The organism is Niallia sp. MER 6 (genome assembly GCF_023714395.1).
Taxonomy (GTDB): domain Bacteria; phylum Bacillota; class Bacilli; order Bacillales; family Cytobacillaceae; genus Niallia.
The window spans coordinates 1-57,671 of record NZ_JAMAUK010000025.1 but is presented as its reverse complement, the minus strand read 5'-3'; the positions used below and the strand labels follow the sequence as shown (position 1 = coordinate 57,671).

Below are 57,671 nucleotides of genomic sequence, written 5' to 3'. Positions count from 1 at the left end.
ATATCATAGTCTGCATTATAAAGGGTGATGACAGCATCTTCATCATTTCTTCTTGCCTTTGCCGCAACAGAAGTACCTGCTGCTACAGAGCCTATTATGATTATTTTCATGATATACCCTCCTGTTTTAAACTTTCTTTATGAAATGATAGTTAGCCATAAGTATAGGCCGATAAGTGTAACCAGCAAGGTTGGCACAGTTAAAATAATACCTGTTTTAAAATATGCTCCCCAAGAAATCTTCACATTTTTTTGGGATAGTACATGCAGCCATAATAAAGTAGCTAATGAACCGATTGGTGTTATTTTTGGTCCTAAATCAGAGCCAATAACATTTGCATATATAAGTCCTTCTTTAATTTCTCCCGCTGCATTTGTATCCGCAATTGCCAACGCATCAATAAGCACAGTAGGCATATTATTCATAATAGATGAGAGAATGGCTGCAATAAAGCCCATACTGATTGTTGCGACAAATAAACCTTGGTCTGCAGCTGCCTGAATAACACTTGAAAGCAAGTCTGTCAAACCCACATTTCTCAGCCCGTAAATGACTACATACATACCGATTGAGAAGAATACAATCGCCCACGGCGCTCCTTTGACCACTTGTTTAATCGAAACAGCCGGGCTTCGTCTCGCGAATAATAGGAAGATTGCTGCGATTGCAATTGCAATGAACGAAACCGGGATAGAAAGATATTCACTTCCAAAATAGCCTATCAGCAATACTGCCAGTATACCCCAAGACAGACGAAACATTTCTTTGTCTTTCAAAGCCTCTTTCGGAGCTTTAAGCTGGCTCCTATCATATGTTTTTGGAATGCATTTGCGAAAATATAAATATAGAACGATAATGCTTGCAAGTAAGGAGAAGATATTTGGAATAATCATCCTTGAGGCATACTCTGCAAACCCAATGTGAAAGAAGTCAGCCGAAACAATGTTCACTAAATTGCTTACGACTAACGGCAAGGAAGTAGTATCTGCAATAAATCCACTTGCCATAATAAAGGGAAAAACCATGTTCTCTTCCAGCTTTAACGCCCTCACCATCGCTAACACGATCGGCGTTAAAATAAGGGCGGCTCCATCATTGGCAAACAATGCGGCAACAATTGCACCAAGTATGGAAACATAAATAAACATCTTCAGGCCGTTTCCTCCCGCAAACCGGGCCATATGTAAGGCTGCCCATTCAAAAAAACCAATTTCATCTAGAATGAGCGAAATAATGATAATGGCAATAAATGCAAGAGTTGCATTCCACACAATCCCAGTCACATCGACAACATCATGGAAGTCGACTACGCCTGCAAGCAAGGCTAAGACAGCCCCTCCACATGCAGACCAGCCAATTGACAGATTTTTAGGCTGCCATATAACAAATGTAAGTGTTACTAAAAAGATAATAATAGCTAAAAATATTTGCAGCAAAATGTTAACCTCCACTATATACAAGTAATTCTAAGTCCACTTTCTTCCAGCCAGTCCAATTTAGCCTGCTGACTTGGAACATGCTCTAATAAGTCGCTTATTAACGGATAGCAGTTACTAGCCCTATTAATAGAATAAACGACCCATTGTCCCTGTCTTTGCTCTTTTACTAGCCCAATATCCTTAAGCTTTCTTAAATGCTGACTAATTGCTGATTGGGACATATTAAAAATATCAACAAATTCACAAACACAGCAATCCTGACTTGACAGCATGCTTATCATGGACAATCTTGTTTTATCCCCTAACAGTTTTAAGACAAGTGCCGTTTCCTCTATAGCTGCCTTATTAAAAGAAGTACCCTTATTTGTCATTTTCAAGCCATCTCCATTCTATCTGCACAATAAGATATAAGCATATGCTTATATCCTAAATTACATTATCATATGTGTCAATGACATTTAGTTTTACCTATTGTCAGGCTTCATAATTAAAACATTACATTAATTTATAGAACTATTAATGCCGAAATAAAAAACTGCCAGCAACTATTATCTTTTGACTGGCAGTTTATGAATGTTTTTTCAGAAAACCTTCTGATGCCCTGCGGGATACTCATCCCTTCCCTAAACTAAGACTAGGCGGCACAAACCCTTCTCCAAATACTTCAGTTGCATCACTCATAATAATAAAAGCACTATGGTCAATGCTTTGAACCAATGTTCTTAATTGATTTACCTTTGCTGTATCAAGAACAATCATCAAAATGATTCTTTCTGTATTCGTATATCCTCCTGCACCTGTCAGTTTTGTCATGCCTCTGTCAAGTTTATGTAAGACAGCATCGCTTATATTTTGTTCATAATCTTTAGCTGTTATGATATAAGCAATCTTCGGTCGCTTGTGTTTCCCTTGAACAACATCCATTGTTTTGCGTGTTACAAACGCCCCTACAAGAGCGTATAATGCATTCTCTGCTGAAAACACTAAACCGCCTGCAACCATGACAAGAGCATCTAAACATACAATAGTTGTACTATGCTTAACTGATTTATACTTATACAATAACTGGGCAATCAACGTAAACCCGCCTGTATTACCGCCTGCCCGAAACACTATTCCAAGCCCTATTCCTACTCCCAATCCTCCGAATATTGCAGCCAAGAGCGGATCGTTAGTTAACACCGGCATGCCGCTTGTAAGCAATACGAATAACGGTATTAACAGTGATCCAATAACGGATTTCAAGAAAGAATTCTTTCCTAAAAAATAAGAGCACACAAGCAACAAGAGCATGGTCGCTACCCATAACAGCATCGTTGACGGCATATGCAAGATAGAGCTTAGTACTAGAGCTGCACCTGTTAGCCCTCCTGATGCAATATGATTTGGCCCTTGCAATAACGTAAATGATAAAGAAATGATAAAAGTCCCTATTATTAATAAAAGGTAATATTTTATTTGCTTCATATTATTTCCTCCCTTTCATACAAAAGCATTATAAACACAATTTCACTTTAGCGCAATAAAGTGAATTAACGCTTTCATGTATTTACACAGCTTTGCTTTCCTGCTTTTATTTATCAAAGCAAAAAAGGAGATGTGCAGTTCACGCACACCTCGTGTATTAAAGGAGTTTAGGTTTGTCATACATAGAGATATGTGATGAATTATCCTGATACTATCCTATTCATCTTGTCCATTCTTGTACAGGCACTTGCCCTTTCGCTAAAAAAATTTATTAAAATAACTTTTACTGGATAACATAAGGTATAAAAGTTAGGGAGGTAGCGACATGACTTCGAGGGACGTTCCTATCACTTCATCAGAATTGGCAAATTTGTGGATGACTTATCAAGAAAAGACAATGATCCTCAGAATGCTCGAGCATTTTTTAGAACATGCAGATAGTGAAGCAAAACAGCTATTACAAAACCATTATGAGAGTGCTGGTAAAGCTATTGATATCATTACAGAAATTTTCAAGCAGGAAGGTGCAGCTATCCCTGTCGGATTTACAGCAAATGATATAAATAAAGGAGTTCCTAAGCTGTTTGATTTCCTCTATGATATTATGTATTTACATATGATGACGAAAGTGGAAATGAGTTTATTCTCCCTGTTCTGCGGCATCTCCTATCGCAGCGACATTAATGACCTTTTCATCAGTTGGACAGCTGAGTCACAAGCCCTCAATAATGAGGTGACCCAATTCCTCCTTGAAAAAGGCGTGCTTGTTCGTCCAGCTTTTGTTTCGATGCCAAAAGAGGTGCATTTTGTACAGGAAAATCATTATCGAAAGTTCGGATTGTTTGGAGAAAAGAGATCGTTAAATACAATTGAGGTTTCCCTTATTCATCATGCTATTGAAACCAATTTGGTTGGAATGCAACTAATGATTGGCTTCGCACAAGTTGCGGAGAATAAAGATGTGCAACAATACCTTGTTAAGGGCATGAAACTATCGAAAAAAATCGAAGTCGATTTAGGCGAATTTTTGCGGCACAGCTATATTGAACCACCTGCAACACATGCTGGTAAAGCAACTTCTTCCCAAATCGCACCCTTTTCTGACAAATTAATGATGTATAATACCAGTTTATTGACTTCCTTTGGGCTTGGCACAAACGCAATCGGCGGTGCCTTCAGTTTGCGGAATGATCTGCCAGCGAAAATGTCATTACTGGCAAAAGAAATTTTTACATTTGCTCAAGAAGGTGGAAAAATTTTGATAAAAAACGGCTGGATGGAGGAGGCTCCTCAAATGGAGGACCGAAATCAGCTGACTCAATAAAGTTGAATATGCCCCTAATAACGCTTGATGTTATTAGGGGCATTTCTTTTAAAATTTTATTAGTTGTTTCCCGGCAGATATTGTGCTGACAGCGCTTTTAAAGACTAACTGCTGCTTACCATCTACTTCTAATAATAATGTGTATGTATCATTCCCTTTAATCTTACATCTGATTGGAACACCTTTTTTTCCCATAAATACGGTTACGATCATCTCTGTTTCGATGATGTTACGGATGATGCTGTTTTGTATATCAATAACTGCCATGTTAGCCCTCCTTCTTTGTCTTATATTTATACTTTACTACAATTAGTCACAACTTTTGAGATTTTTTTAGCTGGATTAAAGAAATCCAGCATCTATCCGTCTTAAGAATACATGCTGGAGCAGATTTTTAGGAAGGATTTCTTTTTTGCAGAATCATTCGCAGTCCGCTTCTTGGCCTAAGTGTAATGGATGGAAATGTTTTAATTGGATGATGATTTGGCGCTAATTTAAATTTGAACCGTTGAGCTACAGAAACAAGGATAAGCGCTGCCTCCATTATCGCAAAGTGATTGCCAATGCATACTCTTGGTCCTCCGCCAAACGGAAAGAATGCATATTGGGGAATTGTCTTAATAAAATTATTTTCAAATCTTTCTGGTATGAACGACTCCGGATCTTGGAAGTATTCTGCCTTTCTATGCATCGCATACTGACTGACAAGAATCATATCCCCTTTTTTAAAGCGATATTCACCAATCTCAACATCCTTATCCACTTTCCGGCTTGTTACAAATGATGGTGGATACAAACGCAAGGACTCCCAAATGAGGTTTTGTGTGTAGGTTAATTTCATAAAATCAGAAGGAGCTGGTGGTTTTTTTCCTAGTACACTTTCTATTTCACTAAATAACTTCTCTTCAGCCTCCGGATGCTGAGATAATAAATACAATGTCCAGGACAGTGCGTTGGCAGTCGTTTCGTGTCCTGCAATAAAAATAGTCATTACCTCATCTCGCACCTGCTTGTCTGTCATCCCGATGCCATCGACATCATCTCTGGCATCCATTAAAATACCAAGCATATCCTCATGCTTAACTGGGTCCTTTCTGCGTTTCTGGATTATCTCCAAAACGACAGAATCGAGTTCCCTTATCGCCTTCTTCGTATCACGATTAAGCTTTGTCGGAACCCATAACGGCATTTTTTTAAGGCTTCTCATTCGTTTAACTGCTAATATTAAAGCAGTTTCAAGCGGTTTTCCGATGACCTTGTAGCCTTCTTTAAAGTCCATGTTGAACATTGTTTTACAAATAATTCCGAGTGTTATGTTCATCATATCATTCGTGATAATTCGTTCTTCCTCGTCTTTCCATGTCGATAAATAATCATTCGTTATATCTATCATATCTTGTCCATAATCCATGATATGAGATTTTTTGAATGCTGGTTGGATCAGCCTCCTTTGCCGCATATGGAAGTCTTTATCACTCGTGAGCAGTCCTTCACCGAAGATTGGTTTTAATGCTTTAAAATCATCAGATTTAACAAAGTTTTTCTGCTTTGTCACCAGGATTTGCTTAATCATATCCGGATTTGATACTAAGAAGACATTCTTCAAAGGACCTAAACGAAACTTTGCAACATCACCATATTCAGCCGCCATTCTTTCAAGGAATGCAGGCGGATCTGCTCGGAATTCAGCCAAATTGCCTGTCAACAGCTTCCCTTTTGGCCCTTTTGGTGTTTTAAATATGGCAATCTCGTTACTCAACTATTTTTCCCCCTTTAAATTTCCATACTTCTTTTATAGTATGGTGCAATGTTAAAGCAGGATTGTACTTAAGTGGAGGACAGTAAAAAGAGGACATAATAATTACAATACCGGCACAGACTCATTCAATCATTTGTCTGTTCGATTGTTTGTAAGCGTTCCTTTTCTGGAGTTCGTTCATTCCAGGCATATTGTATAATGTATGTTTTATTCTCTTCTACCAATTGAAATTCATTAAAGGATACATTCAGCTTTTTATTTTCTATTTTAACATAGTATCTTCTATCTTCTTCAAACTTTTCTTTGATTGTATACGCCCCAAAAGAGCTTGGATGTTTTCAACTTGCGAGCAAATAAAGCCTATATAAATAAATGATAACAACAAGTATAACACCCATTTTTGAGCAGCAAACCTTCTATCTGTTTCTTTCTCTATATGATTTTGACTCATTTTGTTTCTCCTTTAAAAAAGTAAGTTCATTATTTAATTCTATAGTATGTAAGAAATTTCCTTCACTTGCTCTTGATTGGTCAGAAGCCCATAAATGGACACGTACATATAACTTACTCTTTCCCAGATACCGAATTTTCTTCCTCGGCTTTCTGTTTATCCCATATTCTAAAAAATGGGAAGTAAATGATAAAGGAAAGCAGAATAATGACTAATTGAAGGATTGCTCCTGAGATACTGCCAGTAATTAAGTAGCCTTGAATAATTGGCGGCATCGTCCATGGCGGCACAATACCGATTGGCTTGGCAACAAGTCCTATATCCATAGAAACATAGGCGACTATAACAGACAGAATTGGTGTCAACACGAATGGTGCCATCATTAAAGGGTTTAGTACAATTGGCATACCGAAAATAATTGGTTCATTAATATTAAAGATACCTGGGCCTATACTTAACCGTCCAAGCTGTTTCATTTGCTGGCTTTTTGAAAAAAACAACATGGCCAGCACTAATCCTAAGGTTGTTCCAGAGCCGCCGATAAAAATGATGTCATTAAATTGATCTGTCACAATATGCTCTACAGGTTCACCTGCTCCAAAGGAGATGGCATTTTCGTTTGTTAACGTCAGCCAAACTGGTGTCATTACAGCACCAACTATGCTTGCGCCATGCAATCCTGTCGTCCACAGCAAAGTAATAAGGAAGAAAATAAAGATTGTTCCTAACAAACTTGTTCCTATTTGTGTTAATGGCTCTTGCAGTAATACTGTCACGATATTATGCAAGCTGCCAAAATCCCCTACATTTTCAACGATTAGTCGTAAAATCCACACTACAGAAATCGCAAAAAATCCAGGAATTAAAGCGGTAAACGACTTCGCAACAGCAGGTGGAACTCCGTCTGGCAATGTGATCACGATGTTTTTCTGCAGGATTTTCCGATAAATCTCTGTACATAATACTGCTATAATCATTCCAACAAACAATCCTTTACTTGTGAAAAGGGCGGTTTGATAGGCTGTTTCAACCACATCAACCCCTTCTGGTGTTTTCCCAATTACATAGGAAACAAAAGGTGTTCCCACAAAGTAGGCAGCTAGCGAAATGGCTCCAGAAGCGAGCGGGTCGACCTTGTACGATTCGGCCAGCCGATAGGCAATACCAAAGGTTGCAACTAATGCCATAATTTCAAATGATCCTCGATACGGGTAAAGAATGCTTGCTTTAAGCTTCGGATGCTCCGCCATATAATCTAAATACCCTTGAAAAGGAAGATTGGCTAAAATCAAAAATACAGAACCGATAATAATAAGGGGCATAGAAAGGATAATACCATCTCTTAATGCTTGTAAATGTCTTTGCTCAGCTACTTTCGCAGCGACAGGCATTACTTTTTCTTCTAAAAGCGTATTAAGCTTACTCACATAAATACCTCCTCACATATAATGAAAACGGTTACATTATTATATGTGAAGATTCTAGATTATGTGATATTTTTAAAATTATTTTTTATATTTACCTGCTTTATCCGATAAAATTTATCAACTTAGTAATGTCTCTATCAAAGCAACTAGCAACTAGCAACTAGCAACTAGCAACTAGCAACTAATCATTATACCCGTTTATTAAATAAAACAGCTGCTTTTTAAAGCAGCTGCCTTTCAAACACTAGATTGCCGGCAATAAAATAATAAATTCTGTCCCTTTGTTTCTTTCACTGTTCACCTTAATTTTACCATGAAAGGAATGAATGATTTGAAAGCTTACCATCATTCCCAATCCAGTTCCTTTTTCCTTTAAGGAGTAAAACGGCGATCCTAGACTATCTATTTGTTTTTTCGTCATGCCTATACCTTCATCTTTGACACTGATCTTAATCTGACCGTCAGCTGTTTTTGAACAAGTGATCCAGACCGTTCCACCGTGCGGCATAGCTTCAACGGCATTTTTTAAAATATTGATTAATGATTGATTCAATTTTTGGGAGTTGGCAAATATCCAGCATTCATCCGTCATATCTGTTTTTATACGGACATTATTGTTTAAAGCATAGTTTTCAAGAATATTAATTACCCGTTCTAACTGGTGTGCGGCATTAATTTTTCCATTATTATTTATGGCAGGCTTACCTAATGATAGGAAATCATTGATGATGTCGTTTGCTCTGTCTAATTCTTCTATTGAAATCTTAATATACTGCTTTTTAGTTTCTGGGAATTCGGGATCATCTAGAAGCTGAAGAAAACCTCGGGTAACTTGCATAGGATTTCTAATTTCATGTGCAAATACACTTGTAAGTTCACTTATTACTCGTAATTTTTCCGCATTTTGCAACTCAAGGCGCAGCCGTTGTATCTCTCTGATTGTTTCATTTAACATCGTAAAAAACCATGTTACACATACAACAAAGAATAAATGAATAATCTGTACTTTCAATGTATCCAAAGAAAATCCACGGATTACCCCTAAAAAAGTGAGTCCAACTAGACAATAATATAAGGAAAGACCAACTGCGATCATAACTCTCTTATCTTTTGATGAACGAATAAATAATCTTTGGAAAAAGAAAATAACCGGCATCGTTAATAGCAGAACTAATACTGTATTGTAAAAACCTACACTGATCCCAAAATTAAGACGGTAGACAATAACTAGACCAGATAGTAAAATGCCTGGCCAAAATCCTCCATACAACGCCCCAAATAGTAAAGGAATAATTCTGATATCCAGTCTGTTTTCACCAAAATTCAGCGGAAAGGACATGCATAACAAAATCGAAATTCCCCATAATACGGTCATTAGAATCGTCTTATTTCTTTCACTCTTTACTCTTTCAGTGATAATTGTGAAATAAATAAATATGGGCAACACCATTAGCGTCATTTGTAGTAAAAAATCTTTTAATATACTCATTTTGGCTACCTTTCCAAGTTAGGAGCAGTTTTGTAAAAATGCTAAATTTGACATAATTATACTCTATACTTATCATATTTTGTCGGTTTTTGCCGAAAAAAATAATGTTCAACATGATTTTCATATCTCATAAAGAGTATTATCTCCTTTCTATTGTTTCGGCAGAAATCAACCTCACTTTTATCTACATTCCGACAAATAATAAAAAAAAATGTGGTTAATCTAATAAAGTAAATAGTTTAACTAAATCAGGAGGAATATTATGGGTATTTTAAGCGGCAATCCGAAAGATGAACCACTGCATTATGGTGAAGTTTACGATATTTGGTCATCAGTATTTGGAGCTAATGGTATGATTGGTAGTTATCAGATCATGAAAAACCATACAGGTGACGATGAATTGAAAGAACTGCTGGATGAAGCAGTCAATTTATGCAAAAAGCAAAAAGAACAATTAGAAAAAATCTTGAAAGAAAATGGAATTGGCTTACCTCCAAGCATGCCAGAACCGCCAGAAGCTTGCTTAGAGGATATCCCCGTAGGTGCCAGACTTCCTGACCCAGCTGTTGCTAGTGCACTGTCTCTTGATTTAGCTGCAGGGCTCGTTTTAATGAGCCAGATTATGGCCAAAGCCATTAGAGAAGATGTTGGGATGATGTATGAGCAATTTCATACTCAAAAGACTGCCCTTGCTGCCAAAGTACTTCGTTTAAACAAAGACAAAGGCTGGCTTGTACCTCCGCCGCTGCATGTAATTAAACAAGGTGATTGTTAAAAAACAAACCTGTCCACTTGCTTTAGTTGGACAGGTTTGTTTTTTATCGTCTCGTCTGCTCATATAAATACTGTAAACCGTATAATAAGTACGCTTTTTGAGACTCCCACGGCTAAAACCGCAAGCCCTATACCTTACGGTATAACGGGTGGGATTCTTGAATGACTAAACGTTCGCAGTCCATTTCTGTTTTGAACAGCCTTCAAGGTTAGGGTATCTCATTACCCCTCCTAAGACAGTGCATATAGCATCTTAGGCTGATTGACTGTTACCATCAATCACAGGTGCATATCGAATATTCATTGCACCGACTATATCCCGATGTTTTTTGAATCCGCATTTGCAGTGATACTTCCTATCTTTCGCTTTGTTTATTTCAGAACAGTTTGGGCAAATTTGTGAAGTATAGGACGCGTTCACAAACTCTACTTTAATGCCAGCCAACTTGGCTTTGTATTCGATGAATTGAGATAAGCGATAGAACGACCAACTGTGTAGATTCTTTTCGTTTTTACGGCTTGTTCTTGCCGTCTGTCTAATATTTGCTAATTGCTCCAAGCGAATGACAGAAATCTTATTACTTATGGCGAAATTAACTATTTCACGACTAGTTTTGTGATCCTGATTTTTCATCCATCGTTGTTCTTTATCCTTTGAATTTCGAATGGCATTGATTTTTTTCTTTTTTCCTAATGCTTTGCGTTCAGAACGATATTTACGTTTTTTATACTTATTTCGTCTTCCGTTTCCGAAGAAACGTACTTTTTCATCATCTGTTACGCCTACAGCAGGTACTTTCAGACCCAAATCAACACCCATCACTTTTAGGCCTGTTCCTTCGACAGTAGAAATGTTGACAGAAATTTGAGCCATCCATTTATTAGCTTTCTGTGTGATTCGGAGCGTACCTAATTTGTGTTTCAACAAATCAAAGTTTCGATTATCTTTATCAACTAATAAAGCACGAATAGGTGTCTTAGTTGCCTTACCATTAATCATAAGCGGCATTGAAATATGCGTGAAATCAAACGAATAGTTTTGATTATTCCAAATGCAAACTGGTTTCTTTAAAACAGGAATGATGGTGAATTTACTTTTCGTCACTTTTTTAAAAACACTTTTTGCGTCTTTAATGGCTTGATTCTTCACAGCACTTGGAAGAGAGACTGAAAGATCCTTGCTTGTTTTCTTTGTGCTTTTCTTTTCCACCATCATTTCAGAAACAAGCGTATTGATTGTGGATATATATGTCAAGCTCATTTCACGCAAAATCAAAATTTGTTCTTTTGTTGGAAGCAATTTAACTTTAACGGTTATGGTTTGTGGCACAATAATCACCCCCTTGTTTTTTGTTGTTCCACATAACGCTTGATTGTTTCGCTCGATACGTTTCCTGCGGTAGAAACAAAATAGGACCGTGTCCATAAACTAGGCAAGTGTTGAAGATGTGGAAACTCTTTTCGCAATATTTAGAGGTCACCCCTTATACTGTTAATCTAATTATTATTAATTTATAGATTTAAAACTAAAAAGTACCCTTCTACTGGATAGTAGAAAGGTATTGTCAGTATATACTATTTTTTATTATCATGGAGCCAGTGAAACAACCCAAAAATGACTGTTGGCTACATCAATCACCGCTTCTGAAAACTGGATATCTTCTTCTTGCTCTGGAAAAAAGTAAGTGTATACCATAAAGCCCTGCACAGCCATTTCTCGTAAATTCACACTTCGACCGATCGTAACAAAGCGGCTTTCGGTTTCCTCGGCATGCTTCTTAGCAAACTCCGTTACGAGTTCATCTTTTTCTTTAAGATATGCAAATACCTCCATTGGTTTTGAGCCTTTTGGAATTCTAACCTTTTCTTTTGCAAGAAAGTATGTTTTATTTTTAAAATCGATTTTGGCAAAATTAGTTCTTCTTAGTGTTTCGTTGATTTCTTCTATCGTTTCTTCATTAAGTTTTAAAATCACAGACTTACCTCTTTCTAATAAAATTTATAGTCTTTTTGTAACAAAGGCGCCAAGAATAACAACAAAATAGATTCCTCCTAAACAGACGATCAGCAGCCCTGTTTCAATTAAATGAATACCCATAAAGTAGACAACTATTAATGAGGCACCGCTTCCTAATAAGATAACATAAAGTGTTATCATAAAATAACGCATTAAAAGCATAATACTGCGTTCATCAACCTCTGGAACATTACCATTTCTCTTTTTAGATAACTTAGCAGCAATGAAATAAAACAACAGACCTATAGCTGTACCAACTACGACAGCACCAGCTAAGTCATAGTCAAATCCGCCTGTTTCACCTCTAATTAAATATACTCCTAACAATCCGCCTGTTAGAAAACAACAAACCATAAAGACTAAAGCAATTATCAGCAGCTTGTTTTTTTTCATAACTACTCTCCTTTCGTCTTCTCCAAATAAAATAACACTTCAATTGGAACATCAAAATACTCCATTAACTTTAAAGCTAACTCAAGGCTGGGATTGTACTTATTCTTTTCAATTGCATTGACAGTTTGTCGAGTAATTTGCAAATCCTCCGCTAATTTAACTTGAGTTATCCCTTTTTTCAAACGAATTTCGCGAATATGGTTTACCACTTTCATATACATGCCTCCACACCGGAAGTAAAGATATCTTTACACTTATTATATGCAAACCAACTAGGATATGTAAAGACATCTTTACACTTTAGTGGAGAAAAGTAAAAAAACGCCAGATGAAAATCTGACGTTTTTCCTAAAAAACTTTATTTTAGTTACCCTTATTTATCGGAATAGTGACTCTTGCGATTGTCTGATTATTATCAGAGGTAATAGCTATTTCTCCACCGTACCTGCTTACAGTTTCCTTTACAATAAACAGACCTTGTCCTCGCAGTTTTCCGTGCTGTTCTTTTTTTGTTGAGTAGCCGCTTTTGAAAATAAGGTCTTTATCCTTATCCCGAATAGGATTTCCAGTGTTAGCTACTTCAAAAATATAGTGTTTAGCATCGACTTTACACACAATCTTCATTTTTCTTTTCTGCTCTGGCAATTCTGTTGTAGCATCAATCGCATTGTCTATTAAATTGGATAAAATCTTAATTAAATCCGTTGTCGTTAAAGTAGAATATGAATCCTGGACTACCTCAAACTCAATTTGAATTTGATGATTTTGGGCAGCAAGCTTTTTCGTTTGCAACAGAACCGAAAGTCCTGGGTTATTAACATCTAATGCAATAGATTTAATCATATGAATTTCTTTGGCAAGAATGGATAAGTATTCAAGGGCCTTATCTGTTTGCCCAAGTCTCAGTAAACCATGAACCACCTGAATATGATTGGAATAATCATGGCGTAAGGATTGAACAGATGACACTAATGATTGCAGTTCAGTTTGATAGGTATCCTCTGTATCGCCTACTTCCTTTTTTAATTCTCTTGAATACCAATTTTGCAGAACAAAAAAAGCGGCAACCATCAGTATAACAAATAGACCATTAAACACGAAGCTTGAAATACTGCTTCTTAATGCTTTGTCACTAATATTATTAACAATGTCTGCACTTATATCAATACCAAGATAGCCAATAATTTCATCCGTCTTATCCTTAATCGGCACGCCAACCGTTAAATAATCCCCATAGATCGAATCTGAAATAATGTTTGTGGAAAAAATTTTCCCAAAGTAGGCCATTCTAACTTGTTCTTCTGGAACAGTACAAATACCCCCGATTGGAAATTCCTCCTTTTCCTCAGCTGACATGGCGACAATCATTGCTCTTGATACATTAGGATTATTAACTAATAGTGTATACACATGAAGTGCACCGTTTTTTTCCCTGGCATCCTCTAAATAACCCTTCACTTCATAATAATAATCGTTTTTCACTGGATTTCTTAGAAATAACTTATAGGTTTCTGTATCCATTGAGGCAGCAATTGATTTGGCAGCCTCTATATTTTGATTCACAACGGAGTTTACCACTGTTTTTTTTATATTAAAGTAGGAAGAAAAGATATTAACAATCATAAACATTACTACTATAAGAATGGATAAAAGAAAGATAGATTTTAATTTTTTATTTTTCATTGTTACATCCTCTTTAGTACTTTGTCGAAATTAACTCAAAACGATATAATATCACTATTTTTACCTAGTTTACCATACAATCTTAAACCTTTCGTACTAGGAAGCTAGATTTATTTAATTCAGGAGCTTAATAACTAGGAATTAATAACCAATTGGAATTTAAAACCATCTTACATGGATAGTATTGGGAAAGGTGAGAATGTGGAGGATTAGGCTTTTTTTATTAAGCTATTAGTTTTAAAAAACATCTAGTAGCGGCGGTACTAGTCATATGGCATTTATAAGCACCAGTAATATGTCAACAAGATTATCTCCTAAATGCCATCTCTTCTATCGAACATAATGCAAATAAAGCTTAGCCAATTTCTCTTTCCATAATCACATACTCTTTGTCTTCTTTTTTAAAGCTTTCGCCTGTTTCAAGCAAACCGAATTTCTGATAAAAAGCCGCTTTATTCTTTCTCGCATTACACCAAATTTTCTTTATGCCAAGCTTTTCTGCTTCCATTAGTACATATTGCAATAATGCACTGCCATATCCCTTGCCTTGTTCTTCTGAAAGTGTGGCAAATTTGCGAAATTGAGCTTCCTCATCTGAAACAAACAGAGAAATAACCGAAACTAGGTCGTTTCCTTTAAAAAGCCCATAGTGGATTCCTGTATCATCATCAGCTAACTTAATAAAGTCAAAATGCTTTTCAGGCCACATCACCTTATGCCTAAGCTCCCATGCCTTTTCTTTATGTATGGCCGAAATGATAGTTTCCATAATATCTCTCCCTCCAAATATATTAAAGGCTGTCATGCAAGAATATGGTGACAGCCTCTAAACCTCGTTTCTTATTCTGTTCATTTTAGTTGATTTTTGGCGCGGTACATCTCCGCATCTGCTTTTTTAATCAGTAATTCAACAGAGTCACCATCCACTATAGAGATTGATAAACCGATGCTTGCACCAATCTTTAGCTGTTTGCCCTCAATAATAAATGGTGCTGAAATTGCTCTTTTAATGTTTTCCATGAGCAATTGGAGATTAGCCTTGTTTTCGATATTGGCGCAAATAACTGTAAATTCATCCCCGCCCCAGCGAGCAACCAATCCCTTATTTCCAATGGCAGCGGAAAGTCGGTTCGCTACTTCAATTAGAAGCTGATCACCTATTTCATGGCCAAAATTATCATTAACGAACTTGAACCCGTCCAAATCAATCAACATCAGCCCATGAACTTGCTGCTTACTATCGTCAAGCAGCTCTTGGACTTTTTGTTTGAATAATCGTCGGTTTGGCAGTTCTGTGACAGAATCGTGATACGCAAGGTGGGAAATTAGTTCCTCAGCCTCTTTGCGTTCCGTCACATCTCGACCGACGCCAATCTTTTGCAGGATATTCCCAGACTCATCACGGATAACTTCAACTGTTGTTTCATACCAGCGATATTCACCATTCTTATGCAGAACTCGTCCCGTAAATCGTACTGTATCCTTATCAATATGGTAAGTATTCTGAGTATCAAGCAGCCGGGCATAATCATCAGGATGATTAAAGTTAATCTGTGGTTGTCCAATAACCTCCTCTGGTGTATAACCGAGCAGTGCCGTCACAGTTGGTGAAATGTATGTAAACATTCCGTCGCTTGAGAAGGAAGATATAATATTTTGGGATTTTTCAGAAATGAGTGTGAACATTTCTTGTATATTTAATAATCCCCTGTTCTGTTTCAAGGATTGGGTAATATCTTCGAATGTAAGCATCTTGCCAACTTCTTTTCCTTCACTCATAAGGGGTATAACAGTCAAATTTACATATAGAAGCTGCCCCTGTTTATGCGGAATGGCTAATCTTTGCCGAGAATTGTCAGCAGTGCCATTCATTAGCTGCTTTAAAGGAATTTCTAACAGCTCTTCTTTTGTATAACCAAATATATTTAAAACAGCAGCATTTGCGTCTACCATTTGACCGTTCATATCCATAAGAATGATTCCGTCTGGATGATAGTCAAAAAAACGTTGAAAGACACCATGTTGCTCTAATATTTTATTTTGCAGTTCCATGTAACTATCCACCTTTAACGACATCTGGACTATTGAAAAATATTAAATCTTATCCTTTTATTATATTTCCTGCTTACAAATGAAAGCAAAGGAAATTTCTAGTTTTTGATGATAAAAAAGATGACTGCGAACAGTCATCTTCACTCTTTATATATCCTCTGTTTTTTCTTGTTTTAAAATCAATACTTTATCCACTCTAAATTGATCCATATCGACTACTTCCAACACTAAATCCTCGATTTGAATTGTATCCTTCACTCTCGGTATAATTCCTAAGCTATTGGTGATAAATCCGCCAAGGGTGTTATACCGTTTATTCTCTATATCTGTTGCTGTTTTCTCTAACCCGAAATACTCTAAAAATGTATCGATAGAAACGAGCCCATCTGCCAACCAGGAAGTTTCTGTTCGTTCAATGATATGAGGCTCCGCTTCATCTTCCCTTTCCGGCATATCTCCAACTATATTCTCCACAATATCATGAAGTGTGACAAAACCTTCTATTCCGCCGTATTCATCAATAACAATCGCTTCATGTTGACCAGCATTTTTCAAGCTTTCAAGAGCTTGATACACTTTCATTGCTTCTGGCAGCACTAATGTATTTTCTATGCAATCAGCTAATTGGAAATCTTGGTTTGCAACCATTTTGGAAAAAACATCTTTTGTATGAATTATCCCCTTAAAGTCATCCAGACTCCCTTTTCCAACTGGAAACTTAGAATAAGGACTCTGTTCCATCACACGAATACTTTCTGAAAATGAATCTTCTAAATCAATCCACACTAATTGCGTACGTGGTGTTAGGATATCTCCAAGGCGCTTGTCTCCTAAATAAAAGATTTGTTCTACAAGATCTTGTTCAATCGCTTGAACCACTCCGCTGTAAACACCTTGTTCAATTAATTGAGTAATTTCTTCTTCCGTAACATCTGGTTCAGCAGCAGGTTTAATTCTTAAGAGACGTAACACTAGTTCTGTCGATTTACTTAAAAACCAAATAATCGGCTTGCCTATTTTAGAAAAGTAAAACATTGGTTTAGCGATGAGACAAGCAACCTTCTCTGGATTTCCCATCCCTATCCTTTTCGGCACCAATTCTCCAATAATTAATGATAAATAGGTAGATAAACCAACAACGATGACAAAACTTATTTCATAACTGAATCTGGACAGCACTTCTATTTTCTCCACGTAAACAGCTAGTTGACTGGCAATCGTTGCTCCTCCAAAGGCACCAGTTACAACCCCGATTAACGTTATACCAATCTGAATAGTTGAAAGCAGCTGATTCGGATCTTCCGCTAATTTCAAGGCATACGCGGCCCGTAAATCGCCACTTTCTTTTATTCTTTCGAGTCTGTTCTGTTTAGAAGTAACAATCGCTATCTCCGTCATCGCAAATATTCCATTTGCAATAATTAATATGAATAATATAAGAATTGAAACCCATATGCTCTCCAATAGACTGTCACCAACCTTTAGTAGAATGTTTTATTATTAATTGTTAATACCCGTTTTATCAAACTTATCTCGTGTAATGACATATAATTTGTGTGTTATAAGGTATTTTTAAGCCATAAGTTTTGCTATTTGAGTAAAAAGCGACAGAACAAATTTCTCTTAGGAAAATATAGAAGGAGCTGGTAATACAGTAGAAAACTTTATGACTAGCGACAGAAAAGGTTTTGTCCTTATTTTAATAAAATACTGACGTTATCGTATGTACTTACAAAAGAACTCTCAAGTTGGCTGGTCCTAAAAACTCATTCTCGTTAATGTATTCAAAAAAGGATAAGGCAAGGAAAAAAACTATTTAGAGTAATCCCTTATTAAACCAAAATACAAATCTTCTTACGATATATAACATAAAAAAATTAATGCCCACACTTAAGAAAAAGTTCCAATGCTTAAATTCAATGAGCGAACTATATTTATTTAATAAAAAAGTATAGGTTGCTAAAAGCAAATTGAATAGAAATGTATGAAAAAATTTTCTTGAAGTGCTTTTATCTGTCGGATAATAAACAATAAAAAAAACAAAAAATGTAGGATATACTGCATAATGCAAAGAAAAACTTAGTTTTGTCGCCTTTGCAAACTCTCTGTATGGAAATTCTAATAGTCCAAACAGAACCTGTATATACTCATAAGCCCATGCAACCGTGGAAGAAAACAAAAATGCTATGATAGATACTCTAAGATATTTCTTCGGAATTAACAGCAGTAATAAACTTATGGAAATTACCCACGAGACGATTAAGATGAGTTCATTTTTCATTAATTTGCACCTGTTTTAGACCTTTTTTAAACCATTTATAAGCAATATCATTTAAAAAAAGAGCGATATTCACGGTAATAAATGTCCAATACCAGTTCCATTTTATATATTTCACTAATACTGTGAATTTCTCTAAAAGCACCTCTATTGTGGTAAAAAAACCTGAAATTCCAACATAATACAATATAATGATTAGCCAATGTTTACTTCGCGGAAAATATAGGCTAAAAAAGATAGCTATGACTGGAAAAAAGAAAAATTCAAACGAAAAGCTAGATTTATTATAGGAGTTTGTATTCGGTAATAACTGAGTAGGATACTCTATCCACCCTAGCTCCACTGTAAATAAGCCTGCCGGCCAAGTTATAAGCTGTAAGAATAAAAACAAAACCCATGCATCTCTCCACCTATGTTTAGGGATAAATCGCCATAATGCAGAAATACAAATTATAGTTAAACCGATTAGAAACCATCTTTCACAATTCAATTTAGATCACCAAATATATTTTTAACTTAGTTTGATAACATTATGTATTTATCATCTTAAATATAAATTTTCATTGCCATTTTTACTTATACATAAATTACTACTTGAAAAAACAGCTAGGAACTAGTACACTTACACAAGTGCTCATTTAACTTCATATCAACAACCTGTATAACCTTAAGAATATGGCTTAAGGGTTTCTACCAGGAACCATAAAATCCTGATTACAGAAAATGATTTAATCATTTTTTGTAATCAGGATTTTTTTATTTTATTTAGTTAGAAAGGATGTTTTCTCTAATATGAATTTAAAGGTTTTTATACTCGCAATATCAACAGTCGCTGTTGGACTTGTTGAACTTATCCTAGGCGGATTACTGCCGACAATAGCTGACGATTTTAATATTTCATTAAGCACGGCCGGACAGCTCATATCTGTTTTTGCACTAGTTTATGCAGTATCTGGTCCTGTTTTACTCGTTTTAACCAGTAAAATAGAACGAAAAAAATTATATCTTGTGTCTTTATTTATTTTCTTTCTCGGAAATATCATGACATATTTCAGTCATACCTTTACCTTTATGATGATCGCCCGAATCCTAACATCAATGAGCACGGCATTAATTGTAGTATTGTCTTTAACACTTGCTGCTAAGGTAGTCGCTCCCGAACATCGTGCAAAGGCTTTAGGACTTATTTACATGGGGATTAGTTCATCACTTGTGATGGGTGTGCCTCTTGGTATACTTATTTCCAATTCATTTGGCTGGCGGATTATATTCTTAGGAATAGCGATTTTATCAATTGGTTCCTTTGTACTTATTTCCGTTTATCTGGAGAAAGTTCCCGGAGAAAGCACCATCCCACTTTCTCAACAATTGCGGGCTGTTACTAGTACAAAAATCGGCAGTGCCCATCTTGCTACTATGTTTATGCTAGCAGGCCATTATACGATTTATGCATATTTCACACCATTTTTAGAAACAGAGCTTCACCTAAATTCTAATTGGATTAGTCTTTGCTATTTATTATTTGGACTTGCTGCAGTTAGCGGCGGTGCATTTGGTGGAATATTATCAGACTCTATTGGAGCACAGAAAAGTATTGTCGTAGTTATCAGCGCATTTGCTGTAGTACTTTTCTTATTACCATTTACAACTTTCTCACTTATCGTATTTATCCCAATCATGATGGTTTGGGCAGCATTAAGCTGGAGTCTCGCACCGCCACAGCAAAGCTACTTGATTCAAACAGACCCAGCTACATCTGACATCCAGCAAAGCTTTAATAATTCAGCCTTACAAATAGGGATTTCCTTAGGCTCTGCCTTCGGCGGAATTGTGCTAACACAAACCGGAACAGTTTCCAAAACAGCCTGGTTTGGCGGTGTCATTGTCATCATTGCCTTATTATGTGCAATCTTCTCATTAACTCGAAAAACCGTAAATAGATCGAAGGCAATTATAATTTCATCCGTACAAGAAGAAAATATTAATTAGTTCTAGAAAACAAGTAAGACACTATTCTTCAGATGTGTTTTACTTGTTTTTTATTATTATTATTAGAACTTTATTAATGGAATTGCTGCCGTTTTAGTTGGCTGATCAAAATTGATAGCGGCTATAGATGGGGAACCCGCTGGACCTGTCGCTCCGGTCGGACCGGCTACTCCTGCTGGTCCCGTTGCTCCAGTTGGACCAGTTGGTCCAATTATTACAGTAGCAGATAACAGTGCTACATCATCAACTAAAACATCAGAAGCGCCTTCTAAAGGTATTAAGTAGCAAATATGTCTGTGTTGTTCCTACCGGGGCTGTTCCGGTAGTTAATATATTTCCTTTCATGTGCTTATTTGAGCATTAGGAAGCCTGTTTGGAGGTATAAAATTTGAAGCACCAGTCCCTAACAACTGTAAATTCCGTCCAAAAAAGAAGATTTGAATTAATACAGCAGGTGCTTGAAGACTATTGGGGCGCGCAAGTGAAAGAAAAAGCTCTAAAGTATCACCAGTAGCTGCAGGCACGAACTGACTAAGAAGAAATTGTTCCTTGCTGCAACAAAGCTGCTTAAGTTCCTGAATGAGAGTTAACATTGGTAGTAGTCGAATTAGATCCAGTAACCCAGCCATTCAGGTTTCCAGTTTCGAATCCACCGTTCGTAATTAATTCAGTAAACTCATTTTTCTCTCCTTTCAAAGTAAATACTTATCCGTATATACTATGAAAAGGAAAGAATGATGGATAAGCTGTTATCCTTACTCTGATTATGTTGCTTTTTTAATCGTATAAACTACAAAGCTCCTATTTTAACTTTTAAATTCACAAGAAACTATCAGGATTTTTTAAAAGAATTAAATAAATTATATTATATCTACCTCGATTTCCAACACAAAAAAAGCCGCCAAACGGCAGCTAATATTGTCTACAAAATGTTATTTAATATAATCATAGATATTTTTCACCAACAATAAACAGGTTACTGTAATAAACAGCGCGCGAACAAAACTGCTGCCTTTTTTTATGGCATATTTTGAGCCGCAGACAGCTCCTGCAAGCTGTGCTAACCCCATAATTATTCCATATGTATAATTCACTTGTCCTAAAAACATAAACATTAGCAAGCCAGCAATATTACTGCCAAAATTCAAAAACTTTGCATTACCTGCTGCCTTTAGAAAATCAAAACCTATCAACAGAAAAGCAAAGATCAGAAAAGAACCTGTACCAGGGCCTAAAAACCCATCGTAGAATCCAATTGCAAAAATAGCTGCTAGAAAAATATGGCGAAATGATAATTTTTTCGGGGTAGAAACGCTGCCCCAATCCTTTTTGAAAATTGTATAAACTGCTACTGCTGCAAGCATTATCAGCATTAAGGGTTTAAGCATTTGCGGATCCATTAAGTGTACACACCAAGCTCCTAACATCGAACCAATAAAGGTGAGCGGAAATAATTTATACACTGATTTTAAATCAAGCTTGCCGGAGCGATAAAACATCAATGTACTCGTTAAGGAGCCCATTGTTGACGCTAGTTTATTAGTAGCTACTGCTGCTGCTGGATTCATTCCTGTAAATAAAAGGGCTGGTAATGCAATCAAGCCTCCTCCGCCGACAACTGAATCAATGAATGCAGCAAAAAAACCAAACACAATCAAAATTATTAATACCGTTGGGTCTAAATCAAACAATATCGACAGCTCCTCTATTAGTCACTATTCAAATAGTAACTAAATATTTGATAAATGTAAACAGTTATTGTATCGTTTAAACTATAGAAAATGTATAATTGGAGGACGTGGAAAAGTGAGCGATATTGTACAGCAGCTCAAAAAACTTGGTTTTAATGAATATGAAGCTAAAGCTTATGTATCTTTAGTAAAATCAGGCCCTGTAACTGCCTATCAAGTTAGCAAAGAATCAGGTATTCCAAGGGCAAGAATTTATGATGTTTTAACTACGCTCGTGGAAAAAGGGATTGTCTTAAAGGAAGAAATTAATGAGGCTGCTCGCTATTCACCGCTTCCTGTTGAGATTTTTCTGCAAAAAGCTAAGTCAGAATGGCAATCAACTTATGAAGTAATTAATGATTCATTAAAAGAACTTGAAACGTCTGCGAAGGAAGTCGACAATCGGGTTATTACTTTAAAGGATTATCAAACAATCATTAGCTATTGTCAGACATTAATTAATAAAGCAGAAAATCGTATCGTTATTTCCATGTGGGATGATATGTATTCAGCATTGGAGGGCTATCTTGCTGCTGCTGCTAAAAGAGTGGCAGTAAAAGGGATAACCATACATGTTAACAAACCGCTTAAAAACATAGAAACACATCGTGTTACGTCCTTTACGGAGACATCCTCCACTGAGCATTGGTTTATTTTATCGATTGATTCTAAAGAGATGATTTATGGTCCTTCTTTTGAGGAGCGCAGCATTGCTTTTTATACAGATGACCCTGTCCATATTTATTTGTTAGAGGATTATGTATGGCATGATGTTCTTGTCAATCGGCTTGTACGGCGCAGTTCCGATGACTTGGAAAAATGGATTACAACGGAACGCCAAGCCTTTTTTAAGAAAAATTAAGAATATAAACTTCTTACGAGAATAATGTTATATGAAAATATTCAGTCCACTTACAGCTAAGAAACTTTTATAGGGGGAATTAAAGTGTCATTTAAACCTAAAGCCATCTTTTTAGACATGGATGGTACCATTTTAACTTCTGTAAATAAAGTAAATATGAAAACAAAAGAAATAATTGATGATCTACGAAGCCAAGGCATTTTTGTTTTTATTGCTACTGGAAGAGCTTTCGATGAGATAGCAGATTTAGTTCCAGAGGGCTTTCAAGTAGATGGCTTTATTACATCAAATGGAATGGCAGGATATATTGGAGACAAGCCAATCTTTCAACATTCCTTGTCTATAGATTTAGTAAAAACAGTGATTGAAAAAGCACGTCAAAATAAAATATATTATGAGCTTTTTCCATACGGGGCGTCTCGCATTACTTTAAATGAAGACAAAGATTATGTAGTAAATGAAATCAGAGATCCAAAACCAGACGATGTGGAAATTAATGAGTGGCTATCACGCAAACAAGCAATTAAAGAAGAAATCGCTTGGAAGGATAAGATTGAAGGAGATATGTTTTCGAAGTTTTATTTCTTTGCCAGAACAAAGGAGCATATTAATGAATGGAAGGAAGTCCTTCATGAATTAAAACAAGAAATGGATTTTACTACTTCCACCTCTTCCAGTCATAATGTTGAATTAATGTTCGCAAATGTTAACAAAGCAACAGGAATTAAACAAATGTTAGCTCATTTCGAATTACCGGAAGAAAATATATTGGCTATCGGTGACAGTTATAATGATTTGCCTATGTTTGAGTTTGTCAGCTTTGCAGTAGCAATGAAAAATGCAGCTGAGCCAATTAAGCAAATTGTTGATGATGTAACAGAATTCACTTGCGATGAAGATGGCGTTCATCATTATTTAACTAGATTCTCTACTGTGAAAATCTAGTAAATTAAGAAGTTCTTATTCATATAGATTGGTTCGCTATAATTAAACAAAATTAACCGAGGTGATAAATATGTTTTGCAAGCCATTGTTTGAAAATGATGTACCAGCAGCATCCTCCTGCTTCTAATGGATGTGATGGCTGCATCTCTCCGTTAGGGCATTTATTGACCTGAATAATAATCGGAGGGAATATATAAATGAAAAACACCTTATTAGGTTCATTATATTTAATATTAGCATCCAGTATTTGGGGCGGTATGTATGTTGTTGTGAAAGTGGTCGTAGCGGTTATACCTCCCCTAGAATTAGTATGGATGCGCTATATGGTCGCCATTCTTGCACTTCTTTTAATCGGATTACTTACAAAACAGAAGTGGAGAATTGAAAAACGTTATATCCTGTTAATTATAGCAATTGGCATAATCGGCAATACCATTTCCATTGTTGCTCAAGAAACGGGTACTATGCTGTCGACTGCCCAAATGGGTGCGATTATTACATCCTCGACACCAGCCTTTATGGTTATATTCGCACGCCTTATTCTTAAAGAACGCTTGACTATAAACAAGGCAATTTCTGTTTGTTTAGCTACAGTTGGAGTGGTATTAATTGTTGGAATCGGAAATATGAGTGTGTCAAACACACTTGGCGGTGTATCACTTGTAATTGCCGCCTTAACATGGGCATTAATGTCCGTACTCGTAAAACGTGTGCCAAGTGATTACTCACAAATAGTTGTCACAACATACGCCACATTGGTGGCGCTAGTATTGCTGACGCCGTTTGTTTTACCGCGTCTGTCTGCAATCAACTTTTCTGAACTTACTCACCCTACTATTTGGGGAGGTCTCTTATATTTAGGAGTTATCTCAACAGCAGGCGGATTTCTGCTATGGAATCGCGGCTTACAAATGCTGAATGCTTCAAGCGGCGGTATCTACTTCTTTTTCCAACCAGTTGTCGGAACATTACTAGGCTGGCTTCTGCTTGGTGAGAGGATTGGCATTATGTTTTGGATTGGCTCCTTCCTAATTCTTATAGGTGTCTTATTCGTAATTAGAGAGGATAAATAGTCGGTTGAACCCCTTCATAGGAAGGGGTTTTTTATTATCTAAGAGGATTCTTTTCGGTATTGCAGACAAAAAAATCAGGCCATCGAGAGATATCTCGACAGCCTGATTCAAATATGTTTACTCCAAGGAACAAGATGTTTGCAACAAAAAGGATAATCTCACTAGTTAGGTCATCATATTACCTAGTGCTGCTTAGGAAAAAGTACAGCTTTTTTTTACAGAGTTACTTCCTAAAATCTATACCTCACTTATTTACAGATATAATCTGCTCACCTGTTATAACCGACTGACTATCTACAACTAAAATTTCACGATAGTCAGTAGAATTTGTAACAATTATAGGTGTAATTGTATTCAAACCAGCTTCCTTAATTTTTTCTATTTCGAATTCTAAAAGAACATCACCCTTGCTGAAATAATCCCCTTCTTTTAGGTTTAAAGTAAAGTATTTTCCTTCTAAGCTGACAGTATCAATACCTACATGGATTAACAGCTCTGCTCCTGTATCTGATTGCAAACCAATCGCATGCTTGGATGCCATCACCGTAACTATTTTCCCATCAAAAGGTGCCTTGACGATACCAGCTGCTGGTATTATTGCAGCCCCTTTTCCCATTAACCCGCCAGCAAATACTTCGTCAGGGACAGATGAAAGCGGTACTAATTCACCATTCAATGGACTAAAAATAATAGTGTTTTTTTCTTGTTTTTCTTTCGGCTCTGCCGCTGGCTGTTCCTTAGTGTTAACTTTACTGTTTTCTTTATATCCGAATAAATAAGTCAGAATAAATGCTAATACGAATGCAAGGACGATGGAGATTAAAAATCCGAAAAAGCCTTGATTTATGCCGTCAGGACTAATAAACAATGGAATTCCAAAAATACCGCCTAAAGCAAATCCATATACAGTGGATCCCATTGATCCAGCAATAGCCCCTGAGATAGCTGCACTGATAGAGCCTAAAATAAATGGAGTTTTCGTTGGCAATGTTACACCATAAATAACTGGTTCTGTTACACCCATAATACCTGCTATTGTTGCAGATGTTGCTGTTGGTTTCAATTTCTTGTCCTTTGTTTTTAGTGCAACAGCAAACGCTGCACCGGTTTGTGCAAATGTTGTACAGAATAACATTCCGTTAATTGGATCAAAGCCATTTGCAGTAATGTTGTTTAGTAAAATCGGAATAAATGCCCAATGCAATCCAAAAATAATTAGAATTTGCCATACTCCTGCTAAAATAAATCCGGCAACTAACGGACTTAAATCATAAACACTCATTGCCCCTTTTGCTAAAAAGTCACTAATAGTTGTAGAAATTGGGCCTACTACTAGAAAAACTAGGGGCGATGCAACAACAATTGCCACTAATGGCACAATAAACATGCTGATTGAGTTATGAACTACCTTCTTAAGAAGATGTTCTATTTTTGCTAAAATAAACGCTCCAATAATAATTGGCAATACAGAAGATGTATAGTTAATTAATGTAATAGGAATCTGCAAAAAGCTGAGTCCCGTGCCATCATTAACAGCTGTAGTAAATGTTGGGTATACTAAAACGGCCCCCAGTACTGCTGCTAAATAAGGATTACCATTAAACTTCTTACCTGCTGAAAAACCTAAAATAATAGGAAGGAAATAAAATAGTGCATCTGATGTCGCATACAGAACTTTATATGTTCCCATTTGGTCTGTCAGCCAGCCAAGTGATGTAAATAAAGATAATAGCCCTTTTAATATACCTACTGCAGCCATAACACCAACAACTGGCATAAAAATACCAGATATCATATCAACAAACCGGTTAAACAAATTGCCCTTCTCTTCTTTTTCATCACTTTGAGCAGAAGCTGCTGCTTCACCGCCCATATGTGCGGTCACTTCTTTATAGACATGGGGAACTTCATTTCCAATAACTACTTGGAATTGTCCTCCGCTTTCCACTACTGTAATAACTCCATCTATTTGTTTAATTTCCTCTTTATCTGGCAGATTAGTATCCTTTAACTTAAAACGTAGCCGTGTCACACAATGTATGACACTGTTTACATTATCTTTTCCCCCAACTGACTTTAAAACTTCTTCTGCCGTTTTTTTATGGTTCATTCGTAATCACTCCCCTATATTAATACACTGAATACGCTTTCTTATTTCTTAGAAGGAAAGAGCATTTTGCTCTAGTTCCCTCTTTTTTCCGTAGGATTTCTTGTAGTTACACAAGCAATGATAACAGCGATTATTCCCCCTGCTAATTTTGCAACTATCATTGGCACGATCATTTTCTGATTGATGCTGGCGATAAATCCTAAATGCCCTCCCAGAACAAAAGAAGCACTTACCGCAAAAGCAATCGATATGATTTTTCCCTTTGGCTCCATATCTTTGACCATCATAAACATCGGAATATTATGTGCTAAGGAGGCGATCATTCCACCTGTTGTATTAGTATCAACAGACAATACTCTTCCTAACTTGACCAACGGCCGCTTTAGCAGAACTGTTAAAATGTGGACGAGCGGAAAAGCCCCCGCAAGAATAATCGCTATCTTACCGACAATTAAAATCGACTCTGACAAAGGAACTAAATTAGGCAATATCGTAAAGCCAGTAATTGTTTGTATTCCGATAAATGCCAGACCTATTATAGAAATAACACTTATCATTTTTCCAAATAAACGAAAAAGGACGACTGTCTGTTTCGGAAAGAGCTGTAACCCAATAATGATTAATATAGATAATCCGATAGGAATAATAAGATTATAAACAATAATTGCCCAATCAAATCCTCCTACAACTCCACCTACGATGCATCCAAAGGGAATTGCTGCAATTCCAATCAGAATGCCCTTTGAAAAATATTCATAATCGTCTTTTCTGACAATTTCAAGCGCAACTGGAATAGTAAACACTAATGTTGAGCCAAAGGTTGTGCCAAGAAAGACAGAGGAAAAAAGGCCTGCTTGTTCATTTAAAGCCATTTCTTGCGCTAATGAATATCCTCCCATGTCAACAGCAAGGATTGTATTGGCAAAAGATGCAGGATCTGCACCGATAAAGCTGTAAATCGGTGTGATAATCGGGATCAGGGCATCAGCCAGCAGCGGGGCTAATGAGACAATTCCAATCATGACTAATGCCAAAGAACCCATTGTTTGTATACCTTCATAAAATTTCGCTCCAATGCCGAAACGATTGCCAAAGCTGTAGTCTAAAGCTCCTACAAAAAACAGCAGAGCAATAATAATCATCAATAATGTATTTATGATCATAGCAGATGTTAAAAATGAATCACTTGCTTATTCTGGCTGCTTTCATATGTGCCAAATACAAGCTGTAACGTTTTTAAATTATCTTCCCCGCTTGTTTGGAAATCTGTTCCTTCATTTAAGCATTCAATGAAGTGAGCATGCAGATTTTTATGACTTTCAATATAATTGAGCTCAGTTGATTCTATATATGTCTTCTCCGCACCTTTATTATCGATAATAGATATTCTGCCATTGTTATACAGCTTAATGGTAGCTTTATCTCCTTCAATAATTAATTGCTCTTTATGATCAGGCAATACTTGTTCTGGCACTTCGGCTTCTAAATCTCTTCTAGTCGCCCAGCTCATATCCATATAGCCGAAGAAGTCATCATAGCCTAACATAATTAAACCGGTATCCTCCCCTTCTATAAACGGACTAATTTGTTTCGTTTCTGCATAGAGGCGTTTTGGTTCCCCAAACAAAAATCTCCACGTATCAAACCAATGTACACCCATCTCAAAAAATAACAGCTTTGGCATATCGCGAAAGAATGGCTGAGGCAGGTTTTTTTCAGGTGAAAACCTTGGTGAATACCAATCTGTATGGATGTAGCGCACTGTTTGAACTATTCCTGCAATGTTTTCAGCCAACATGCTTTTCATAATTTGGAAAGGCTCTAGCCAGCGCCAGTTTTCCGTAACCATTAAACGCACTCCTGCCTCATTTGCTATTTTCACCATTTCTTCTGCTTCTTCTAATGTATTAGCGAACGGCTTTTGGCACATGATATGCTTTCCAGCCTTTGCTGCCAGCTTCACAAGTTCTAAGTGCGTCTCAGGAGGCGTCACAATATCAATTACATCTATATCTGCATTTTCCATCATATTAATGATATCCAGATACAGGTTTTCACTCGGAATATGAAACAATTCGCCTTTTTCCTTTAACAGTTCCGCATTTTTATCGCAAAATCCGTTAATTTGAACCGTTTCAATGGACTGCCATGCTCTTACATGCTTTTCAGACCAATAACCAGCCCCTATAATTCCAACTTTCCACATCTTAAGACACCTCTAGCTTTCTATAATTCTAGTTGTTTCGTGTTCCTATTATCAAAACATCGTTTGTAAAATCGTGTAAAGGGATTATTGTGTTCGCCTCTTCTGTTGCTACTACTTCTGTTTGACTAAATCTTCTATTTACTAAGTCGATAGTAGTGAATACATAATCACTGCTGTCAAGCTCAAGCTTCAATTTCGTATTAACAGGCATATAGATTACAATCGTATCTTCATTCCCAGCAGCTCTAATTTCTTTTGATTTGTCTTTAATAATATCCAACGGTTTTAAACCATGCAGACAATACAATTCCATTAAGTATTTCAAGAAGGAATAATCCCATGCTCCTTCAAACTTTAAGGCATCTCGCCAATCATATGGTGTGTCAAACCCTTCCCCTTCAACGATTCCGAAGCTTTGTCCTTTTTTATGCCAGCTCCAAATACCATGTGCTCCATAAGTTATTCCCGAAGCTCCGCCTGCAAGCACGCTTTGCCAAGCAGCTTTTCTGACATCAAATCTTGTAAATCTTCCATATATATTACGGCTGTAGCTGATTTCTTCATAACATGGCTCCCCGTTAACAACAGGTCTTCCTTCTGAACTCTCGTACAAATATTCAGCAATTTCATAGGCAGTGGGCTGAAATTGAGAATTATGTCCTGATTGGTACATATAAAAATCCAAATCACGTCCTTCTGTAAAGACATCCGGTATCTCTCTGAGCCTTCCTTGAATATGAAGAGTTGTTACACTTTCAGGACTGATTCTTTTCACTGTTTCCAAAGCTTTTTCATAGTAAGCAATAGATCGCTCTGTTGGGAAATTCGAATCACCGCTAACTAAATAAATCGGTGAGAATTTAGCATATCTTTGCACTACATACTCGACGTATGGCTCAACATTTTCAAGCGGTATTTTGTTATCAGCTTGAAACATGTCTGCCCAAGTGTCTGGTACATAATTGCACCATAATAGTACAAGTGCTGGAGTAAACCCATGTTTGACTGCCATTTCCAGCATAACTTCAGCTCGGTCAAAATACTCTATGTCCATTGAGCCGTAATCATATGTGCCATCTTCCATTTGTTTAAATGGATGCAGATTCAGATTTGATCCACTTGCATCCCACTGTCTTAACATATTGATTTGGAGTACATTAAACCCTTGCTTTTTACGGTAGCTGAGGTAGTCCTCCCATTCTTCCAATGTTGCATTTGTAAAAGCACTCCATACGGTGTCAGCTAAATAAAAAAATGGTTTATTATTTTTTATAAAAATCTTTTCCTGTTTATTGATTTTTATGGTCATATTTTTCTTAACCTCCTAAATTAAAAATAATAATTTTAGTTAAGTTTATATAAACTTTATTGAATGTATCCGCTTCACAATTAGATATTAACACCAACACCCTTTAACGTCAATGTATTTTTCAGTATTCTTCACATAAATTTACTAAACTATACTAAACTAAATCCACTAAACTAAACAGAGTAAAAGTGATATAATTAAGTTACGATGAGAAATATAGGAGGAATACGATTGAAAATAGATGATATTGCAAGATTAGCCGGTGTTTCTAAAACAGCTGTTTCCTTGGCTTTTAATAATAAACCCGGCATCAGTCAGCAAACAAAAGATCATATCTTGAAGACAGCTTCGCAATATGGTTATAAACCTAGATCCGTAAAAAAAAGAAATGATACGCCACTAAAGAAAAATCATATTATCCGCTTTGTTGCTTGTAAAAACACAGAAGTAATTACGGAACAATACGATTCCCAGCCCTTCTTTAGTGAACTGCTGAATTATTTAACCGATATCGTAAGGGAAAATGGATTTACATTAGCTATCTCTTCTATTGATATCCATCAATTGGCGGATGACTTGTCCCAATTGGAAACAGAGCAAGAATCAGCAGGGATTCTTTTACTGGGCACAGACTTAACATTAGAGAAGATTGAAGAAGCCAGATCTGTGCATCCTAACATCGTTGTATTGGATACTCTTTTTGAAGCATCAAATACGAGTTTTGTTTCCATTAATAACTTTCTCGGCGGATACCAAGCTGGAGAATTTCTGTATAATCTAGGACACCGAGAAATTGGCTTTATTAAATCAAATATGCGTATATATAACTTTTCACGAAGAGAGGCTGGTTTTCTGCAAGCATTGGACAAGCATGGCCTTAGTCTGAGGGAAGCTAATGTGTTCGAAGTGCCGCCTATGCAAGTCTTGGCACAAGAGAGCTTAAAAAAAGCTATTTCAAACTTGAAGAGCCTTCCTTCTGCCTTCTTTTGTGAAAATGATTATATGGCCATTAGTACTATTAAAACACTGCATGAGCTTGGCATCAAAGTACCAGAACAAGTATCAATCATGGGCTTTGATAACATATACGAAGCAAACATTATAAGCCCTGAACTCACAACGATTCAGGTAAGAAAAGATATTCTGGCTAAATCAGCTGTGGAAAAACTAGTCACATACCTTGCCAATGCTAATATTGGCGCTACTCAAAGCCTTGTCAATACGGAGATTATCCAAAGAAATTCTTGTATACCTTATAAGCTTCAGCAGGAAAGGTCCCTTTAAATCTCAACTTAATAAATGCAAAAAGAATCCGCTTAGCTTTCTAAAAACTAGGCGGATTTTCTTTAACTATTCTTCAATTCATGTTAACTAGCATTTTGTTTTCTGTTTTGAGGCAGATTGTTTAGTGATGTTTCATTAAACCCCTTTAAAATGAGCCAAACTGCCAACGTCATTTCATTTACTGCTACTGGCAAAGCTAATATCCCGCCCCAAACAGATACTTGTTCAATCACATCAAACATTACTAATAGAGAACAGCTAAATACAAGGACAGCACCAGTCATACCTATCATAGGGATAAACCTTGGAACAAGTTTAGATTTATAAAATATATAACTGTACATCATAGTATTGATACCAAGCATAAAGTTAGGACCAAGTAAAAACGTCCAATCGTGAATCGCTTTTAAAACCGTTCCAGAAGCATGATATGTTTCTGAATTTGGAGAGTTTGCTGCTATAAATTCTTGGCTTAATGTCAGCAATGCCAAGACACTAATAATGCCAATTGCAATAATAACTGCTTCAAAAAACCGGAAACTAACATGCCAAAGTGCAATCGTTTCATCATATTTCTTTAGATAAGGAAACATGGTGACAGCAGTACCAATTGCAGAAACAACGAGAATCAATTCCATAACTGCACCGACCAGGATTTGGTTTGAATGCTCAGCTCCTGCAGTAAGATAGTCAGAATTAGATAAAATTGGGTCATACATTAATAATCCTACAACTGCACTAACGGCTGCTAGTATAAAAAATACTCCTACAATTCTAGCCTGCTTTTTGTTTGAATTCATAAAAATCCCCTTTTCTTAATAAATTCAAAAACGGTTAAACGGTCACCTTAAACATTTTTTTCATAAAAAAATATTTCTTCTAACGGCAATTGAAACACATGGGAAATACGAAAGGCTAGTTCTAATGATGGGGAGTAGTTGCCCTTTTCGAGTGCCACGATTGTTTGTCTTGTTACGCCTACCTTGTCAGCCAATTGCTGCTGGGTCATTTCGTTATGGCTGAATCGCAATCTTCTGATATGATTGCCGACAAGATGTTTACCCATGATTAAACTCCTTTTCTGTAGTGATAAAGTTTTGTGACAGATCCAGTCATATCAGCAATAAAACCAGCTGCGATGAGGATGATAAACATTACTTGCAATGGTTGCAGAAGTACTAATGCTGTCATGGAAAAAAGAAAGCCTAAGATAAATATAAAAAAGGAATTGCGGTTTGCTTTAAGAGCAATAATCTTATCTAGTTCATCTTCAAAGGATGGTTCCTTTTCATTGGTCGTTATTCTAAATACAATATTAAAAATAATGCTAATAAAGATATGGGCCATGATAGAAATTAGTGTCAAGAGAAGAACAAAGGTACCCCAAAAACGTAAGGTTTCATTTACTATCAAATCTCCTCTAGGGTACTGGGGGGACATGTAAAATGAAAAAGCGGCAAAAATAACAATCGAACTGATAATCGATACAATACTTTTCTTTTCTTGATAAGTCATCCTCAACATCCTTTGTATATTTAATTTGACAATTAGTAAAGTTTCTTATACATAATGTATAGTAAACTTTACATCAAATCAAGGAGTTAAGAATAAATTGAGCAAATAATCTTAGTTTTCTAACTATTTTCTAATTCTCTTGCCCTATTTGTTTGAAAACAATAAAAAAGCAAGCTTTGAAGATTATTCAAAACTCGCCCTTGTTTTATTACATATCTAAATCTGTAAAAGCGTAAGGCAATAAATCCTTTAAACTCAATTCTAATATTTCTTTCTTCTCATTTGTTAAATATACAGGCATATCTGGCAAACAGAATTCCGCCAATACTTGTCTGCAAATACTGCAGGGCGGAAGATAATCTTCCGTATTACCGGAAACAGCAATAGCACTAAAGTCTCCTTTTTTATATCCATTAGCAATTGCCGTGAAAATAGCTGTTCGTTCGGCACAATTTGTTGCACCTAATGATACATTTTCAACATTAACTCCATTAATTACGGTGCCATCTTTTAGCAATAATGCTGCACCAACTGGAAACTTAGAGTAAGGTGCGTATGCGCTTTCCTTAATCTTGCGTGCACTTTCCACCAATTGTTCTTTATTCATACTAGCCATCCCTTTCAAAGAAGAATGAACTTTTCAAAGTTCCCTTTATGCCAAACATTTAATTGGCAGGACTTTCATATTAAAATTTTCCGAAATATTTGTCAACCAAAAAATTCTGCCGCTCTATACTACTTCATTTTTTTATATTTTCCCATTAACATGGAGTTAACTCCAGCCATTAGGATAATAACTGCACTATTATTTAAAAGGTTGTATGTAAGATGTTAAAAATCATTATTTCTATTATTATGGTCACATTTATTTGGGGTTATTTATGGGTTCCGATGAAAATCGGACTTAACTATATGCCTCCTTTCCTTTTTACTGCCTTGCGTCTTTTAATTGGCGCTATCCCATTATTTATTGTCCAAGCTGTCCGAAAAACAAAGTTATTTCCGAAAAAAGCTGACTGGGGTAAATTAATAATTATGAGTACATTGATGTGCTTAGGTTATTATGGATTATCTACATTTGTCATGCAGTTTGTCAGCTCAGGCCTATCTTCTGTACTAGTTTATACCATGCCTATTATTATAAGTGTACCAGCTCATTATTTCTTAAATGAAAGATTAACAGCTAAAAAAACGACAGGGTTCGTTATTGGGGCCATAGGACTCTTCCTCATTATTGGTCCACAAATAAAACATCTAAGCTTTGACCGAACAGTTTTGGGAGAAGATCTAATTGTTCTGGCTGCCTTCTTTTGGGCATGTGCCTAATTACGACACAATAAAAATGTCTACATGGCAAATGCTAATAGGCGGATGTTTCCTGTTTGTCATTGTAGTTTTAACGAATCCATTACTGATATTACTTTTGCTCTGCCTTTAATTTGGTCATTATTATACAGTGGCTTATTCTTGTGAGCAGTAAAGAAGGACTAGATCAATTTGATGATTTTAAGCATAATAGCAGCAAATATTTTTCGCGGTAGCAGCTTTTGTAGCTATCGTCTTAAATTATATGAAGTAAACGACCAATCAATTATGATTACACCATAACGAAATTTCCGAGCAAAAAAGAAAGTTTCAAATAAAATTCCTTTCCTAGCTAAAAACAAAAATCTCCCCTGCATCCTGCGGGGAGCTTCATCATCTTGCACTATGCTTTTCTTTTCTTCTCCTTCTTGTAAACTTTCTGAGATTAACAACACCTATACTCATCATAGAAAAACCTACCAGTTTATAAATAATCGTTTTAACCAATTCATCATGAAAGGTAATACTAAGCAAAATACTGCCAATAATAATAAGAATAACTGCAAAGACTGCTCGCAATGTAATTTAATCTCCTTTAATCAAGCACTTATTATATTGCTTTTTTAATTATCATTTGTTTATATATGATGCTGAAAACAAGATGAAACATATTGAAAGTCACCCTGTTATCAAAGAAAAATTATAAGGATGGAGGACTATCGCCCATTATATTTACTAAAATTAAATAAATCAGTACATTTCCAGGCAAAAAGATAAATACCAATCTTACCGAAAAAGAAGAAATGCCAAAGTGCTCAGCCAGTCCTCCGCAAACACCGGAAATTGATTTGTCTGTTGCTGATTTTCTGATAGTGTGTTTCACGATTCATTCCCCCATCCTATATAATCTAGTTATTAATAATTAATAAGGTACGGAAGGCCATAAACAGAGGCAATGGTTGTAACAACAGACCAAATTACTAGACTAATACCAAGCCAAGAAATCACTCTAACTTTAGATAATCCGAATAAAAGTGCCATTAGCGCAGCTAAATCTGTTCCAAGAATGGCGGGTGAAAGTAATGCAAATACGGGAAGACCGTATTTTTCCCAAATATGTCTTGCTCTTGTTTCTCTTTTAGTTGGCTCTAATTTCCCCTTTTTTTGTCTCCGTCTATTTCTCCAGTCAGAGATTTGCTTAAAGAATATTGCAAAAACTAACACCATAAGAAAATTCCCTAAAAAAGCAATTATACCGACAGCAACAGGTGACATATCTAACAAAATTCCAGCTGGAATAAGGTAAAAAACATCAAGGAATGGCAATAAAGAAACGATAAATAACGCCGCATATTGCCATATTCCATCTGCCTGTTGAACCCAATCCATCATCTAAAACAGCTCCCTTAATTTTTGGTTAATATTTAATACGACTCATGATGGAAAAAGTTTCTATAATCTGCGCGTTTTATCGTTTTTTACTAGTCAGCCGGTAGCTTTGTTGAATCATATCAGATATTTCAGCCTGTGGAACTGAACCATCAAGAATTATTGAATTCCAGTGGTTTTTATTAAGATGAAATGCCGGTACTACTGAGTCATGGATTTGACGCCAATACTCGAGAAAACCAGGCTCTGCTTTTACATTAATCCAAATACGTTCATCTTTTTCAAAGATCCACGCAAACACTTTCTTATTTTCTTTATGACGGATTACCGTCCAATTCTTATCACGAAACGGGTAATCTTCATATGTATTTTCTAAACGCAAACAAAAATCAATTGCTTCCTTTCTGCTTTCCATTGTTGCCCCTTTTCCAAGGATTAAATTTCTGTCCTTTCCATTTAACCTAATAGAGATACTACTATAACTGCAATAATATGACAAGAATAAGTATTCCCGTGCCCTTCCACCCTAAGCTGCCGACTAAATCAACGAGGCCGCCAGTCTCTGCTCGATTGAAAGAATCACGCAAATTTCCTGCTGGATTTCCTTTTATCTCTTGTTGTCGTAATCTTTCTCGTTTTCGCTCCGCTGTTTCTTTCGTTTCTTTCATGTAACTCCTCCACCTCTTACTTTTTTTACCATTATAACATATTAATTTGCTTCTTTTATTACAGCAAAAAAAGAGACTGCCATAAGCAGTCTCCATTATTTATTTAATTGCTTCTTTTTTAGCAAGCAGCTGCTTCAAGAGCTTTTTAGCTAATGTGGCCGAACGGACACGCAGATGAAGATCAGGTGAAATCTGTACTGAATACTGTCTATTCTGAATTGCTGTCTTTAATTCTGTAATCGTCGAACAGTCTGTTTCTAATTGGTTATAAACGGAACCATATTGAAGAAATTGATGTGTATCACTTCCGGCAACAACTGGAATATCTAGTTTATCAGCCAGCCAATATACACTTTCGCTGTTTTCTTCTATGCCTATCGAATAGAGGTCTTTTCCATTTAAGTCAAGCGCATCTAGTCTTTTTAACTGGCCCGGATCATGCTGGGTAAGAGGTGTGCTTGGCCGGAAGGGATGACCGCCAATTTTGACTGCATGATAAGAATCAGCAAGATCGATTAAGGCAGCAAGTGAGATGAAATTCTCCTCCTCTAAATGAGATTGCAGCTTATTAAACATCTGCACAATAGATTGACGATTACTTATGATAAGAATATGTCCAACTTCTTTTACATCTACCTCCATTCCGGGGAAGATCTTAATCCCTTCTACTTCATAATAGTCTTCTATATAAGCATAATGACGATCCAAATAGCTATAAACGTCCAGAAAGTTTTGAGTATTAAAATGCTCAGTCAGTGCAATGGCATTTAATCCAGCATCTCTTGCCTCTTTTAACATTGTTGTAAAATAGTCTGGTGAAAACTCCGATTTCTTAGAAATTTTCACATGTGTATGTAGATCTATCTTCATGATTTTAAGCTCCTTTAAGATTATTAGTTTTTAAGAAAATAAAAATAACGAAATAACATAAAGACTGCTGATTACTAAAAATACGTAATCATTTTTGCGAATTTTTAGTGATTGCAGCTTTAATTTTTTTACATCAGGATTTTTGAAAGCATTTCTGCTCCCTTTTGTTTCAAGCGCTTCCACCGTTGTTCTTGCACGTTTTGCAATGCTGAGCAGAAGAGGATAAAAGGACAAGACTGCCAGCTTAATAAAGTAACAGGTTATTCTCCAATACAGAAATCCCTGTCTTAGTGGTGCTCTCCCTCTTAACCTATATGACATAAACACATGGTTATATTCCTCAAGGAGCAACGGAAGCATTCTGTATCCGTAGGAAATCGAAAATGAAACTTGGCCTGGCACCCCAATACTTAATAAACCTACACTCAGTTTTTCAGGGCTCATTGAACAAAAAACCGTAATACTTGCAAGGGATATGACTGCCAGCTTAACGGTCAGTGTGATTAAAGGCAATAATACAATGAAATCTCCGCCAAAAAATAATGTGGCAATAATGAGATAGCCCCCTTGACCGAGGATTCCCAGAATCAATACAACTAAAATCAGCCTGCTCACTTTCGTCATTACAGTTGTCACAATGGTGGCAGCAAGCATTCCTGTTAAAATAGCTGCATTATGGATAAACCATGGTGCAATTCCGAAAAAGCCATACCAGATAAATAGGATACGCGGGTCTAGTTTTGCAATGAACGTATTATCATTCGCATAAGCTGTGTTCATTAATTCGATTTTCATTTGCTCTACATTCAGCTTGTCTATCATGTTTTTTGCATAATCCATCCTGGTTCCTCCTGAAAAAGTTCAATAAATGAGTCAATCGTATATTTCGCAGGAGTTATGTTTAATTGATGCGATAACTCCACAATTTGCGGTGGAATGATTCCTGCCCTTCTCATCAGCATAGGGTTAGAAAATAATCCGTCTTTATTGCCATCATAAATAATTTGGCCATTATTCATTACCACCACACGTGTCGCCCACTCACTGACAAGCTGCATATCATGAGTAGCCATTAAAACTAGCTCCGTTCTGTCAGCCAATTTATCAATAAATTGAATTAACTGCTTGCGTGTGGCAATATCAAGATTGGCTGTCGGTTCATCAAGCAAGATAACAGCTGGATCCATAGCAGCTCCTATAGCTAAAGATGCTCTCCTCTGTTGGCCACCACTCATAAGCCTGCTGTCTTTATGCTGCAATTCTGTTAAATGAAAAAGTTCAAGAATATAATCTACGGTTTCTTCATATCCCTTTCGGTTACGTGCTTTTAAATAGAATTCCACATCTTTGCGGACAGAATCTTCAATAAACATCTGTTCTGGATTTTGATAGATATATGTGACAATATCTGCAAGCTTTTCTGGCGACTGTTTTGCAGTAAGCTTTCCCTTTACGTAAACTTGGCCTGATTGAGGCTTGCGAAAGCCTGTCAATAACCGAAGCAGCGTGGATTTTCCAGCACCATTATTGCCGACGATTGCCACCTTCTCGCCTTGATAAAACGAGATATTTATGTTTTCTAGTATCTTTTTATACGACCGCTCCACCGTTTGATAGGAGAAATCTACCTCTTTAAATTCTGCTACTGGTTTTGATATGGATGAAGAACTGACACCATTACTACTAGACAATTCGTGTCTTTTAAACTTTGCAAAGGTATCACAAGCTTCTCTTAGCGTAATTGGCAATGTTTCAAGTTTAAGTGCGTTTGCTGCCTGAGTTACTTGCGGTGGAAAAATATTGCGTACCGTTAAGTCAGAAACTGCAGTCAGCGCTTCTTTAACAGATTTCTTCCAGACAATCTTCCCTTTATCTAATAACAGCACTTCAGAGCAATATTCAGCAATAAACTCTGTATGATGTTCAATCACAATTATCGTTTTATTGTGCTCGCAATGAAGCTTTCGCAATATTTCATACATCTGCTTCGCATGGTATGGGTCAAGCTGTGCAATCGGTTCATCTAATACAATAATTTCCGGATTTAAAGCGAGACATCCTGCCAAAGCCAGCAAATGCTTTTGCCCTCCGCTCAGCTGCCACACAAATTCGTCCTCATAATCTTGTAAACCGACAATAGTAAGGGCGTTCCGTGCTCTTTCCAGATAATCGGAATAACCAAAATGCAATGGAGCAAAGGCTGCATCCTCTAAAACCCGCGCCTGGACGATTTGGTTTTCGAAATCTTGATACACATAGCCAACATGCTCAGACAGCTCTGCTACCGTACTTGTTGCCGAATTTAGACCATTAATGACCGCTTCTCCTTCAAAATCGCCTGAATAATAATGAGGAATTAAGCCGTTTAAAAGCTTGCATAGTGTCGACTTCCCGCTTCCATTTCCTCCAATAACAGCTAAAAACTCTCCTTTTTCTACTGTCAGATGGACATCCTTAAGGATTGGTTCTTTCTCGTTTGGATAAGTAAAGCTTACATTCTTTATGTCTATTAATGAGTTCATGCTGCTTTATTCCTTTCCTTCTTAGAACGTTTTAAAAGAGCAATAATGATAGAAACAGTGACTATTGTGGCAACAACGATGGAAATCAGTGTTAGCATCGATTCTGACAAACTTGAAAAGGATGCCTCCCATTCGAATATGTTTAAATCTGTTTCTGATAAGTACTCAAAACCAAATGCAGCCATTGCCAATACAATAGAAGGAATAATTAACTTCGGATGCAAGATACCCGTAATAGCATAAGAATTATCAGGCGTCCGCGGCTTCATACCTAGCAATGGTTCTATCTTGCCGTAAAGGCGCGGGACAAGATACAGTGTTGGCAGTAAGGCAAATAATATTCCGGAAAATAGAATATCATTCAGGAAAGAAAAGCCCTCTACTACTACAACACTTTCGGCAAGACCTGGAAGTGTTTCAAAATCATCTACCCCTATCCATACTTTTCCAATATCAACCATCATGCTGATTAATTGATGAATAGTTACTCCAGTTATCGCAGCAATCCCAACCTGCCGTTTATTTCTTGGATCTTTGACCATTATTCCAGCTATATACATGGCTAGAGAAAAAGAGATAAACTTCTCCAGCTCGCCAAACCCTCCGAATTGACCGAGCATTATTTCTCCGAAGATAATCTCTCCTAATGCCGCACCAACACCAGCAATTAGCGGGTGAAACAAGATACATAATGTAAGAGGAATAAAAGCAAAGTACTCAATGGAAAATTCGACTGGGCCTAAATAAATGGAAGGTACAAGTTCAGTAATCATGTTGGACAGGCCGTAAAGTGACATAGACAAAATAAAAACCATCATTTTTTGTGACTGGGTAAGTGTGTACTTTTGTTTCATAGTGCTAGCTCCCTTCTTAGTTAAACTTCTATTTCATTGTAAGAAGGCAATATAAATATCCGATATGGCAATTGTAAGAATACTGTAAACTTTTTATCATTTTCTTACATTTTGATATTTTTTTATCACTTCATGCTACGATGAAAGAAAAAGGAGAGAATCGATGTTTGACCTAAATTCGTTGTCACCAAGTCATTGCAGAGTTGGAAATTGGATTGTTCACAATGAATCTGCTGTTCTTATTTCTACTGAAAAGGACATAGCAAAGGCAGCCGGTGTTAGTATTGCTTCTGTATCTCGTTTTTGGAATGCAGTCGGCTTTAAAAACTTGAAGGAATTCAAACAATTTTTGAAGGAAAAACGAGATGTTACACCAGCTAAAAAATTGCTGAACACGATGACAGATTTAGAATATTCCAACTTGCAAAGCCATCATTTAAACCGGAGTATTCAGCATCTGCAAGCTACCTTGAATTTTTTCCAAAAAGAGACGTTTGAACAGGCGGTATCTTGCATTCGCAACACTAATAAGTTATTTATCTATGCTCCTGGTCCTTCTTTTGGTTTAGGTGAGCTATTATGCTATCGGCTGCGCCGTTATGGACGGGATGTACGGATTATCCGGTGGCTGGGGAGTGAAATAATGGAGGAGCTTATACACATCGATGAGCATGATTCTGTTCTGCTCTTCAGCTTTGGAAGGCTTTTGAAGGAAGCAGAGGTGCTCCTAAAGCATGCTAGTCAAAAAAAATGTAAAACCATTGTTGTCAGTGATCAATCTGTATTGGAAGCTCCTGTAAAGTTTGACATTTTGCTTTATGCAGATAGAGGCGAAAAAAATGAATTCCATTCGATGATTGCCCCTCTTTTTCTGATGGAAAATTTGATTGTGGAAATAGGCAAATCAGGTACATCATTAAAAAATATGGAGCAGCTTGATTTACTTCGTAAAAGATTTAAAAATTATCTGCCTCGTTAAAAAAAACAACATCCTGTCTGTTTGGGAAGGATGTTGTTTTCTTATCATGATTGGGGAACATAATTGTCAGCAAAATCAAATTGATAAGAACCGCTGCCAATTTGATTTTGTAAACGTTCATTTTCATCATTTTCAAGGACTGTACCATTTAATCGTATATTTGATTTATGTGACAGCACAACTGTTGCTGTCGTATTAGCAGGCACCTCAACAATCAATGTCACCAAATTGTCTGTTTTTGTCCAAGAGGAGCTTAATTTTCCGTACTTCGTATTTATTTCAGCAGCTGCCGACGTTAATCCACAATCTGTATGTGGTTCAATGATGCTCGTTTTATATCCAGGCTCGCCTGGATTAATCCCGGCAATATAACGATATAACCAATCCCCTACACAGCCAAAAGCATAGTGGTTAAAGGACATATAGCCGACCGTTCCGTCTGGAGCAATTGCAGACCACGACTCCCAAATCGTTGTTGCTCCATTTTCCACCTCATATAACCAGGAGGGACATTGTGTTTGAAAAAGCAAACGGTAAGCTGTTTCGTGCTCGCCCTCTTTACACAACACATCCATTAAGTATGGAATCGATAAAAAGCCCGTGTCTAACTTATATCCATTCTCTTTAATTAATTGAGCCAGCTGGTTTACTACGAGAGGACGTTTACTATCCGAAACCATATTCATTTGCAGCGCTAAAATATAGATACCTTGTGTAGGTGAGGATACTCTGCCGTTCTTATCTATATACTCTTCTTCAAAGGCTTTTCGAATCTGTTGATTTAATTCCTCATACATAGCTGCTGTTTCTTTTTTGCCAAGGATAATGGAAATTTTCGCTAAAAGCAAAGCCGAATTGGCATAAAAGCATGTGGCTACAAGTTCTTTTGTCTTAAGTGCACTTTCAATTGGATCCTTCATGCTTGGTATGAGCCAATCTCCAAAGTGGAAGCCTGTGTTCCATAAATATTTTTGCCGATTTAAGCGAACAGCATCTTGTTCATCCTTTAAACTGTCAGGGATTTCTGACTCTGCTGTTTGCCGAACATAATTCAACCACTTTGTCATTGCAGTATAATTCTCTTCTAAAATTCTTGTATCACCATATCTTTCATACAGCACCCATGGGACGATAATGATAGCATCTCCCCAGCCTGCACTAGAAAGATTTCCAAAACTAGCTTTACTTTCACTCACATAATATTTTCCAGTTGGTACATAGTTAGCAATTTGCCCGTCAGGAAACTGTTCTAAACGAACATCCTTAAGCCACCTCGTTAGGAAGGAAGAAACATCCATATTATATGCAGCTGTAGGAGCAAACACTTGAATATCACCTGTCCATCCAGCCCGTTCCCGCTGCGGACAATCTGTCGGGATCGACAGCATATTTGTTTTTTGGCTCCACTGAATGTTTTGCTGCAGGCGATTTAGGCGCTCATCTGAACAAGTGAAGTTCCCTGTCATCTCCATATCGCTGTATAAAACAACTGCTGTAATATCTTCTGTTTGAATAGGTGTCGGATGACCAGTTACTCGCACATACCGGAAGCCATGGAACACAAAGCTTGGTTCATATGTCTCTCTGTCATCTCCTTTTGCCACATAAAAGTTCGTTTGATCTTTATTTCTGCCCATAATATTCATAAAAAATTTGCCGTTTTCATCTAATACCTCACTATGCTCAAAAATTATCCTTGTATCTCTAGGAACAGTCATTTGAATACGCATGCGGCCAGCGATCACTTGGCCAAAATCAATGATTTGAGCTCCATCCTCTTCATAATGTATTTCTCGGGGAGCAATTTCCTCCATTGCTTTTACAACAGGACCATATTGGGCAGAAAGATTTCCCAAGGAATATTCTGCTCTTTTAACCGGAGTCCATTCTGCAGCATCATACTCTGCACAGCTCCAATTCTCTTGCTCTAGACGGGCATCATAGCTTTCGCCTATAAACAAATCAGCATATTGCCAAGGTCCTGAGCTTGACACAAACTGTTCATCTGAGGTGATAATTTCTTTCGTTCCATCCTCTAATTCAATCTCTAATTGGAGCAGCACACCTAATTTATTACCATATTGGCAGCTATGGCCTGTTAACTGAATCCGGCCGATATACCAGCCATCTGCCAATTCTACACCAAGGGCATTTTCTCCTTTGTTTATATATCCAGTCACATCGTATGTCTGATATTGCAAATGAACATTATATGCTGTAAAGTCTGGAGCAAATTCAATATTTTCTAGTTTCCGCCCGTTTAGTTCCAGCTTATAAATACCATGACTTGTCATATAGAGACGGGCTTTTTTTACCGTCTTATTAATTGTAAACAATCGTCTTAACCGCTTTGGCGGATGAAGATTTTTCGTTCTTTCCTCAAGACTCTCCTCCTTTAACGCTCCTGAAAATATGTCTTGAACAGTAATCTCCGCTTCCTCAACTGCCTCTTGCTGCTCTGGTTCTATCCATGCTGCCAGCCAATCTTCTTTGCATAATAAACCCATTTCCAGATTTTGCGGCACACTCCAATCTGTCTCATTTCCATGATTATCCCAAATCTTAACTTGCCAGCTGTAACGTGTTCGAGACTGGAGGGGAGAGCCATTATATTCAATCCATACTGACTGATCCGTTTCTACTTTGTTTGAATTCCATACTTTTATCCCCTGCTCATCTGTCACTATAATGTGATACGCCGTTTGCAAAACATTATGATTAGATGAAAGAATTGTCCAGCTAAATCGTGGTTTCAATATATCTATTCCCATTGGGTTTACCTGGTTTTCTACTTTTAAGTTATCCACCTTAACCTTACAACACATTGGAACGGTCACCTTCTATCTGTGAGTTTATTGCTTCTGCCTTATTGGAGTTATAAAACACCATTAATATAGAAAACAAAAGGGCACAAGCTGCTGGTATTAATGCAGATGTTACGAGAATTCCTTCTAAGCTTTGAGGAGTTGGCGCATTGCCTGTTTGATAGCCATATGCAGCTAACACAAAGCCAGCAAGACCGCCGGCAAGGGAAGTTCCCAGCTTTTGAATAAAGTTGTAAAGAGAATAATAAACACCTTCTATATGCAACCCATTCCTTTTAATAGAATAGGAAATGGCATCTGGAAGCATGCCCCAACCAGCAAACATCGTTAATCCAGTCAATGTTCCTGCCATAATATTAAGCGTTAAAACCAGTGGAATATTGCTTACTGGTGTAAAGTAAATCAAGAGAAAATCTATAACAGTAAATGCACCTACAAGAATATAATATTTTTTCATGCCTATCCTCAATGCGAGCAATGGAGACAAGAATGTTAAAACTAACCCGATAATTCCGCCAATACCAGAAACGATACTGAATAGATTGGCGTTGCCTACATTATAGATAAAGTAATAGATACCGGCAGCACTGCGAATTCCTAAGCTAAGCTGGGCCAATAGGAACGAAGCACATAATATCAAGAATGGAATATTTGTCATGACAGTTTTCAGTGCAAGTCTTAACGGTACTGATTTGTTATCCGTATTTGTAACCTGTTCTGTTGTTCCCCTAAAACAAAGTAGAATAAAAATGATCGCTAACATTCCTAATGATGCTCCCATAAAAAAATAGCCGCTCTTTTCATTTGGAAACAAACTAACAATCGGAACAGTAATAACTCCTGCTACAGCTGCAGCGATTCCTGAGAACATAACCAAGTATTTAGAAAGATGTGCTCTTTCTTGAATATTATCTGTCATTACTGTGTTTAAAGCTGCATGAGGAATGCTGACAATACTGTATAAAATGCTAATCAATAAATATAAAGTGAAAGCATAAAAAATCTTTCCTGACTGAGAAAAAGCAGGAGCATAGAATAAGAATGCAGCGCAAGCTCCGTAAGGAACCGCTCCAAATAGCAAGTACGGTCGCAGCTTTCCCCATCTAGTCCTCGTTTTATCCACTAAAAAACCAAAAGGCAGATCAAACAGCGCATCTACAAGGCGAACGATTAAAAGGATAGCACCAGCTGTTGTCGCCGGAATCTGCAGTACATCTGTATAAAAGTACAAAAGATACATCGATATAAAGATATAAACAAAATCCTTACCGAAAGCACCCATGCCAAAAGCAAGCTTTTCTTTTAATGCAAGTGAAACAGTATTATTCATATTAAAACCCCCTTTAACCTTAATTTGTAAACGTTATCATATTTATCATATAAGGATTAAAGCAAATTTTTAATATCAAAATATATCTCGTTTTATGGCAAATGATAACCTTAATGAAAAAAAACTGCTTCACTATCATCATAAAAATAGAACAAAAAAGCGAAGCTTAAGTCTATGTAAAGACAGCAGCTTCGCTTATTAGTAATTATATCCCTTTTGTCTCTTTAACCTTCGTTTCCACAAAGCTAATTTTTATCATAATCTTATGGATAAATTTTGGGAAGAAGTAAGCTCCAAAAAATGCACAAATGAATGCTTGTCCCCACATTTTTAACCATTGTGGGAGAAAATGACTGCTGTATCCAAAATTAATGGATACAAGAATAAAAGAAATAAATACGCTCATACTTAACGACATAAAGAATGCAAATACAAGCTGTTTATATTTTATATGAATCTTCATAAATACCCCTTACAAAATTCTTATTATAAAGCAGAAACCTCTACCGTTTCGTATTGAACAATCGTCTTTTTCATCACAGGCTTCTCACTAATGCCTTGTTTCTTCTGTTTAATCATTTCTTTATGCTCGTTAACATGCTCTTCTCTAGATAACCATGCTGTGAAGTCCTTTTTTGCTGTCCATTTTGAGACAATTACATATTCGACTGTATCGGTTTTTTCTTTTTTCCAAAACTCAACAGCATGCAATCCTTCTACACCACTCAAGTCCTCTTGCGTTTTTTTCATCTTGTTTATTAATTTATCTTCATTGTGCTTCTCCCCTTCAAAATGGGCCTGATTAACAAACATTATGAATACCTCCTTTATATTATTAAATAATTATCTTACTAACTAAGATATTAGTTAGTAGTAAAGTTATCATTGTTACTGATAATAGTCAATGAGAATTTATATCAATTAATGATAATATTAGTTATTTTAGTTTTTTATTTAATTTACGAAATACGTTTAACATTTGATCAATTTCTGTTTCCTCTAAATCTTGCAGAAGTTCTACAAACGCAGTTGCTCTGCTTTCAATAATTTGATCAACAATTTTCTTTCCTTCAGGTGTTAATGTAAGCTCTACGACTCTTCGATCACTTGCAGACCTTTGACGATTGATTAAATCATGCTTTAATAACGTATCAGTTAATACCGTTCCCCCACCTGATGTTATCCCTAAATATTTAGTAATATCGGATGCTGTGCAAGTCTTGATTCTGTACAAATAAGTCAAAATTAAGATGTGACCATCACTAAGATTGTATTCTGTTTTCGGGAAAAAATTATGCTGTGTTTTCGTTTTACTAAAAATATTTTCAAACAGCTCCTGAAATTCTTTCAGTTTCTTAAATCGTTGCTCAGACTCCATATCTTCCTCCATGTCCATATATTAAAGGGCAGCAGCATCATTCAACAGCGGCTCCCCCACCTCAAAGTCAATATAAAAATAAAGTCTAACTCTAATATTTTTTCACCTGCTGTTATATTCAAAATCTTAATGATAATGAAACTTATGCGTATCTGTTAAATATTACGTATCATTTCTATTATTTCTTCCCTTGTTTGAATACTTGCATCCTTTTGGTTTGGAAAGATAGCTGCTGCACCGCCGTCATTTTCCACATCAATTAGCAGCTCCTCTATGAATTGGCTCAATGGCATGTTAAATGCTTCATATGGATCCTCTAAATGGGTTGACTCCATTTCGGCAAAGCTTCTGCTTGGCCAGACTGGCAGTACAAAAGAATACTGTTCATCGCCTTCTAATACTAATAAGTCATCTTCTTCATTACGCAATAGCCAGACTTGTTCATCTGTTGCCACAACACCGTAGAAATAGGCCATTCTTTTATCAGCAGGACGATTTAACCTAAACTGTTTAATTAACTTCATCACAGGTCATTCCTTTTGCAGTATATTTTTAAAGAATATACCAAATAAAACAATAAGTTACTAGATTTATTTTTACTCTAGCAGGATAATAACCACTATCAAGGCATATATTTATTAACTTCCTAGAAGACTATATACCTTTATAGTGAAGGCGGTTAAGGAATAAATGCCTATAACAAAAGCGCTTGGGATAATCCCAAGCGCTTCATATTATTACAGATTTTCACCATTTGTTGCAATTACATCTTTATACCAGAAGAAGGATTTCTTCTTGCTGCGGTCAAATGTACCGCTTCCGTCATCATGTTTATCTACATAGATATAACCATAACGCTTAGACATTTCTCCTGAAGATGCACTTACTAAGTCAATACAGCCCCATGAAGTATAACCCATTAACTCAACACCGTCTTCGATAGCTTCACCCATCGCTCTAATATGTTCACGAAGGTAATCAATGCGGTAATCATCGTTAATAGAACCATCTTCTTCTACTTTATCGTATGCGCCTAGACCATTTTCTACAACGAACAATGGTACTTGGTAGCGGTCATACAGATTGTTTAAAGAGATGCGAAGTCCAGTCGGGTCAATTTCCCAGCCCCATTCACTTGCATTCAAGAATGGGTTTTTAATTCCGCCGATAAGGTTACCTTGTGATTTTTCCTCATCTGTTTTAACCTTTTTCTCTGTACGAGACATATAGTAGCTTAAGCTGATGAAATCAACTGGATATTGCTTTAACAATTCCAAGTCGCCATCTTCAATCTTCAGATTAACGTTATTTTCTTTAAAGTAGCGCTTAGCAAAAGTTGGATATGCTCCTCTTACTTGAACATCACCACACAGATAGTTAAACACTTGCTCCTCTTTAATAGCATGAAGCACATTTTCAGGGTTGCTATCATACGCATAAACTGGTGCGTAAATTAACATACAGCCGATTTGTGCATCAGGAATAATTTCATGTCCTGCTTTAACTGCTAAGCTGCTAGCAACAAATTGGTGATGCAAACCTTGGAAGCTGTCTTGCAGCTTTGTTTCCTCGTTTTCAGGAGAGAAGCCTAGTCCTAAAATAGGCATATGTGTTGCACCATTGATTTCATTGAATGTTAACCAGTATTTTACTTTGTCTTTATAGCGGTTAAATAACACTGTTGCATAACGCTCAAAGAATGTAACTAGTTCACGGCTTCTCCAGCCACCGTATTCTTTAATTAAGTGAAGCGGTGTTTCATAGTGAGAAATAGTAACAACTGGCTCAATACCATATTTAGCTAGTTCATCAAAAACTTTGTCATAAAATGCTAGGCCTTCTTCATTCGGCTCTAGTTCGTCGCCATTTGGGAAGATACGAGACCAAGCAATACTCATGCGGTATGCTTTAAAGCCCATTTCAGCAAATAGTGCAATATCTTCTTTGTAACGATGATAGAAGTCAATTCCATCATGGTTTGGATATACATATTTTGATTTATCGATTTCAAAATCAAAGCCAGTTTGAGCGATAACTTTTAGACGGACTTTTCCACCTGGCAATACATCTGCTAGGTTTAGACCTTTACCGCCTTCATTATATCCACCTTCTAATTGGTTGGCAGCAGTAGCTCCGCCCCATAAAAAGTTTTCTGGAAAGTTAAGTTTTGACATGAGTGACTTCCTCCTATTTTAACTAAGATCTAGTAATAGATTTTGTAATATCTAACCTAATGATACTATTATCAGCTGAAAAAAACTGGTCTGAAAGAGACTAGTTTTGTAATTTGCATTTTTATCAAAAGTAAATATAGTAAAGACTATGTAAGAAAGTTTAACTTAGTAAAAGACGAGCTAATTAGTTATTTAACTGGCTTCTGTTACTATTCCCATACTTCTGAGTTCCTACCATATTAAATAAAAAAAGGGCCATTTCTTATAGGCCCTTGTCCGTTATATTTTAAAAATTACATTTTTAAAAGTCCTCATTCACTAAATCACCAACAACTGCCATAGCGGCTTTGCTTCCCTCTGCTGCTGCAACAATCAATTGAGCTGGCGCAATAACAGCATTATCTCCGCATGCGTACACTCCTGCAATATTCGTTCGGCCAGAATTGTCTGTTTCGATTCCGCCCATATTGTTCAAACTGCATCCTAATACTTGTGCTAACGGTGATGCCTGTTGCAAACCTGCTGTTACAAAGCCTCCAGCTCTTGCAATTTCTCTCCCGCTTTTCAATATAATACTTAGAAGCTGCCCTTTATCTCCTTCTAAGTATTCTATCTCTTCTTCAATTAATTCTATATTGTTATTAGCTAATAACTGCTTTTGCTCGTTTGTAAAAACAGCTTTTCCGTTTGTACAAACAACAACATCTTTGCTCCAATTGTATATCATCTTTGTTATATGAAAAGCGCGCTCATTTTCTGATATCACAACTAAAGGGCGGTCTTTCAATTCCCAGCCATCACAAAATGGACAGCTGAATATGCTTGTTCCATAGTAATCATGTATACCTTTAATGTTTGGCAATATATCTTTAAGTCCTGTTGCCAGAATTATCTTACGCGATTGATAGGTTAGGCCGTCACTTGTTAGAATAACAAAATGATCATTTTCTGTTTTTATATCGTATACCCTTTGATTTTTTATGATTATTTCCGGGTATGCCTTTAAATCTTCCAAAGCAATCTGTTTAAATTCTGAAGGTTTTATCTTATCTCTAGTAATAAAACCGTGAGATTCATGTGTAACAGCATTTCTTGGTTTGTTTTCATCAAATAAAATGATCTTCTTTTTCGCTCTTCCTAATACAAGTGCGGCATTTAATCCTGCTGGTCCTCCGCCGACTACTACACAATCTAGTAACATAATCCAGTTCCTCCTATTAAATATATTAAAGACTCTTAATATCTGTAATTACACGAAAAAAATTACTTTAAGTCTGTAACTACTGTTTTTCCTTTTTTTGTTTTTTCTAATTTTGCAGCAATATCAATGATGTACTTATTTGCCAGCTCATCAGCCATATTTCTTTCTGCTTCCATCATGACATTTTCAATTAAACATACACCATTTTTAGCATCCTCATGCTCCCGCGAACAGCTGAACAATGATGTTTTCCCTTCAATTGCCTGAATTACATCTAAAAAAGAAATTTCACGTGAATGTTTCACAATACTATAGCCGCCATTCACTCCCGGAGTTGATTCAATTAGGCCAGCTTTCACTAATTTAGTTAATATCTTTGACAAATATGTCGGGGAAAGATCTTGGATTTTAGCTAATTGCTCTACTCCAACTAACTTTCCTTTCGGCATTAATGATAGATATACCATTGTATGCAAAGCGTAGTTAGTAGCTTTTGAATATTTCATAAAAATCCCCTTTAAGCATATTAAAGACCTTTGATGTCTATTATTAATAGTAAACTAAAAAAGGATATATAACAAGTTATTTCACTTTATCAATATTTATTCCTAAAAAAGGCCAAAACTACAATACTATCACTTGCTGTTCTTAAACAAAAAAAGCGAGGCCCGTTATAGTTCAGGCTTCGCTTTTTACGTAAAATTATCTCTTTTCTGGACTTCCTTCTGCTTCGGCGATATCATTGGCGAGATCAGCGCGATCTAAATCGGCTTTAAAAAACTCTTCTGTCTGAGGCAGTCTTAAGTTCATTATTTGTTTTTTACAAATACGAATTGTGACGTTCTCTATCGTAAAATCGAAAACATGGCCGCCGCTTTTTCTGTCTTTATCAATAAAATGTAAATGGTAGCCAGCAACTGCTATACCATTTGCATATTGTGGTGTGCGGTATCCAGCAATCGTACCTTCTATATGCTCTAAATTAAAAATTGGCTGTGTTTGAACTGCCTCAATCATTGGTACATATGGTTTGCTTTGAGCTTCTACTGTTCTAGTTTGGACCTTTTTAAACGCACCGTCCATCCTAATAGCATAAAATACGTTTTTACTAGGAAGAATTTCGTCTAATTCTTCTCCTAATTGCTCTAATGTCAGGGGCCGATCCACACGATGAACGATTTCCGTTTCAAAGAATGTCAGGGAACAAAATGGCGATTTGTCGTTTTCTTTCACAGGTGTTGCTGTTCCATCTGAGCGGAGCCTGTAAAACTCTCCGTCAAACCCAATTAATTCTCCGTCTAATTTATTAAAAGTGCCAATCCCGAAATCTCCGTGTTCAGGTATTTCTCCTAAACTGAAGTCTCCGTCGTAAACGCCATCCAGAAGTGCAGTCATGGTGGATACTTGATAAACTTCCTGCTTTTGATCTTGTTCGTCTTTTATTATGTCAGCATGTATTGATTTAACCATCTCCATGCATAATCACCTCTATTCTTTAAAATTCACTTATAAACGGGATGTGGCATATTAGATGGAAGAATGCCACAGTTCTTTTTCCATCATTTGTTGTTTAAAATAATCCGGCCATTTTTGGTTAGCCAAATCCATATTCTCACTGTAGTCGATTGGAATATCAATAATCACAGGTCCTTCTTGCTTTAAGCCCTCTTCTATTACTCTTGCAAGCTCTTTAGGAGAGTTTACCCTAAGTCCTGTTGCTCCAAAACTTTCAGCATATTTAATGATGTCAACTTGCCCGAAATCGACACATGAATTGCGGTTATACTTCATTTTTTGCTGGAATGAAACCATATCATATGAGCTGTCATTCCAAACTAAATGCACAATGTTTGCCTTTACTCTGACTGCTGTTTCAAGCTCCATGCTTGAAAAGAGGAAACCTCCGTCTCCAGAAACGGAAACGACCTTTTCATCTGGATTTATAATGCTGGCCGCAATAGCCCATGGCAGGGCAACACCAAGTGTCTGCATACCATTGCTAATCAGCAGTTTATTAGGCTGATATGTTCGAAAATGACGAGACATCCAAATCCCATGAGACCCAATATCACATGTTACAGTTACATCATCTGCAATCTGCCTTCTTAACTCATGAATTACATTCAGAGGATGAGACAATCCGTTTTCTTCTACCGTTCGTGGGGCTTCCATTTCCGTGTGAAGCTCTTTTAGTCGAGAAAGAAAGTGTTTATTTTCTTCATTTAATCTAATTTGGGCAAAAAACATTTCCATTTTATCTGCAGTTGCCGGGATGTCACCAATCAATTCATAAACAGGCTGATAATAATGGTCTGCGTCTGCTTGAATCTCATCGATATGAATAATAGGAGACTTCTTTTTATTCCAAAACTTCGGATCAAATTCGATAGGATCATAGCCGATAGAAAGAATTACATCTGCCTGCTCAATCAAAAGATCACCTGGTTGATTAGGAAAAAGACCGATTCGTCCATAATATTGATGCTCTAGCTCTCTTGAAAGAACGCCAGCTCCTTGATATGTTTCAACAAAAGGTATTTGGAGTGTTTGCAATAAGTTCCGGATAGCTTTGACAGCTGCCGGTCTACTTCCTTTCATTCCTACTATGGCAATAGGAAATTTTGCAGTTTGGATGTTTGTAACAGCTGCTCGAATGCTGCTTTCACAAGCAGGGCCGAGTGCTGGCACAAACAGCGGTGCTAAAGCTTCAACTGAAGTTTCTTCTGTGACGACATCTTGAGGAAAGCTGATAAATGCAGCACCAGCCTGGCCTGATTGAGCTGCCCGAAATGCATTAGTCAGTGCTTCTGGTATGTTTTTAACATCTTGTACTTCCACACTATATTTGGTAACGGGTTTAAACAAAGCTGCGTTATCTAGCGATTGGTGCGTACGTTTTAATCGATCCGTTCTAATGACATTACCAGCTATCGCAACAACTGGATCTCCTTCTGTATTAGCTGTCAACAAACCTGTAACAAGATTGGAAGCCCCAGGACCTGAAGTAACCAAGCATACTCCTGGAGTCCCTGTCAGCCTGCCTACGGCCGCTGCCATAAATGCTGCATTTTGTTCGTGTCTGCATAGAATTAATTCTGGGCCTCTGTCTTTAAGCACATCAAACACTGCATCTATCTTTGCACCAGGTATAGCAAATACATGTGTGACACCTTGAGCAATCAATGTATCAACAATCAGCTCAGCTCCACGTCTTGTAATGTTTGTTCCTTCGTGAGAATCCATTCTTTGTTCACTCCTTAAAAATTGAAATTCTTTCTATAAGTTGGAATTTCATGATATGATTTACTATACATTTCACATGATATTTTTTCCAATATCCATTTAATGTGTTATTGATATGTTTTACGAATGAATTAGTAAGGTGGGAATATATAATGGAGCTTAGACACTTGCAGTATTTTCAAACAGTGGCCGAGGAGCTTCATTTCGGAAGGGCGGCTGCCAGACTGAATATGACACAGCCCCCTCTTAGCCAGCAAATAAAACAGCTGGAGGAAGAATTGGGCTTCCCCCTGTTCCATCGCTCCAGTCGAGCTGTGGAGTTAACAACTGCCGGAGATGTGTTTTTAGGGCAAATTCGGTCTATCTTAAGTCAATTAGACAGAGCAGTTGATACAGCACGCCATACAGCTAGAGGCGAACTTGGAAAAATCATTATCGGCTTTGTCGGTACCGCTACATACGAAATTTTGCCGCCAGCTATTAAGGAATTTATGACTATTTTCCCGTCAATTGATATTGAATTGCGGCAATTATCAGCGCCAAATCAGCTGAATGCGTTATTGAACGGTGATATTGATATCGGCTTTTCCCATCCTCCTGTAGCAAGCTGTGAGCTTATCAGCAGAAGCTTGAAAAAAAAGTGAATGTGTGATTGCGATACCTAAAAATCATCGTTTAGCTGATAAACAAGCTGTTGCGATAACAGACATGATGAATGAACCGATTATCTCCTTATCGAAGGAGGCGTGGCCTTCTCTCCACGAGGACTTTATCCAACTATGCAATAAGCATGGATTTCAGCCGAATATTGTTCAAGAGTCCACTGAATACCAAATGGTAATTGGTTTAGTCACCGCTGGTATTGGCATTGCCGTTGTGCCTGACTCTGCTAAAAAGCTGTTTAATCTAGATGTGCTTTATAAAAAACTGGATCAGGAAGAACTAATAGCTGAATGGATTATTTCTTACCGGCGAGAAAATCATAACCCAGCTCTTTTTCACTTAGTTCACCATGTATTACAGCGCACGAGCTTATTTTAGCTCCTCTAAACCTTCTTCTAAACTATTAAAAAAGCTGCCCATCGGCAGCTGACAAAAGCTAAAAATGATAACGCTCTCTAACCATCTATCTTTTACATTTTACTCCCATTGTTAACATCACTTGCTTTTATCGTTCGATGAATACGCTTTAAAAATTCTCTAATAATACGGGATAACCCATTGTTGGCATTATAAAAATAGCCAAAGGAATATGTTTTGTAATGAGGTTCTGCAAAGTTAATGACCACATATTTATCACTTCTTGATAATCCCGCATCTGTTTGAAAGGCATAATCAAATCCTATATTTATGGCAGTATTATTTTCAAGCGTATGACGGATGGTATCCACATTATTTGTTGTGAACAGGATATCGTAGGGGAGCGAGCTAAAACTCTTCATAAATTCCTGAATATATATATCATTGTAAAGAACGATAGGCTGGTTAATTAACATTTCTTGTTTAATGAGTTTGTTACGGGCCAATGGGGAGTCCTTATTAACCGCTACCACCATGTGTCCATCCAGCAGCTTCTTAAATACGAGATTCTTATACTTTTTTTCCTCTTTTTCGGTATAAGTTATAAAACCAACATCCACTTCCCCTTCTAGCACTTTCTCAATAATATACTCCGTGCTATTTTCATAGATAGATGCCTTAATATTCGGATATTCACATTTTATGTCAGAAATTAAACCAACGAGCATTTCCATCGGTCCAGGATATGTTGCAATCTTGATTTCACCATTCATTGTATTCGTGTAAGCTTCGGCCTCATCCATAAACTCCTGTAATTTCTGCAAAACTGAATTTGCCTTTTCCACAAGCTTTTGTCCCTCATCAGTCGGAACAGATCCTCTTCTGGAGCGATGAAAAAGCATAATATTTAATTCTTTTTCAAGATTTTTAATAGATTGACTCAACGCAGGCAGTGTTACATGCAGATTATCAGCCGCCTCCTTTAGCGAGCCTGTCCGTGCTATTTCTACCATGTACTTCAGTTGTTCAATATTCATCAGTATCTATTCCTTTTAATCTCTTTAGTTAAGCAGCCCTTAACCATAGTTAATATTAACTAAATTTATCATAAGTGAAACTAGCTGTATACTAATATTTGTAAACAACATTACATAAGGAGCTGTTTTGAATGAAGGCATTGAGATGGCATAATCAAAGAGACATTCGTTTAGAGGAAATAGACGAACCAACAGTAAAACGTGGCCAAGTGAAAATGAAGGTTAAATGGTGCGGTATTTGTGGCAGTGATCTTCACGAGTATTTAGGCGGACCTATTTTTATTCCTGTTGATCAGCCTCATCCGTTAACAAAAGAGGTTGCTCCAGTAACATTAGGACACGAATTCTCTGGTGAAGTCGTGGAAATTGGCGAAGGAGTAACAAACTATCAAGTTGGCGACCGCGTTGTCGTAGAACCAATTTTCGCTACATATGGACACCAAGGGGCGTATAATCTTGATGAAAACATGGGCTTTTTAGGCCTTGCTGGAGGCGGCGGCGGTCTTAGTGAATATGTTGCTGTAGATGAAGAACTTTTATTTAAATTACCGGATGATTTGTCATATGAACAAGGTGCACTCGTTGAACCAGCAGCAGTAGCACTTTATGCTGTCCGTTCAAGCAGAGTGAAGGCCGGCGACAAAGTGGCAGTTTTCGGATGCGGACCAATCGGCTTACTTGTTATTGAAGCACTAAAAGCAGCAGGAGCTACCGATATATATGCTGTTGAGCTCTCTCCTGAAAGACAGGCAAAAGCAGAAGAGTTAGGAGCAATCATTATTGACCCGTCTAAAATTACAGATACTGTTGCAGAAATTGCCCGCTTAACAGACGGCGGTGTTGACGTGTCATTTGAAGTGACAGGTGTGCCAATTGTGCTTCGCCAAGCAATCCAATCTACCGGAATTGGCGGGGAAACTATCATTGTCAGCATATGGGAAAAAGGCGCCGAAATTCTGCCGAATGATATTGTTATTAAAGAGCGCACTGTTAAAGGTATTATCGGCTATCGCAATGTTTTTCCTGCAGTCCTGTCTTTAATGCAAAAAGGCTATTTTTCGGCTGAAAAGCTTGTGACGAAAAAGATTGCTTTAGACGATGTTATTGAAGAAGGATTTGAAAGCTTGATTAACGAAAAAAAGCAAGTGAAAATCTTAGTTAAATCAGAGCAATAATAAGAAAAACCGGGCATAGCCCGGTCCTTTTCATGGTTAGAGAATATCCGATAATTTGTACTCTATGCCATGTACCCCTTTATAATACTCAGGATACATTTCACCCCCACATTTTTCACATGCAA

General features: G+C 36.9%; 61 protein-coding genes, 2 pseudogenes and 1 riboswitch (1 of these 64 running past the window's edge). Of the genes and pseudogenes, 13 read left to right on the top strand and 50 right to left on the bottom strand.

Going from position 1 to position 57,671, the window contains the following annotated elements:
* From M3600_RS22070 to M3600_RS22055, 4 genes are all read right to left on the bottom strand, one after another.
* On the bottom strand, nt 1-110 hold the 5' portion of the coding sequence (locus tag M3600_RS22070) for an FAD-dependent oxidoreductase (protein WP_251647625.1). The gene continues 1,537 nt to the left of window position 1, outside the view; 110 of the gene's 1,647 nt are visible here — the first part of the coding sequence; the start codon lies at nt 108-110; the stop codon falls past the left edge of the window.
* 27 nt (nt 111-137) lie between these two features.
* A complete protein-coding gene (locus tag M3600_RS22065; RefSeq protein ID WP_285854836.1) occupies nt 138-1,436 on the bottom strand; it encodes an arsenic transporter in 1,299 nt (432 codons plus the stop codon).
* A gap of 14 nt (nt 1,437-1,450) precedes the next feature.
* Nucleotides 1,451-1,810: an ArsR/SmtB family transcription factor gene (locus M3600_RS22060; protein WP_251647624.1), complete on the bottom strand. Its 360-nt coding sequence runs from the start codon at nt 1,808-1,810 to the stop codon at nt 1,451-1,453.
* Between the two features lie 241 nt (nt 1,811-2,051).
* Complete coding sequence (locus tag M3600_RS22055) at nt 2,052-2,906, bottom strand: YitT family protein (protein WP_251647623.1); 855 nt, start codon at nt 2,904-2,906, stop codon at nt 2,052-2,054.
* A gap of 325 nt (nt 2,907-3,231) precedes the next feature.
* On the opposite strand from M3600_RS22055, the gene M3600_RS22050 reads away from it, so the two are divergent.
* A complete protein-coding gene (locus tag M3600_RS22050) occupies nt 3,232-4,230 on the top strand; it encodes a DUF3231 family protein (protein WP_251647622.1) in 999 nt (332 codons plus the stop codon).
* 48 nt (nt 4,231-4,278) lie between these two features.
* Here M3600_RS22050 and M3600_RS22045 read toward each other — a convergent pair whose 3' ends face one another.
* From M3600_RS22045 to M3600_RS22025, 5 genes are all read right to left on the bottom strand, one after another.
* Nucleotides 4,279-4,497, bottom strand: a complete 219-nt coding sequence (locus M3600_RS22045; protein WP_251647621.1) for an RNA chaperone Hfq — start codon at nt 4,495-4,497, stop codon at nt 4,279-4,281.
* A gap of 127 nt (nt 4,498-4,624) precedes the next feature.
* A complete protein-coding gene (locus tag M3600_RS22040; RefSeq protein WP_237942586.1) occupies nt 4,625-5,989 on the bottom strand; it encodes a cytochrome P450 in 1,365 nt (454 codons plus the stop codon).
* A gap of 262 nt (nt 5,990-6,251) precedes the next feature.
* Complete coding sequence (locus M3600_RS22035) at nt 6,252-6,440, bottom strand: hypothetical protein (protein WP_237942584.1); 189 nt, start codon at nt 6,438-6,440, stop codon at nt 6,252-6,254.
* 113 nt (nt 6,441-6,553) lie between these two features.
* The gene (celB, locus tag M3600_RS22030) at nt 6,554-7,867 is read right to left on the bottom strand and encodes a PTS cellobiose transporter subunit IIC (protein ID WP_237942582.1); all 1,314 of its coding nucleotides are present in this window, start codon (nt 7,865-7,867) and stop codon (nt 6,554-6,556) included.
* Between the two features lie 244 nt (nt 7,868-8,111).
* Nucleotides 8,112-9,356, bottom strand: a complete 1,245-nt coding sequence (locus tag M3600_RS22025) for an ATP-binding protein (protein WP_237942580.1) — start codon at nt 9,354-9,356, stop codon at nt 8,112-8,114.
* A gap of 262 nt (nt 9,357-9,618) precedes the next feature.
* On the opposite strand from M3600_RS22025, the gene M3600_RS22020 reads away from it, so the two are divergent.
* The gene (locus M3600_RS22020) at nt 9,619-10,131 is read left to right on the top strand and encodes a DUF3231 family protein (RefSeq protein WP_237942578.1); all 513 of its coding nucleotides are present in this window, start codon (nt 9,619-9,621) and stop codon (nt 10,129-10,131) included.
* 252 nt (nt 10,132-10,383) lie between these two features.
* On the opposite strand, the gene M3600_RS22015 is transcribed toward M3600_RS22020, so the two are convergent.
* From M3600_RS22015 to M3600_RS29070, 11 genes and pseudogenes are all read right to left on the bottom strand, one after another.
* The gene (locus M3600_RS22015; protein WP_251647620.1) at nt 10,384-11,460 is read right to left on the bottom strand and encodes an RNA-guided endonuclease InsQ/TnpB family protein; all 1,077 of its coding nucleotides are present in this window, start codon (nt 11,458-11,460) and stop codon (nt 10,384-10,386) included.
* A 5-nt stretch (nt 11,461-11,465) separates the two neighbouring features.
* Nucleotides 11,466-11,597, bottom strand: a pseudogene (locus M3600_RS22010) (transposase); the annotation flags it as partial.
* A 121-nt stretch (nt 11,598-11,718) separates the two neighbouring features.
* Complete coding sequence (locus M3600_RS22005) at nt 11,719-12,105, bottom strand: hypothetical protein (RefSeq protein ID WP_251647619.1); 387 nt, start codon at nt 12,103-12,105, stop codon at nt 11,719-11,721.
* A 24-nt stretch (nt 12,106-12,129) separates the two neighbouring features.
* Nucleotides 12,130-12,540 carry a hypothetical protein gene (locus tag M3600_RS22000; RefSeq protein ID WP_237942572.1) on the bottom strand — a complete coding sequence of 137 codons (411 nt, stop codon included), beginning with the start codon at nt 12,538-12,540 and terminating at the stop codon, nt 12,130-12,132.
* Between the two features lie 2 nt (nt 12,541-12,542).
* Nucleotides 12,543-12,755: a helix-turn-helix transcriptional regulator gene (locus tag M3600_RS21995; RefSeq protein WP_237942570.1), complete on the bottom strand. Its 213-nt coding sequence runs from the start codon at nt 12,753-12,755 to the stop codon at nt 12,543-12,545.
* Nucleotides 12,756-12,903: 148 nt separating this feature from the next.
* A complete protein-coding gene (locus M3600_RS21990; protein ID WP_251647617.1) occupies nt 12,904-14,223 on the bottom strand; it encodes a sensor histidine kinase in 1,320 nt (439 codons plus the stop codon).
* A 355-nt stretch (nt 14,224-14,578) separates the two neighbouring features.
* Complete coding sequence (locus tag M3600_RS21985; RefSeq protein WP_237942566.1) at nt 14,579-14,992, bottom strand: GNAT family N-acetyltransferase; 414 nt, start codon at nt 14,990-14,992, stop codon at nt 14,579-14,581.
* An 80-nt stretch (nt 14,993-15,072) separates the two neighbouring features.
* Entirely contained in the window at nt 15,073-16,275 is a 1,203-nt protein-coding gene (locus M3600_RS21980) for a diguanylate cyclase domain-containing protein (protein WP_251647616.1), read from the bottom strand.
* 147 nt (nt 16,276-16,422) lie between these two features.
* On the bottom strand, nt 16,423-17,739 hold the full coding sequence (locus tag M3600_RS21975; RefSeq protein ID WP_251647615.1) for a hemolysin family protein: 1,317 nt from the start codon (nt 17,737-17,739) through the stop codon (nt 16,423-16,425).
* A 352-nt stretch (nt 17,740-18,091) separates the two neighbouring features.
* Nucleotides 18,092-18,556 (bottom strand): CBO0543 family protein, encoded by a 465-nt coding sequence (locus M3600_RS29075; protein ID WP_282581458.1) that lies wholly within the window; start codon nt 18,554-18,556, stop codon nt 18,092-18,094.
* A complete protein-coding gene (locus tag M3600_RS29070) occupies nt 18,546-19,043 on the bottom strand; it encodes a CBO0543 family protein (protein ID WP_282581457.1) in 498 nt (165 codons plus the stop codon). The genes M3600_RS29075 and M3600_RS29070 overlap by 11 nt, the downstream gene beginning before the upstream one ends.
* A gap of 147 nt (nt 19,044-19,190) precedes the next feature.
* Nucleotides 19,191-19,290: riboswitch (purine riboswitch) on the top strand.
* Between the two features lie 55 nt (nt 19,291-19,345).
* Between M3600_RS29070 and M3600_RS21970 the strand changes: the two genes are divergently transcribed.
* The 3 genes from M3600_RS21970 to M3600_RS29065 all read left to right on the top strand — a co-directional run bounded on the left by M3600_RS21970 (nt 19,346) and on the right by M3600_RS29065 (nt 21,056).
* Complete coding sequence (locus tag M3600_RS21970; RefSeq protein WP_237942560.1) at nt 19,346-20,542, top strand: MFS transporter; 1,197 nt, start codon at nt 19,346-19,348, stop codon at nt 20,540-20,542.
* 111 nt (nt 20,543-20,653) lie between these two features.
* Nucleotides 20,654-20,827, top strand: coding sequence for a hypothetical protein (locus M3600_RS21965; RefSeq protein ID WP_237942558.1), 174 nt, complete (start codon nt 20,654-20,656; stop codon nt 20,825-20,827).
* Nucleotides 20,828-20,930: 103 nt separating this feature from the next.
* Nucleotides 20,931-21,056 carry a hypothetical protein gene (locus tag M3600_RS29065; RefSeq protein ID WP_282581456.1) on the top strand — a complete coding sequence of 42 codons (126 nt, stop codon included), beginning with the start codon at nt 20,931-20,933 and terminating at the stop codon, nt 21,054-21,056.
* Nucleotides 21,057-21,474: 418 nt separating this feature from the next.
* Here M3600_RS29065 and M3600_RS21960 read toward each other — a convergent pair whose 3' ends face one another.
* The gene (locus tag M3600_RS21960) at nt 21,475-22,236 is read right to left on the bottom strand and encodes a TSUP family transporter (protein WP_237944109.1); all 762 of its coding nucleotides are present in this window, start codon (nt 22,234-22,236) and stop codon (nt 21,475-21,477) included.
* Nucleotides 22,237-22,348: 112 nt separating this feature from the next.
* Between M3600_RS21960 and M3600_RS21955 the strand changes: the two genes are divergently transcribed.
* The 3 genes from M3600_RS21955 to M3600_RS21945 all read left to right on the top strand — a co-directional run bounded on the left by M3600_RS21955 (nt 22,349) and on the right by M3600_RS21945 (nt 25,152).
* Nucleotides 22,349-23,134, top strand: coding sequence for a TrmB family transcriptional regulator (locus M3600_RS21955; protein ID WP_233315401.1), 786 nt, complete (start codon nt 22,349-22,351; stop codon nt 23,132-23,134).
* Between the two features lie 84 nt (nt 23,135-23,218).
* Complete coding sequence (locus M3600_RS21950) at nt 23,219-24,079, top strand: HAD family hydrolase (RefSeq protein ID WP_233315402.1); 861 nt, start codon at nt 23,219-23,221, stop codon at nt 24,077-24,079.
* Between the two features lie 197 nt (nt 24,080-24,276).
* Nucleotides 24,277-25,152: a DMT family transporter gene (locus M3600_RS21945; protein WP_237942556.1), complete on the top strand. Its 876-nt coding sequence runs from the start codon at nt 24,277-24,279 to the stop codon at nt 25,150-25,152.
* Between the two features lie 244 nt (nt 25,153-25,396).
* Here M3600_RS21945 and M3600_RS21940 read toward each other — a convergent pair whose 3' ends face one another.
* The 4 genes from M3600_RS21940 to M3600_RS21925 form a co-directional block, all read right to left on the bottom strand.
* Nucleotides 25,397-27,262, bottom strand: a complete 1,866-nt coding sequence (locus tag M3600_RS21940; protein WP_237942554.1) for a beta-glucoside-specific PTS transporter subunit IIABC — start codon at nt 27,260-27,262, stop codon at nt 25,397-25,399.
* A 71-nt stretch (nt 27,263-27,333) separates the two neighbouring features.
* Nucleotides 27,334-28,407, bottom strand: coding sequence for an ethanolamine utilization protein EutH (gene eutH, locus M3600_RS21935; RefSeq protein ID WP_311315956.1), 1,074 nt, complete (start codon nt 28,405-28,407; stop codon nt 27,334-27,336).
* A gap of 26 nt (nt 28,408-28,433) precedes the next feature.
* Nucleotides 28,434-29,468: a Gfo/Idh/MocA family protein gene (locus tag M3600_RS21930; RefSeq protein ID WP_251647614.1), complete on the bottom strand. Its 1,035-nt coding sequence runs from the start codon at nt 29,466-29,468 to the stop codon at nt 28,434-28,436.
* 28 nt (nt 29,469-29,496) lie between these two features.
* Nucleotides 29,497-30,777 carry a glycoside hydrolase family 140 protein gene (locus M3600_RS21925; RefSeq protein WP_251647613.1) on the bottom strand — a complete coding sequence of 427 codons (1,281 nt, stop codon included), beginning with the start codon at nt 30,775-30,777 and terminating at the stop codon, nt 29,497-29,499.
* 231 nt (nt 30,778-31,008) lie between these two features.
* Between M3600_RS21925 and M3600_RS21920 the strand changes: the two genes are divergently transcribed.
* Nucleotides 31,009-32,061 carry a LacI family DNA-binding transcriptional regulator gene (locus M3600_RS21920; RefSeq protein WP_251647612.1) on the top strand — a complete coding sequence of 351 codons (1,053 nt, stop codon included), beginning with the start codon at nt 31,009-31,011 and terminating at the stop codon, nt 32,059-32,061.
* An 83-nt stretch (nt 32,062-32,144) separates the two neighbouring features.
* Here M3600_RS21920 and M3600_RS21915 read toward each other — a convergent pair whose 3' ends face one another.
* From M3600_RS21915 to M3600_RS21900, 4 genes are all read right to left on the bottom strand, one after another.
* Nucleotides 32,145-32,861 (bottom strand): DUF4386 domain-containing protein, encoded by a 717-nt coding sequence (locus M3600_RS21915; protein ID WP_233315408.1) that lies wholly within the window; start codon nt 32,859-32,861, stop codon nt 32,145-32,147.
* A gap of 47 nt (nt 32,862-32,908) precedes the next feature.
* Nucleotides 32,909-33,127 (bottom strand): helix-turn-helix transcriptional regulator, encoded by a 219-nt coding sequence (locus tag M3600_RS21910; RefSeq protein WP_233315409.1) that lies wholly within the window; start codon nt 33,125-33,127, stop codon nt 32,909-32,911.
* A 2-nt stretch (nt 33,128-33,129) separates the two neighbouring features.
* A complete protein-coding gene (locus tag M3600_RS21905) occupies nt 33,130-33,576 on the bottom strand; it encodes a hypothetical protein (protein WP_233315410.1) in 447 nt (148 codons plus the stop codon).
* Nucleotides 33,577-33,784: 208 nt separating this feature from the next.
* On the bottom strand, nt 33,785-34,183 hold the full coding sequence (locus M3600_RS21900; RefSeq protein WP_233315411.1) for a cytidine deaminase: 399 nt from the start codon (nt 34,181-34,183) through the stop codon (nt 33,785-33,787).
* A gap of 221 nt (nt 34,184-34,404) precedes the next feature.
* Here M3600_RS21900 and M3600_RS21895 point away from each other — a divergent pair, with 221 nt between their 5' ends.
* The gene (locus M3600_RS21895; RefSeq protein ID WP_251647611.1) at nt 34,405-34,902 is read left to right on the top strand and encodes a DMT family transporter; all 498 of its coding nucleotides are present in this window, start codon (nt 34,405-34,407) and stop codon (nt 34,900-34,902) included.
* Nucleotides 34,903-35,274: 372 nt separating this feature from the next.
* Here the strand turns inward: M3600_RS21895 and M3600_RS21890 are convergent, their stop codons facing one another.
* The 9 genes from M3600_RS21890 to M3600_RS21850 form a co-directional block, all read right to left on the bottom strand.
* Nucleotides 35,275-35,460 carry a hypothetical protein gene (locus M3600_RS21890; protein WP_233315413.1) on the bottom strand — a complete coding sequence of 62 codons (186 nt, stop codon included), beginning with the start codon at nt 35,458-35,460 and terminating at the stop codon, nt 35,275-35,277.
* Between the two features lie 121 nt (nt 35,461-35,581).
* Nucleotides 35,582-35,764 carry a PspC domain-containing protein gene (locus M3600_RS21885; protein WP_233315414.1) on the bottom strand — a complete coding sequence of 61 codons (183 nt, stop codon included), beginning with the start codon at nt 35,762-35,764 and terminating at the stop codon, nt 35,582-35,584.
* A gap of 32 nt (nt 35,765-35,796) precedes the next feature.
* Entirely contained in the window at nt 35,797-36,273 is a 477-nt protein-coding gene (locus M3600_RS21880; protein ID WP_233315415.1) for a small multi-drug export protein, read from the bottom strand.
* A gap of 76 nt (nt 36,274-36,349) precedes the next feature.
* Entirely contained in the window at nt 36,350-36,685 is a 336-nt protein-coding gene (locus tag M3600_RS21875) for an MmcQ/YjbR family DNA-binding protein (protein ID WP_233315416.1), read from the bottom strand.
* Between the two features lie 61 nt (nt 36,686-36,746).
* On the bottom strand, nt 36,747-36,938 hold the full coding sequence (locus M3600_RS21870; protein WP_251647609.1) for a DUF6366 family protein: 192 nt from the start codon (nt 36,936-36,938) through the stop codon (nt 36,747-36,749).
* Between the two features lie 99 nt (nt 36,939-37,037).
* Complete coding sequence (locus tag M3600_RS21865) at nt 37,038-37,808, bottom strand: PHP domain-containing protein (RefSeq protein WP_233315418.1); 771 nt, start codon at nt 37,806-37,808, stop codon at nt 37,038-37,040.
* Nucleotides 37,809-37,838: 30 nt separating this feature from the next.
* Nucleotides 37,839-38,648, bottom strand: a complete 810-nt coding sequence (locus tag M3600_RS21860) for an energy-coupling factor transporter transmembrane component T family protein (protein ID WP_251647607.1) — start codon at nt 38,646-38,648, stop codon at nt 37,839-37,841.
* The gene (locus M3600_RS21855; RefSeq protein WP_251647605.1) at nt 38,627-40,330 is read right to left on the bottom strand and encodes an ABC transporter ATP-binding protein; all 1,704 of its coding nucleotides are present in this window, start codon (nt 40,328-40,330) and stop codon (nt 38,627-38,629) included. The genes M3600_RS21860 and M3600_RS21855 overlap by 22 nt, the downstream gene beginning before the upstream one ends.
* A complete protein-coding gene (locus M3600_RS21850) occupies nt 40,327-41,184 on the bottom strand; it encodes a DUF8171 family membrane protein (RefSeq protein ID WP_251647603.1) in 858 nt (285 codons plus the stop codon). Before M3600_RS21850 ends, M3600_RS21855 begins: the two co-directional genes overlap by 4 nt.
* A gap of 163 nt (nt 41,185-41,347) precedes the next feature.
* On the opposite strand from M3600_RS21850, the gene M3600_RS21845 reads away from it, so the two are divergent.
* Nucleotides 41,348-42,163, top strand: coding sequence for a MurR/RpiR family transcriptional regulator (locus M3600_RS21845; protein ID WP_251647601.1), 816 nt, complete (start codon nt 41,348-41,350; stop codon nt 42,161-42,163).
* 44 nt (nt 42,164-42,207) lie between these two features.
* Here M3600_RS21845 and M3600_RS21840 read toward each other — a convergent pair whose 3' ends face one another.
* From M3600_RS21840 to alsS, 11 genes are all read right to left on the bottom strand, one after another.
* Nucleotides 42,208-44,988 carry an alpha-L-rhamnosidase gene (locus tag M3600_RS21840; protein WP_251647599.1) on the bottom strand — a complete coding sequence of 927 codons (2,781 nt, stop codon included), beginning with the start codon at nt 44,986-44,988 and terminating at the stop codon, nt 42,208-42,210.
* Nucleotides 44,978-46,318 (bottom strand): MFS transporter, encoded by a 1,341-nt coding sequence (locus tag M3600_RS21835; RefSeq protein WP_251647597.1) that lies wholly within the window; start codon nt 46,316-46,318, stop codon nt 44,978-44,980. The genes M3600_RS21840 and M3600_RS21835 overlap by 11 nt, the downstream gene beginning before the upstream one ends.
* 205 nt (nt 46,319-46,523) lie before the next feature.
* Nucleotides 46,524-46,781, bottom strand: a complete 258-nt coding sequence (locus tag M3600_RS21830) for a DUF2798 domain-containing protein (RefSeq protein WP_237942534.1) — start codon at nt 46,779-46,781, stop codon at nt 46,524-46,526.
* Nucleotides 46,782-46,804: 23 nt separating this feature from the next.
* Nucleotides 46,805-47,131 (bottom strand): antibiotic biosynthesis monooxygenase family protein, encoded by a 327-nt coding sequence (locus M3600_RS21825; RefSeq protein ID WP_233315426.1) that lies wholly within the window; start codon nt 47,129-47,131, stop codon nt 46,805-46,807.
* Nucleotides 47,132-47,255: 124 nt separating this feature from the next.
* On the bottom strand, nt 47,256-47,696 hold the full coding sequence (locus M3600_RS21820; protein WP_233315427.1) for a MarR family winged helix-turn-helix transcriptional regulator: 441 nt from the start codon (nt 47,694-47,696) through the stop codon (nt 47,256-47,258).
* Between the two features lie 155 nt (nt 47,697-47,851).
* The gene (locus M3600_RS21815) at nt 47,852-48,220 is read right to left on the bottom strand and encodes a DUF2750 domain-containing protein (protein WP_251647595.1); all 369 of its coding nucleotides are present in this window, start codon (nt 48,218-48,220) and stop codon (nt 47,852-47,854) included.
* A 213-nt stretch (nt 48,221-48,433) separates the two neighbouring features.
* On the bottom strand, nt 48,434-49,870 hold the full coding sequence (locus tag M3600_RS21810; protein WP_233315428.1) for a glycoside hydrolase family 1 protein: 1,437 nt from the start codon (nt 49,868-49,870) through the stop codon (nt 48,434-48,436).
* A 301-nt stretch (nt 49,871-50,171) separates the two neighbouring features.
* On the bottom strand, nt 50,172-51,071 hold the full coding sequence (locus M3600_RS21805; protein ID WP_251647593.1) for an NAD(P)/FAD-dependent oxidoreductase: 900 nt from the start codon (nt 51,069-51,071) through the stop codon (nt 50,172-50,174).
* Nucleotides 51,072-51,133: 62 nt separating this feature from the next.
* A complete protein-coding gene (locus M3600_RS21800; protein ID WP_237942528.1) occupies nt 51,134-51,577 on the bottom strand; it encodes an Rrf2 family transcriptional regulator in 444 nt (147 codons plus the stop codon).
* Between the two features lie 196 nt (nt 51,578-51,773).
* Nucleotides 51,774-52,547: an acetolactate decarboxylase gene (budA, locus tag M3600_RS21795; protein WP_396953836.1), complete on the bottom strand. Its 774-nt coding sequence runs from the start codon at nt 52,545-52,547 to the stop codon at nt 51,774-51,776.
* A 51-nt stretch (nt 52,548-52,598) separates the two neighbouring features.
* Nucleotides 52,599-54,314 (bottom strand): acetolactate synthase AlsS, encoded by a 1,716-nt coding sequence (gene alsS, locus M3600_RS21790; protein WP_251647590.1) that lies wholly within the window; start codon nt 54,312-54,314, stop codon nt 52,599-52,601.
* 152 nt (nt 54,315-54,466) lie between these two features.
* Between alsS and alsR the strand changes: the two are divergent.
* A pseudogene (alsR, locus tag M3600_RS21785) lies at nt 54,467-55,355 on the top strand (acetoin biosynthesis transcriptional regulator AlsR).
* Nucleotides 55,356-55,447: 92 nt separating this feature from the next.
* Here alsR and M3600_RS21780 read toward each other — a convergent pair.
* Nucleotides 55,448-56,371, bottom strand: coding sequence for a LysR family transcriptional regulator (locus M3600_RS21780; RefSeq protein ID WP_251647589.1), 924 nt, complete (start codon nt 56,369-56,371; stop codon nt 55,448-55,450).
* Between the two features lie 131 nt (nt 56,372-56,502).
* On the opposite strand from M3600_RS21780, the gene M3600_RS21775 reads away from it, so the two are divergent.
* On the top strand, nt 56,503-57,546 hold the full coding sequence (locus M3600_RS21775; protein WP_233315434.1) for a 2,3-butanediol dehydrogenase: 1,044 nt from the start codon (nt 56,503-56,505) through the stop codon (nt 57,544-57,546).
* Nucleotides 57,547-57,671: the final 125 nt, after the last annotated feature.

What these genes read in the sequence shown, in the direction of transcription:
- M3600_RS22060 (WP_251647624.1), bottom strand. Translation starts at nt 1,810, where the DNA reads ATGACAAATAAGGGTACTTCTTTTAATAAGGCAGCTATAGAGGAAACG.
- M3600_RS22055 (WP_251647623.1), bottom strand. Translation starts at nt 2,906, where the DNA reads ATGAAGCAAATAAAATATTACCTTTTATTAATAATAGGGACTTTTATC.
- M3600_RS22050 (WP_251647622.1), top strand. Translation starts at nt 3,232, where the DNA reads ATGACTTCGAGGGACGTTCCTATCACTTCATCAGAATTGGCAAATTTG.
- M3600_RS22045 (WP_251647621.1), bottom strand. Translation starts at nt 4,497, where the DNA reads ATGGCAGTTATTGATATACAAAACAGCATCATCCGTAACATCATCGAA.
- M3600_RS22035 (WP_237942584.1), bottom strand. Translation starts at nt 6,440, where the DNA reads ATGAGTCAAAATCATATAGAGAAAGAAACAGATAGAAGGTTTGCTGCT.
- M3600_RS22025 (WP_237942580.1), bottom strand. Translation starts at nt 9,356, where the DNA reads ATGAGTATATTAAAAGATTTTTTACTACAAATGACGCTAATGGTGTTG.
- M3600_RS22020 (WP_237942578.1), top strand. Translation starts at nt 9,619, where the DNA reads ATGGGTATTTTAAGCGGCAATCCGAAAGATGAACCACTGCATTATGGT.
- M3600_RS22000 (WP_237942572.1), bottom strand. Translation starts at nt 12,540, where the DNA reads ATGAAAAAAAACAAGCTGCTGATAATTGCTTTAGTCTTTATGGTTTGT.
- M3600_RS21995 (WP_237942570.1), bottom strand. Translation starts at nt 12,755, where the DNA reads ATGAAAGTGGTAAACCATATTCGCGAAATTCGTTTGAAAAAAGGGATA.
- M3600_RS21990 (WP_251647617.1), bottom strand. Translation starts at nt 14,223, where the DNA reads ATGAAAAATAAAAAATTAAAATCTATCTTTCTTTTATCCATTCTTATA.
- M3600_RS21985 (WP_237942566.1), bottom strand. Translation starts at nt 14,992, where the DNA reads ATGGAAACTATCATTTCGGCCATACATAAAGAAAAGGCATGGGAGCTT.
- M3600_RS21980 (WP_251647616.1), bottom strand. Translation starts at nt 16,275, where the DNA reads ATGGAACTGCAAAATAAAATATTAGAGCAACATGGTGTCTTTCAACGT.
- M3600_RS29075 (WP_282581458.1), bottom strand. Translation starts at nt 18,556, where the DNA reads ATGAAAAATGAACTCATCTTAATCGTCTCGTGGGTAATTTCCATAAGT.
- M3600_RS21970 (WP_237942560.1), top strand. Translation starts at nt 19,346, where the DNA reads ATGAATTTAAAGGTTTTTATACTCGCAATATCAACAGTCGCTGTTGGA.
- M3600_RS21945 (WP_237942556.1), top strand. Translation starts at nt 24,277, where the DNA reads ATGAAAAACACCTTATTAGGTTCATTATATTTAATATTAGCATCCAGT.
- M3600_RS21940 (WP_237942554.1), bottom strand. Translation starts at nt 27,262, where the DNA reads ATGAACCATAAAAAAACGGCAGAAGAAGTTTTAAAGTCAGTTGGGGGA.
- M3600_RS21930 (WP_251647614.1), bottom strand. Translation starts at nt 29,468, where the DNA reads ATGTGGAAAGTTGGAATTATAGGGGCTGGTTATTGGTCTGAAAAGCAT.
- M3600_RS21925 (WP_251647613.1), bottom strand. Translation starts at nt 30,777, where the DNA reads ATGACCATAAAAATCAATAAACAGGAAAAGATTTTTATAAAAAATAAT.
- M3600_RS21915 (WP_233315408.1), bottom strand. Translation starts at nt 32,861, where the DNA reads ATGAATTCAAACAAAAAGCAGGCTAGAATTGTAGGAGTATTTTTTATA.
- M3600_RS21910 (WP_233315409.1), bottom strand. Translation starts at nt 33,127, where the DNA reads ATGGGTAAACATCTTGTCGGCAATCATATCAGAAGATTGCGATTCAGC.
- M3600_RS21905 (WP_233315410.1), bottom strand. Translation starts at nt 33,576, where the DNA reads ATGACTTATCAAGAAAAGAAAAGTATTGTATCGATTATCAGTTCGATT.
- M3600_RS21900 (WP_233315411.1), bottom strand. Translation starts at nt 34,183, where the DNA reads ATGAATAAAGAACAATTGGTGGAAAGTGCACGCAAGATTAAGGAAAGC.
- M3600_RS21895 (WP_251647611.1), top strand. Translation starts at nt 34,405, where the DNA reads ATGTTAAAAATCATTATTTCTATTATTATGGTCACATTTATTTGGGGT.
- M3600_RS21880 (WP_233315415.1), bottom strand. Translation starts at nt 36,273, where the DNA reads ATGATGGATTGGGTTCAACAGGCAGATGGAATATGGCAATATGCGGCG.
- M3600_RS21875 (WP_233315416.1), bottom strand. Translation starts at nt 36,685, where the DNA reads ATGGAAAGCAGAAAGGAAGCAATTGATTTTTGTTTGCGTTTAGAAAAT.
- M3600_RS21870 (WP_251647609.1), bottom strand. Translation starts at nt 36,938, where the DNA reads ATGAAAGAAACGAAAGAAACAGCGGAGCGAAAACGAGAAAGATTACGA.
- M3600_RS21865 (WP_233315418.1), bottom strand. Translation starts at nt 37,808, where the DNA reads ATGAAGATAGATCTACATACACATGTGAAAATTTCTAAGAAATCGGAG.
- M3600_RS21860 (WP_251647607.1), bottom strand. Translation starts at nt 38,648, where the DNA reads ATGGATTATGCAAAAAACATGATAGACAAGCTGAATGTAGAGCAAATG.
- M3600_RS21855 (WP_251647605.1), bottom strand. Translation starts at nt 40,330, where the DNA reads ATGAACTCATTAATAGACATAAAGAATGTAAGCTTTACTTATCCAAAC.
- M3600_RS21850 (WP_251647603.1), bottom strand. Translation starts at nt 41,184, where the DNA reads ATGAAACAAAAGTACACACTTACCCAGTCACAAAAAATGATGGTTTTT.
- M3600_RS21845 (WP_251647601.1), top strand. Translation starts at nt 41,348, where the DNA reads ATGTTTGACCTAAATTCGTTGTCACCAAGTCATTGCAGAGTTGGAAAT.
- M3600_RS21840 (WP_251647599.1), bottom strand. Translation starts at nt 44,988, where the DNA reads ATGTGTTGTAAGGTTAAGGTGGATAACTTAAAAGTAGAAAACCAGGTA.
- M3600_RS21835 (WP_251647597.1), bottom strand. Translation starts at nt 46,318, where the DNA reads ATGAATAATACTGTTTCACTTGCATTAAAAGAAAAGCTTGCTTTTGGC.
- M3600_RS21830 (WP_237942534.1), bottom strand. Translation starts at nt 46,781, where the DNA reads ATGAAGATTCATATAAAATATAAACAGCTTGTATTTGCATTCTTTATG.
- M3600_RS21825 (WP_233315426.1), bottom strand. Translation starts at nt 47,131, where the DNA reads ATGTTTGTTAATCAGGCCCATTTTGAAGGGGAGAAGCACAATGAAGAT.
- M3600_RS21820 (WP_233315427.1), bottom strand. Translation starts at nt 47,696, where the DNA reads ATGGAGTCTGAGCAACGATTTAAGAAACTGAAAGAATTTCAGGAGCTG.
- M3600_RS21815 (WP_251647595.1), bottom strand. Translation starts at nt 48,220, where the DNA reads ATGAAGTTAATTAAACAGTTTAGGTTAAATCGTCCTGCTGATAAAAGA.
- M3600_RS21810 (WP_233315428.1), bottom strand. Translation starts at nt 49,870, where the DNA reads ATGTCAAAACTTAACTTTCCAGAAAACTTTTTATGGGGCGGAGCTACT.
- M3600_RS21805 (WP_251647593.1), bottom strand. Translation starts at nt 51,071, where the DNA reads ATGTTACTAGATTGTGTAGTAGTCGGCGGAGGACCAGCAGGATTAAAT.
- M3600_RS21800 (WP_237942528.1), bottom strand. Translation starts at nt 51,577, where the DNA reads ATGAAATATTCAAAAGCTACTAACTACGCTTTGCATACAATGGTATAT.
- budA (WP_396953836.1), bottom strand. Translation starts at nt 52,547, where the DNA reads ATGGAGATGGTTAAATCAATACATGCTGACATAATAAAAGACGAACAA.
- alsS (WP_251647590.1), bottom strand. Translation starts at nt 54,314, where the DNA reads ATGGATTCTCACGAAGGAACAAACATTACAAGACGTGGAGCTGAGCTG.
- M3600_RS21780 (WP_251647589.1), bottom strand. Translation starts at nt 56,371, where the DNA reads ATGAATATTGAACAACTGAAGTACATGGTAGAAATAGCACGGACAGGC.
- M3600_RS21775 (WP_233315434.1), top strand. Translation starts at nt 56,503, where the DNA reads ATGAAGGCATTGAGATGGCATAATCAAAGAGACATTCGTTTAGAGGAA.